This is a genomic window from Nocardiopsis lambiniae (assembly GCF_031845465.1).
GTDB classification, from domain to species: Bacteria; Actinomycetota; Actinomycetes; order Streptosporangiales; family Streptosporangiaceae; genus Nocardiopsis; species Nocardiopsis lambiniae.
Genome location: NZ_JAVREP010000020.1, coordinates 1 through 57,671, shown reverse-complemented (window position 1 = coordinate 57,671; position 57,671 = coordinate 1). Strand labels below are relative to the sequence as shown.

The following is a 57,671-nucleotide window of genomic DNA, read 5'->3' as shown; positions in this document are numbered from 1 at the left end:
CCGACGACGCGGCGGAGGGCACCACCCTGACCTTCTCCAACAGCTACACCGAGGACCACCCGCACACCCGCTGCGGGATCGACCTGGTCGCCGAGCGCGTGGCCGAGGCCGACGTCGACCTGACCGTCGACACCTTCCCCAACAGCCAGCTCGGCAACAACACCGAGACGTTCGCCTCGGTGATGTCCGGGGACATCGACATGGACGTGCAGGGATCGGCCGCGCTCGGCGCCGCCCACGGCCCCATCGGCGTCTTCGACGCCGCCTACGCCTTCGACGACGTCGACCACATGTTCTCCTTCTTCGACTCCCCGGCCGCCGACCCGATGAAGGAGGGCTTCACCGAGGTCACCGACGCCCACATCCTCGACGTCTGGTACTTCGGCGAGCGCCACTTCACCGCCAACGAGGCGATCCGCTCCCCCGAGGACCTGTCGGGGCTGCGGATGCGCTTCCCCGACTCGCCCATCTACCTCGCCAACGCCGAGGCCATGGGGGCCAGCGCCACCGCCGTCGCCTTCGAGGAGGTCTACATGGCCCTCCAGCAGGGCATCGTCGACGGCCAGGAGAACCCGATCGCCACCATCGCCGCCGACAACTTCGACGAGGTCCAGTCGCACATCAGCCTCTCCGGCCACCAGATCGGCTCGCAGATGATCGTGGTCTCCGGCGCCACCTGGGACGGCCTGAGCGAGGAACAGCAGGAGGCGCTCCAGGAGGCGGTGTCCTCGGTCCGCGCGGACAACCGCGCCTGCATCGAGGAGGCCGAGGCGGAGGTCCTGGCCGACTGGGAGGCCACCGGCGCCATCGAGGTCGTCGACGACGTCGACGTGGAGACCTTCCGCGAGCAGGTCCGGGAGTACTTCATGGAGAACCTGGAGGGCGAGGAGCTGGAGCTCTACCAGAGCTTCCAGGAAGCCCGCTGACGCGTAGACCGCACCATCGTCCGGGCGCGTCCCGCTCGCGCCCACTCACGGAATCGGAGTCCGTTCACATGCGGCGTTCCATCGCCACCGTCTGCCTCAGCGGCACCCTGGAGGAGAAGCTGAGGGCGGCGAGCCGGGTCGGCTTCGACGGGGTGGAGATCTTCGAGAACGATCTCATCGCCTCCCCGCTGCGCCCCCGGGAGATCCGGTCCCTGGCCGACGACCTCGGTCTGGACATCGATCTCTACCAGCCCTTCCGCGACTTCGAGGGGGTGGACGACGCCCGGCTGGCGGAGAACGTGCGCCGCGCCGAGGCCAAGTTCGCCCTCATGGTGGAGCTGGGCGTGGACACCGTCCTGGTCTGCTCCAACGCCACGGCCACGGCCATCGACGACGACGGCCGGGCCGCCGCCCAGTTGCGGCTGCTGGCCGAGACCGCCGAACCCTACGGGGTGCGGGTGGCCTACGAGGCGCTGGCCTGGGGGACGCACGTGTCCACCTACGGGCGGTCCTGGGACCTCGTCCGGCGGGCCGACCATCCCTCGCTCGGTCTGTGCCTGGACAGTTTCCACATCCTGTCGCGCGGGGACGATCCCTCGGGCATCCGCGACATCCCGGGGGACCGGCTCTTCTTCCTCCAGCTCGCCGACGCGCCCCGGATGAGCATGGACGTCCTCCAGTGGAGCCGGCACCACCGCTGTTTCCCCGGTCAGGGCGGGTTCGACCTGGTGGCGTTCACGGAACACGTGCTCGCCGCAGGGTACAGCGGTCCGCTGTCCCTGGAGGTCTTCAACGACGTCTTCCGGGCGGCCGACCCCGAGCGGACCGCCGCCGACGCGCTGCGTTCGCTCACCGTGCTGGAGGACTCCCTCGCCCGCCGGGGCGAGGGGGTCCCCGGCGGGCGTCCCGCCGTGACGCTCACCCGCCTGCCCGACCCGGTGCCGCCGCGCGGGTTCGGGTTCGTGGAGGTGGCCGCCACGCAGGAGACGGCGGGACGCGTCCGCTCCGTGCTCTCCGCGCTGGGGTTCGCGCACGTCCGGGACCACCGTTCCAAGCCCGTACAACTGTGGGAGCACGGGCGCGCCCGGATCCTGCTCAACGCGACCGACCCCCGCCTCGGACACACCTGGGACTCCGCCGCGGCCATCACCGCGCTGGGCGTGGACCTGGACGACCCCGAACAGGTCGGGAACCGGGCCGAACTGCTGTGCGCACCGGCGCTGACCCGACGGCGGGACCGGGCCGAGACCCCGCTGCGGGCCGTGGCCGCCCCGGACGGCACCGCCGTCTTCCTCTGCCCGGTCGGCGAGGGGGGCGAGGACCCGTGGCTGGCGGACTTCTCGGCGCCCGCCGTCGAGGACGTCCGTCCCGGCGGCGACACCCCCGTCACCGGCATCGACCACGTCGGGCTGCACCAGCCCTTCGACCACTTCGACGAGGCGTCGCTGTTCTACTCCGCCCTGTTGGGGTTGGCCGCCGGTGAGAGCACCGACCTGGCCTCCCCCGACGGGCTGGTGCGCAGCCGGGCGCTGTCCCTGCCCTCACCGGACGAGGGGCCGCGCATCGCCCTCAACGTCTCCGTCATCGGGGACGGCCCTCACCCCGACCCCGCCCGGGGCGTCCAGCACATCGCCCTGGCCTGCGACGACATCATCGCCGTGGCGGAGGCGGCGGTGGCGGCCGGGCTGCCCCTGATGCCCGTCCCGGACAACTACCACGACGACCTGGCGGCACGCACCGACCTGCCGCCGCACCGAAGAGAACAGATGAGACGGCTCGACATCCTCCACGACCACGATCCCGACGGCGGGGGCGGGTTCCTCCACTTCTTCACCCCCCTGCTCGACGGGCACCTCTTCTTCGAGGTGGTGCAGCGCGTCGACGGATACCAGGGGTACGGGGCCCGGAACACGCCGGTGCGCATGACCGTCCACCGGACGGGGCGGGCCGCGTGAGGGCGACGACGGAGACGGATCGTCAGGGGCGTTCCTTCCTGGTCGGGTTGATCGGTTCGGGCATCGGCCCCTCCCTCACCCCGCCGATGCACGAACGCGAGGCGGACCGGCTGGGACGACGGCTGGTGTACCGGACGATCGACATCGACGTGTGGGGGCTGCCCCCCGAGTCCGTGGGGGAACTCGTCCGGTCGGCGCCGCGGTACGGCTTCGACGGCCTCAACATCACCCACCCGTGCAAACAGGCCGTCCTGCCCCACCTGGACGGGCTCACCCCCGACGCGGCGGCGCTGGGGGCGGTCAACACGGTGGTCTTCGAGGGGGACTCGGCCATCGGTCACAACACCGACTGGTCGGGGTTCCTGGAGGCCTTCGAGATCGGCCTGCCCGACGCGGCCCGGGAGCGGGTGGTCCTGCTGGGGGCCGGCGGGGCGGGGGCCGCGGTGGCCCACGCCCTGCTCACCTCGGGCACCGGGGACCTGGTGATCGTGGATCCGGAGGTGGACCGGGCGGACGCCCTGGCGCGCGCCCTGATCGCGCGGTTCCCCGGGCGGTCCTGTCGTGCGGCCCCTCCCGGGGACGTGGCGGCGCACGTGTCCCCGGCCGACGGTCTGGTGAACGCGACCCCGATCGGCATGGCCCACCATCCGGGTCTGCCGTTGCCGGCCGCGTTGCTGCGACCTCCCCTGTGGGTGGCAGACATCGTCTACCGGCCCCTGCGCACGGCCCTGCTCGACGAGGCCGAACGGCGCGGTTGCGCCACCCTGTCCGGTGGCGGCATGGCCGTGTTCCAGGCGGTGCGGGCCTTCGAGCTGATCACCGGGCTCGCCCCGGACCGCGATCGGATGAGGGCCCACTTCGCCGACCTCGCCGCGAACTGACGGCCCCGGGACCCCTCAGCCAGCCGAGGGGTCCCGGCGGGTTCCAGCGGGGTCGAGGACGTCCACGAACCGCCTTCGCACGTCGTCCAGGTCGGACGACTCCACGAGGACGGTGAACGTGTTCTGCCGCTCCTCCGCCCGTTCCAGCAGGTAGCGGCCTTCGACCTCCCGGACCCGGTAGCGCTCCTCGGAGAACCCGAAGGTGACGCAGCGGCCGGACCCGAACCGCTGCGCGTCCAGGTGGCGTTCCCCGGCGAGCCGCAGGATCTCGGGGGTGACCAGGTCCAGGGCCGCGGCCTCCGCCAGGACGTCCAGCAGGGGTTCGCCGCGCTCGGCCCCGTAGGCCCGCGCGATCTCCTCGAACCCGGCCCCCGCCAGCCGCCGGACCCGCTCCTGCCCCGACGTCCCGCGCGCGAACCCGACCAGGGGCAGCCCTGGACGTCGCGGGGCGTCGCGGTCGCCGATCACCGACATGAGCACCCGGCAGGCGTCCTCCCACACCTCGGTGGTGTGGAGGGGCGCTCCGACGGTCGGCGGCAGGTTCGACCGCCGCCGCAGCACGTACCGGTCCCCGACCCGGCTCAGACGGTGGGACTCCGACCCCCGCGAGGCGACGAACGGGTTCCCGAACAGGGTCCGGGTCGGTGCCCCTCCGCAGGCCCGGATCCACCCGGCGACGGCCTCGGGGAGTTCGTCGAACGCGATGTCGCGCACGCCCTTCGGGGCATCGGGCCCGGACAGGATCTCCCAGAGGTGGGCGCACGCCTCCTCCTCGGTGCGGAACCCGGCGGGCTCGGGCCCCGTCGTGTCACGGGCGAAGCGGACGGGGCGGGTGAGGTCGCGGACCGTCACCACGTAGCGGTGTTCGCCGAGGTGGTAGAGGTTCCACGCGCCCCGGCAGTACCCGCCGCGCCTGGCGGACGGCCCGGTGGGGCGGAAGGGGTCGTGGCGGCCGTCGTAGGCGAGGTGGGCGTCGTGACCGGCTTCGCGCAGCCGGCGCTGGAGTTCGAGGAAGTCCACGAGGCCAGTGTCCCAGGGGGCGCGCCCGGGGGCGGGACCCGGTCAGCCGTGCCATTCGCAGAAGAGCACCGTGGCGTCGTCGTTGAGCCTGTCGTGGTGGTACCCCAGCACCGCGTGCATCAGGCGTCGCAGCGTCTCGGGGACCGGCATGTTGTCGACCTGGTGGCGGATGATGAAGTCCGCGAACCGATCGACGCCGAACTCGTGCCCCCGGGAGTCGCGGGCCTCGATGATGCCGTCGGTGTACAGCAGCACCCGGTCCCCCGGCTGGAGCGGTTCACAGCACACCGTCACCGGTAGGCCCAGGTCCATCCCCAGCGGGTGGGAGGGCTCGCACTCCAGTTCGCGGACCTGCCCGCCGCGGATGAGGATGGGCGGCAGGTGCCCGCAGTTGACCCAGTTCATCTCGCCGGTGACCAGGTTCAGCTCGGCCAGGATCGCGGTGGCGAAGCGGGTGCGGACGAACTCCTGGATCAGGGTGCCCTCCACCCCCTGGTGGATGTGGGAGAGCGGGGTGCCCTTGCGGCGTTCGTTGCGAAAGGCCCCCACCGCCAGGTTCGCGATGAGCCCGGCGGCGTTGTCGTGGCCCATGGCGTCGAAGATCGCCAGGTGGGCGGTGTCCCCGACGAGGGCGTAGTCGAAGGAGTCGCCGGCGTTGTCGTAGGCCGGTTCGGTGGCGGCGGAGATCGTCACCCGGGCGTCGGCGAAGGTGCCCGGGGGCATGAGCGTCCACTGCATCTCGGCCGACACCGACATGGATCTGGTGCGGATCAGCCGGGCGTAGGCGTCGCTGTTGGAGCGTTTGGCGATGACGAGGAGCCCGACCAGGGCGGCCAGGTCCCGCATGGCCGAGCGGTCGGGGTCGCCGGGGTAGCACACGTGCAGCACGCCCAGCCGTTCGGCGCCCTCCAGGATCGGCACCCAGTAGCGCCCCTCCTGCTCCTCCCGGACGGTCACGCCCGTGACGTAGGCCTGCCCGGCCGGGGAGCCGTCCACCGGCAGGTCCCGGCCGCCCCGGCGGGCGTCGTCGCCCTCACCGGTGACCTCGCGCAGGACCTGCTGTTGGTGGTCGGCGAGGTAGAAGCGGGCCTGGGAGAGGCCGGCGAAGTCGGCCTTCTTGGCCACCAGCGCCGGAAGCTCCTCGAAGGTGGCCAGGTGCCCGGCACGGACCAGGGAGACCATCAACTCGTTGGACGTGTGCTGTACGGGCATCGCGACACCCCGGGATCCGGTGCGGAGGCCGTCCGTCCCGAGAACGCCCGCCCGCAACGCCATGTCGGCCGAAAGGTACATCTTCGCACGCCGGAGCCGGTACGCACAGGATCCACCCGACCCGGGCCCTCGTGAGGCCGCGCCGGTCCGGCCCTTCCGCCCCGGCGCGCAGAGGCCGGGAGGACCGCGCCCCGGGCCCTGGGAACGGACCGATCCGCCGGCGCGCGGGGCCCGGGGTCAGGCGGTCGGAGCCGTGTCGTGGTGTCGGCCGATGGGCAGCATGAGCGGTTTGCCCGACACCGGGTCGGTGATGATCCGGCTGCGCAGCCCGAACACCGCCTCCACCGTCTCGGGTGTGAGCACCCGCGCGGGGTCCCCCTCCGCGTGCAGGCGTCCGTCCGCCAGGGCGATGAGGTGGTCGGCGTAGCGGGCCGCGAGGTTGAGGTCGTGCAGGACCATCACGATCGTCGTGCCGAGCGTCCGGTTGAGGTCGGTGAGCAGGTCCAGCACCTCCACCTGGTGGCTGACGTCCAGGAACGTCGTCGGCTCGTCGAGCAGCAGCAGGTCGGTGCGCTGGGCCAGCGCCATCGCGATCCACACCCGCTGACGCTGCCCGCCCGAGAGTTCGTCGACGGAGCGGTCGGCCAGCTCCAGCGTCCCCGTCGCCTCCAGCGCGGCGGCCACCGCCTCGTCGTCCTCCCGGCTCCACCGCGCGAACCTCCCCTGGTGGGGGTGGCGGCCACGGCCCACCAGGTCGCTCACGGCGATCCCCTCCGGGGCGATCGGGGACTGCGGCAGCAGGCCGAGCGTGCGGGCGACCTCCTTGGACGGCATCCGGTGGACCCGCTTCCCGTCCAGCAGCACGTGTCCGGCCCGGGGCGACAGCAGCCGCGCCATGGCGCGCAGCAGCGTCGACTTGCCGCAGGCGTTGGCCCCGACGATCGCGGTGATCCGCCCCGGCGGGACGGTCAGGTCCAGGGACTCGATGACGACACGGTCCTGGTAGCCGAGGGTGAGGCCCTCGACGAGGAGTGAGTGGGCCGTGGTCACAGGGAGCCTCCCGCGCGGTGGGTTCGGACGATCAGGTAGACGAGGTAGGGGGCGCCGAGCACCCCGGTGACGACCCCGACGGGGTAGCGGACGCCGAACAGGAACTGGCCGGCGAAGTCCGCCACCAGCACCAGCAGCGCCCCCACCAGCGCGGCGGGGACGAGCAGGGAGCCGCCCGGGCCCACCAGGCGCGCCGCGATCGGCCCGGACAGGAACGCCACGAACGCGATCGGGCCCGCGGCGGCGGTCGCGAACGCGATGAGTCCCACGGCGGTGACGATGAGGAGCAGTCGGGTGCGGTCCACCCGCACGCCGAGGGCCGAGGCGGTGTCGTCGCCCAGTCGGAGCGTTTCGAGGTCGCCGGCGCGGGACAGCAGCACCGGGGCGAGCACGGCCACCGCGATCACCACGGGGACGACCTCGTCCCAGGTGGTGCCGTTGAGGCTGCCGGTCAGCCAGCGCAGCGCCTCCTGGAGGTCCCATTCGGCGGCCCGGTCCAGGATGTGGGCGGTGACGCTTTCGAGCATGGCCGCGATGCCGATGCCGATGAGGACGAGCCGACCGCCCGACACCCCGTTCCGGTACGCCAGCAGGTACACGAGCACGGCCACGGCCAGGCCAACGACGATGGCGAAGACCGACACCCCGGCGCCTTCGAGGGAGAGCACCACGATCGCGAACGTGGCCGCGGCGCCCGCCCCCGCGCTGATACCGATGATGTCGGGGCTGGCCAGCGGGTTGCGGAGCATGGTCTGGAAGGTGACGCCGCCCAGGCCGAAGCACAGGCCCGCCACCACCGCCAGCGCCGCCCGGGGCAGCCGCAGCCGTCCGACGGTGAACGACGCCCCGGGCACGTCCTGGCCCAGGACGACCCGGACGACGTCGGCGGGCGGGTGGAAGGTCCGCCCGAACATCAGGGTCACGGCGAAGGCCGCGACGATCAGGACGCTCAGCACGACGACGACGGCGAACCGTCGTCGGCCCCGGCGCCGCCGCCCCCGGGAGACGGTGTCGACGGCCCCGGCGGCCGGAACGGCCGGTGGGACCCGCGTGGTCTTGGTGACGGAACCGCTCACAGTGCACGGACCTTGTGTCGGCGGACGATGAAGATGAAGAACGGGGCGCCGATGAGGGCGGTCACGATGCCGACGGCGACCTCCGAGGGGCGGGCCGCGATACGGCCGACCACGTCGGCGGCCGTCAGCAGGGCCGCGCCGCCCAGCGCCGAGAAGGGCAGCAGCAGGCGGTGGTCGGTGCCGATGAGCATCCGGAACAGGTGGGGGACCACGAGTCCGACGAACGCGATGGGGCCGGTGACGGCGGTGGTCGCCCCGCACAGCACGACGGCGCCCAGGGAGGCCCCGGCCCGGGCGGTGGCCACCCGGGTGCCCAGCCCGGCGGCGAGTTCGTCGCCCAGGGCGAGCAGGTCCAGTCCCCGGGCGGAGAGCAGGCACAGGAGGCCGCCGACGACCAGGAAGGGCAGGACGTGGGAGAGGGAGTCGAACGTCCCGCCGCCGACGCCGCCGATCTGCCAGGAGCGGGCCCCGTCGGCGATGTCGTTGCGCCCCAGGATCACGGCGCTGACGAACGAGGCCAGGGCGGCCGAGGTGGCCGCTCCGGCGAGCGCGAGTTTGAGGGGGGTGGCACCGCCCACGCCCAGGGAGCCGATGACGTACACCGACACGGCGGTGACACCGGCCCCGGCGATCGCGATCCAGATGAAGGAGGTGGGCGAGGCCAGTCCGAAGTAGGCGATCCCGGTGACGACGGCGAGGGAGGCGCCCATGTTGACGCCCAGGATGCCGGGGTCGGCCAGCGGGTTGCGGGTCACGCCCTGCATGACGGCGCCGGCCAGCCCCAGGGCCGCCCCGGCGAGCACGGCGAGCAGGGTGCGCGGGACGCGCTTGGCGACGGCGGCCCGGTCGAAGCCCTCGGTGTCGCCGCCCAATGCGGCGACGATGTCGGGCCAGGCGACGACGCGCGAGCCCACGGCGACCGAGGCGAGCATGAGGGCCAGGAGCACGAGCAGGAGGAGGAGCAGCCACAGGGCCTTGGCGCGCCTGGGGCGCCGCACGATGGCGACGCCCGAGGCGGTGGAGGTGTCGTGCACGGTCACTCGGCCTTGTCGGCGGCCTCGGCCAGGAGCGACAGGTAGTCGTCGAGGACCCACGGGATCGCCAGCGGGGTCGGGTTGGCGGCGGTGCCCAGCGGGTCGCTGCCGGGCAGGGCGACGATCGCGCCGTTCTCGACGGCGGGCATCTGGGACAGCAGCGGGTCGCCCTCCAGCGCCTCGACGAGTTCGTCGCCGCCGTAGGTGACGATGATGTCGACGTCGGAGAAGGCGTCGGCCTGTTCGGCGCTGTGGGTCAGGGAGAACGCGTCGGTCTCGGCGGAGGCGGCGGCGACGCTCTCGGGGGTGAGCAGGCCCAGGTCCTCGAAGAACAGGGCGCGGGTGTCGTGGGTGGTGTAGAAACTGACCTGGCTCAGGTCGGTGGTGTCGACGTGGGTCAGGAACATCACCGATCGGTCTTCGAGCGCGGGGTGCTCGGCGGCGGACGCGGCGATCTCCCGCTCCAGCTCGGTGATGAGCGCCTCGCCCTCCTCGGCCATGCCCATGGCCTGACTGTTGAGCGTGATCATGTCCTGCCAGGGGGTGCCCCAGGCGGTCTCGGGGTAGGCGACGACGGGGGCGATCTCGCCGAGGGTGTCGTAGTCCTCCTGCGTGAGCCCGGAGTAGGCGGCGAGGATGACGTCGGGGGCGGTGTCGGCGACGGCCTCGAAGTCGATGCCGTCGGTCTCGTCGAACAGCACGGGGGTCTCGGCGTCGAGCTCTTCGAGCCTCTCGGCGACCCAGGGCAGGAGGCCGTCGCCGTCGTCGCCGCCGAAGTTGGCGGCGGCCATGCCGACCGGCACGACCCCCAGGGCCAGCGGGACCTCGTGGTTGGCCCAGTTGACGGTGGCGACCCGCTCGGGCCGGGAGTCGATGACGGTGCTGCCCAGGGCGTGCTCGATGGTGACGGGGGTCCAGTCCCCGGAGCCCTCGCCCTCCTGCGCGGTGGGGGACGACGAGCAGGCGGCGAGCCCGACGGTGAGCAGCCCGGCCGCGGCGACGGCGACGGGCGTGGGAACGCGGGACATGGGGTCCTTCCGGTCAGGGGACTGCGGCGGCGGCGCTGGGAGCGTCGGGGCCGGACTCTCGCGTCGGCGGCGCGTGCCGAGGGAGCGCACGGGGCGCGACCACGAGAGATAAGGGTTGCCTAACCAAAGTTAGGGTGCATTCACCTGGCGCGCAATCGCGCAGATGTGACACCCTTTGTCGCGAAACGGACAGCGGATGTCCGGATCGCCGTCACCGCACGCGGAACCGACCCGGACTCGTCCCCGTGATCCGCCGGAAAGCCGTGCCGAACGCGCTCACCGAGTGATAACCGACACACGCGGCCACCTCTTCGATGTCCTCACCGTGCGCCAGCAGCGTGATCGCGTGCCGCACCCGCGCCGTGGCCACCCAGCGGCTGAACCCCAGACCGGTCTCGGCCCGGAACGCCCGCGTGACGGTGCGTCCGCTCACCCCCAACCGCGCCGCCCACGCCGCCAACGTCGTGGTGTCGGCCGGATCCTCCAGCACGGCCGACACGATGGGCGCCAGCAACGGCGACTCGGGGATCCGCAGCAGGATCTCGTTGCGGGCCGGCGCGATCAGGTCCAGGACCATGGCCTCCGTCCGGGCCCGCTCGTCCGCGCGGAGCTCCTCGCCGTCGAGCCTGCCCAGCAACAACCGCAGCAGCGGGGTGACCTCCACCGCGACCGGCCGGTCCGCGATCGAGGGCACCGCGTGCACCCCGAACTGTGCCGCCCGGTGCCAGGTCCCGGCGGGCGTCCACCCGCAGTGGCGCACCCCGGCGGGGATCCACAGACCCACCGTGGACGTGATGGTCCACACCCGCGGACCGATCGTCGCCGACGAGGCGCCGCGCTCGTTCCACAGCAGCTCGTGGGTGGGATGGGAGTGCTCCTCCCAGAAGGTGTCCCGGGCGATGACCTTCTCGGTCCCCCACACGACGAACGGCACGGCGATCTCACCGGCCTCGTAGGAGGGCAACCGGCGGTTGTCGAACACCCGGTCCCGGGCACCGGCAAGGACATCTCGTCTGACCACGTCGTTCAGGGTATGCGCCGTCCTTCCGACCCTCACCGGCCGGTGGTGCCGAAGAGCGCGGCGGGCCCCGGAGAGCGGGGAGGGGATCGGCTGCGGGGTGAGCGGTGGCGGGCCCCTCGGCCCCGACCGGGGGCAGGACCGGACCCGGCTCGTCCGCGACCCGGAGCACGACGGGCCCCCTGCGGTGGCCGGGGCCGAGGGCGGTCGGGCGCACGGCCTCCCCGGGGCCTCCTCCGAGCGCGAGGACTTCCGTTCCTCACCGCCGAAGGGATACACCTGTACGGGGCCGCCGCACGACGACGGGCCCGCACGCACTCGACGGAGGAGCCCCATGACGGCGTTCGACCTCACCGCGTTCCGCGCGCGATTCCCCTCCCTGGCCTCGGGGATCGCCCACTTCGACGGCCCCGGGGGCACCCAGACCCCCGCCCGGGTCGGGGAGGCGATCGCCCGGACCCTCACCGGCCCCCTCTCCATCCGGGGCGCGTCGGTGGCCTCGGAGGCCAACGCCGAGGCCGCCGTCGGGGCGTTCCGCCGGGCCTACGCCGACCTCCTGGGGTGCGCTCCCGAGGGGATCGTGTACGGACGCAGCGCCACCCAGCTCACCTACGACTTCTCCCGGCACCTGTCCCGGGGCTGGGGCCCCGGCGACGAGGTCGTCGTCACCCGCCTGGACCACGACTCCAACGTCCGCCCCTGGGTGCAGGCCGCCGAGCGCGCGGGCGCGACGGTGCGCTGGATCGACTTCGACCCGCTCACCGCCGAGCCCGACCTGTCCGACCTGGACGGCGTGGTCAACGGCCGGACCCGCCTGGTCGCGGTCGGGGCCGCCTCCAACCTGCTGGGCACCCGGTTCCCGGTGCGCGTCGTCGCCGACCGCGCCCACGCCGTGGGCGCCCTCGTGTACGTCGACGGGGTCCACCACGCCGCCCACGCGGTCGTGGACGTGCGTGAACTGGGCGCCGACTTCTACGTGTGCTCCCCCTACAAGTTCCTCGGCCCGCACTGCGCCGTCCTGGCCGCCGACCCCGCCCTGCTGGCGACCATCACCCCCGACAAGCTGGTCCCCTCCACCGACGCCGTCCCCGAACGGTTCGAGTACGGCACCCTGCCCTACGAGATCATGGCCGGCGCCACCGAGGCCCTGGACCTCACCGCCGAACTCGCCCCCGCCGGCGCCGACCGGCGCTCCCGTCTGGCCGCCGCCCGCACCCTGTTGGAGGAGCACGAGCAGGCGCTGCGCGGCAAGGTGGAGGCGGCGCTGGCCGAACTGGGGGACGACGTGGTCGCGCACTCACGGGCCGCCGAACGCACTCCCACGCTGTTCATGACCTTCCCCGGACGCCGCAGCGCCGACGTCTCACGATTCCTCGCCGAACGCGACGTCCTCGCACCGGCGGGGAGCTTCTACGCCCATGAGGCGTTCGCCCGCCTGGGCGTCGACGACACCGCCGGGCTGCGCGTGGGCATGGCGCCCTACACGAGCGAGGACGACGTCGACCGCCTGCTGACCGGCCTCACCGATGCCCTGCGCGCCTGAGGTCCCGTGCCGTGAAGGCCCTCCCGTGCCGCGGGGCCGGCGAGGACGCCCCCGGGGGGCGCGGGCTCGGTCCGGTGGGCGGTTCCGGGGCTCGGAAACGGCGTGAGAGACCGCCGCGGATGGCCTAGGATCCGGGCGTGCCGCACCGACCCGATTCCGAGCCCCGCCCGGCCCGTCGCGACCACCCGGTCGACGACGCGGCGCGCCTCCTGCGCGACCCCGGCTCCCGGTGGCGGGGCGTGCTCCGCCTCGCCGACGCGCTGGACTCGGGCGCCGATCCCGACGCGGTGTGGGCCGCCGCGGGCACGGCGCTGCCCGGCGACCTGGACGGCCCCGCCGAGGCGGTGCTGGCGCTGGCCCGCGTCCACGAACGGTGCGGGGCGCGGACCGACGGCCGTCCCTGGCCGGCCTGGCGCACCGCCGACCTGCCCGTGCCGGTTCAGGTAGCCTGGCTGCGCGCCGAACTGCACGCCGCACCGGCCGAAGCGCTGCGCCGCGAGCCGCCCGGCGAACTCCTCTACCAGGCCGCCCGGCAGACCGACACCGCCCGCACCCGCCTGCCGGAACCGCTGGTGGCCGCCCTCGCCGAGAGCGGCGACCCGGTACTGGCGGCCGAGGCGCTGCGCTGTGTCCGCGAAGGCCTGCGCACCGGACTCCTCGCGCCCGCCCCGGCCCGTCGCCACACCGTCCGATTGTTGCGCGCAGGAGCGCCGGGCGTGGTGGCCGACGCACTGCGCGAGCTCTGCGAGCCGTGGGCGATGCTGGAACCGCTGTCCGCCGGCCTGCTGACCGGCCTGCTCGCGGGCGGGCCCCACGGCCACGAGGTGGCCGCGGCGGCGCTCACCGCCGCGGCCCGCCACGGCCACGGCGACCTCGTGCGACGGGCTGTGACCGACCCCGACCTGCCGCCGGGCGCGCGCCGACGCGCCCTCGAACTCCTCGGCGACCTGGCCGAGCGCGACGACATCGCTCCCCTGGTGGACCTCGCGGCCACCGACCCGCCGCTGTGGGGCCGGGCCGCGCTGACCTGTCTGAGCGGGCTGCACCGGCGCGGGCACTTCCCGCCACCGGAGACCGCCCCGACCGTGGTCGCCCTGGCGCTGGCCGACCACTCGATCCCTCCCCGCGAGGCCGCCACGGTGCTCTACACGTGCCGGCGGCGGGCGTGGGGTCCACTGAACGAAGCCGCTCCGGACGACCCCTCCTGGCCGCGCCGCCTGGACCTCCTGCTCGCCCTCGCCGAGCAGGGCACGGCGGACCTGCCCGTCGGAGCGTTCGTCACCCGGCTGCTGCCATCGGCCGCGGCACCGGCGCCCTTCCTGAACGCCGTCCGCGCCCTGCGCCACCAGGACGCGGAGGAGGCGGTGCTCGCGCTCCTGCCGACCGCACCGGCGCCCGCCCTGCGCGCCCTGGAGACCATGGGCGGGGAACGGACGGCACGCGCCCTGGCCGAAGGGCTCGGCCTCGCCGATGAACGCGACGGCGAGGGGAGCCTCCCGCGGGATCCGGCCGCCGGAGACGCCGGCACAGCCGCGCGGGCCGAAACCGGTGCCGACGGCGGGGCGGGCGAGGATGAGAACTCGGCGCCAGGCCCCGCCGACCCGCCCGCGGAGACCGGTATCGCGGTCCCGCTGCGTCCGGTGCGGCATGAGGCGCTCACCCTGCTCTGGCGGCTGACCGACACCCCGGAGCGGCGCCGGACCCTCCTCTCCCGGCTCGATCCGCACGACCTCCCCTCCGGTGTGATGGCCGATCTCGGCGCGCCGGACCCGGCGGAACTGGCCGTGCTGGCCGCCCGCCTCGATCCCGACGATCCCGTGGGCTCGCTGCACACGGTGGCCGCGCACGGCGACGCGACCCCTCACGCCGTGCTGTCCGACCTCCTGCTGCGGGTGGTCGGCGACGTCGCGGCGGCCCGCGAACCCGACGCGGGCCCCTGGCCGCTCGGCGAGGGCGGCTCCCCCGAGGAACCCAACGTGCCCCAGAAGGTCGTCGACGCGCTGAGCGACCTGGGGCGCCGGCTCCACGCGCGGGGCCGTATCCGCCCGGTCAGCCTGCTGGACGCCGCCGACGGCCGGGCCGCCGGTCGAGCGTTCACCGCAAGCCTCGCGTTGGACCTGGTGGAGCGCCCCGACCTGACCGACAACGAACTCGTCGTACTGCTCGAACTCCTGACGCGCGTGCCCTTCCCGGGAACCCGTCCACGAGTGCACCGGCTGCTGCGCCACCGGGACCCGCACGTGCGCAAGCACGCGATCGCCCTGGTGGCCGGGCGGCCCACGGACGAAGAGGACGACGCGAGCGACGTGGGCGACGGGGCGCGTGCTCTGTCCGCCTCGCTCGTCGCGTTGACCTCGGCCCCCGATATCCAGACCGTCCGACAGGCCGTCAGCGCCCTGGGCCGCGCACGGGCGCGCTGGGCGAGCGGAGCGATCGCCGCCTGTCTGGACCACGCGAACATGAACATCCGCAAGACCGCCGCCCGGGCCCTGGTCGAGGCGGGCACCCCCTCCGCCGTTCCAGCGCTGCTGCGCCACCTGGGGCGCTCCGACAACCCGGGGCTGCGCGCGGAGCTCCTGCGCGCCCTGGGCGCGGTCCTCGGCGAGACCCGGACCGCGACGGTGCTCGCGGCGGCCGAGGGCTGCGCCAAGCAGGCCCGCCGCCGGCTGCTGCGGAGCCTCGACGGCCTCCTGCCGCTGCACACGTGCGCGGCGCTGGCCGACCAGGGGTCGCCGACGGCCCGGGATCTGCTCGTCCTGGTCGACGCGGGCGACGTCCGCCTGGCCGACGGCGTACCCGAGGACCTGGCCGCCGCGATGTCCGCGCACGAGGTCACCTCTGCCGCGGGCGCGACGTCGGGTCAGGGTCACGCGAACGCGGCGGCGGACGCCGACGTCGAAGCCCTGCTGCAACGGGGGTGGGACGCGAAGGTCGCACTGCGGCTGGCGGCCCGGCCGGAACCGCCCGACCCCGAACGGCTTCGGCGCCTGCGTCCCCGCCTCGCGGAGTTCCTGCGGCTCGCGGAGTCCGGGCCGACCGCGCGCGTGCTTCGACTCGCGCTGTCGGCGTGCCCCGCGCCTCGATCCGAGGGAGAACGGCGCCTCCTGGCACGGCACGCCCCCACACTGGTGGACGGCCTCGCCGATCTGGCGGCGGCGTCCGGTGGCTCCCACAGGGTGTCGACCGAGATACCGTCCGGCCCCGGAGAACCCGGCGCGGTCCTGGTCGATGAGCTGGTGGACGGCCTGGTCCGGGCTCTGGAGGAGGCGGCACCGATGCTGGCCGCGGACGAGGCCTTCGCGGTGGTGGAGCGGCTGCGCGCCCTGCCCCTGGGCGCCGTCGACGGCCGCCGAGCGCTCCGGTCCCTGCGCGTACTGGGCGCGGTGCCGATACGGTCCGATCTGGACCGGGCGCTGGCCGCGGCCCGGTCGGGACCCGATCCCTGGGCGGCCGAGACGGCCGTTCTGCGCGAGGCGTTCGGGATCGGCACGGAGGAGGGGCGCTCCGACGCCCTCCCCCCGCACGAGGCGCACGCGCCCGGCGCCGACGACTGGTACCACGCTCTACGGGCGGCGGTGCGCTCGGCCACGGATCTGGCGGACCTGCGCGGCACGGACCTGGCCGCCATGGCCGACACGGACGTGCGGACGGAAACGACCGACGAGCCGGACACGACCGGAAGAACCGGCGCGACCCAGCGATCGAACACGACCCACGGTCCGGGTACGACCACGGAGGCCGGGGCGACCGGTGGGATCGGTACGCGGCGGCGCCTGGCCGCCCTGGTCGAGGTGTACGCGACCGCCGAACCACAGGCGCGCCCCTTGCTCGTGGACTGGATGTGCGCCCTTCAGCCGCTCGGCGCCCCGCCCTGGACCATCGGAGAGGACGACCGAGCGCTCCCGGCGCCGCGCCCACGCGCCGTACGCGACGACGACCTCGACCAGCCGCTTTCCCTCGCCCTGCGGGAACGGCTGCTGGCCCTGCTCCGGGATCCGGGGCACCAGCGCCACGACGGGGCCGCCCTCAGGCTCGCGAAGTGGCCGGATCCGCGGGTACGCCGGGAGGTTCTCGACGCCTACCTGCGCGGACACGTCATGCTCTCGTTCGGCTTCGACTTGCGCGACACCCTCACCGATGCCCTGGCCACGGCCGACCCCCGGGTCTGGCGCGCGAAGGAGATACGAGCCGAACGCCTCCTCCACGTGGCGGCGTACCTGACCCAGGAAGCCCTCCTGCCCCTCGTGCCCCTGCTGTTGGAGTGGTGGGAAGACGGCTCCGCCGCCCTGCGCCCGGACGTGGTGAACCTCCTGCACCGCGTCCCCGCCGATGTCCTCGCCGGCCACCTGCGCGAGCGCGTCGAGTCCGGTGGCCACGGATGGCTCGATCTGCTCAGGGGCCGACCGCTCCTGCGCACGGCCTGGCTCACCCGAACCGTCGACCGGCTGCGTGCCCAGGGCCGTACCGACCTCGCCGACGATCTCGTACTCGTCGACGGCCCGGTCTGCCCGCCCGGAACCGCCGCGCGCCGCGCCGACGCCGTCCTGCGCACCCTGCGCGAGCGCCGTCCGCCCAGGGCCCGGCCGGAGCCGCCGGGGAGCCCCCGGGCGGACCTCCTCCGCCTCGCCGGGACCAGCGACCCCGAGATGGCGCGCCGAGCCCTGCGTGCCCTGGTCGAGGACCATCGCGGTCCCGGCCCGGACACCGATCCCGTGCTGGTCGACCTGCTCACCGATCTCATGGAGCGGTCGCGCCCCAAGGTCCGCCTGTACGCCTACCGGGCCGCCCGGGAGCTCCTGGACCGCGACACCCACCTGCGCCTGACCGTGCTCCTGCTCGACGACCCGCGGCCGGACGTGGTGCGCATGGCCGCGCGGACCCTGTGCCACGCCCGTTGGGAGGCCGCGATCCCCGAGGTGGTCGGCCTGCTCACCCACGCACACGCCGTGGTCCGGTCCACCGCCGCGCAGGGGCTCACCGACCTGGGTGCGGCCGCCGTCCCCGCGCTCAGGTACGCCGCCGACCACGCTCGACCCGACCGGCGCGGCACCTACGCCGAGGTCCTGGCCCGGATCGAGGCCGATCACGACTGATCCACTCCGCGGAGTCCAGAGCGCCGACCCCTCGGCCCCGTGGGCGAGGAGCGCGTGGTTCGACAGGTCCGCATCGGCGTAGGCCCCGCCCTGGCCGGAGAGGACACGAGGGTAGGCACCTCGTCCAGGAGTCCGGGAATCCGGGAGGACCCGGGTCGGTGGAGCAGGGTGTCGCAGACTCGGCCGCCCCATCCCTGGCCCGCACCGTCCGGGGTACGGATGACGCAGGCCGGATCCTCACTCGGGCCCGCGCACCCGCCGCCTTCGGCCAGGCACCCGCGCCGCGCCGGGGTGCTCCGCCTCGATCGACGTTCCGAGGCTTTCCCGGGAAGGGCGTGCCACCGAAACCCGGGAGGCGGCGTTCGCGGCCCGGTTACAGGCGTGCAGGGTCGCCTGAAGCGTCTGCGCCTGCTCAGGCGAAGGCAACAGCTTCACCCGCACGACCACCTTCATAATCGAACACGTTAACGAACACGGGCGCCAATGGTGGGCCGAACCGGAAAACCTGCCAGAGGAATCCCCGGAGCACTGACCCATTCCGCGAGCGGAGCGATTCCTCCCGGGCGTGAACGCCCGGGCCTCCTCGGCGAACAACGGTGAAGGTGGTCATCGTCTTCCTCCTGGGCACCACCCGCCTCTCGGATGGCCTGTCGCCAGCTCACACCTTCCCCCAGGGACAAGGTCAATCCCAGCACCGAGGGGGTCCGGCCGGGCCGGACCCCCTCGTGCCGTGACAGCTCTAGGTGTATCGAAAGTGCTGGCAGGAACCGTTTCATCGGCGTCAGGTGTCAATCGGCGCGGTGTACCCCGGCTCCGTGGCAGTCGGCAGTCACCCACCTGCGGAAAGGCGGTTTTCCAGTGCCCGAGGCAGCGGGTAGGCGCGCTCTGCGGGGAACAGCCGCTGGGCTTTTGCGGCATGCCCGGTCTGTGTCAGGGAAGCAGCCTTGCGGACCTGCGGGGTGAGGTCGGTGAGACTCACAATCCAGTCGTCGGTGAACGTGCGAATCAGATGGCGGCCAATGCCGACCTGGATGCTGTAGTGGTTAAGCGCCGCCCCGCGCGGCGAGCGCTCCGGGTCCCACTGGACATGGACGGCCGCCTCGGCGACGGCCGCCGGGTCCGCGGTCGTGAGCACGGCCTGGGACAGAGCCTCCTCCCAGCCCTCCCGCGTTATTCGCACCGCGAGAACGCGCTCTTGACCGGTTTTGCGGGCCCAGTTGCTGCGGTGCATCAGCCACATGAACGACGGCTTGATCCACGTCATCCTGTGGAATGAGAACGGCGCAACGAAGCGGCCCGCCCGCAGTGCCGCGTCGGCGATGGCAGGCGTGTACGCCTGGTAGACCACGATCGTGCGAGCGTCGTAGTCGGCACGAATCTGATATTGGGGTGCCATGCGCCGTACCCTGCCATCCGTCCCATGAGCCTCGCGAACCGTTTTCTCGCACTTGCCGCGCAGCCGGTTGCGAAAGTGCTGGTCACAGCCACTCGTTGATGGCCGCAACGAGGACAGTCGCTTCGTAGCGGACGGCGAGTTTCTCGTAGCGGGTGGCCACCGCGCGGTGCCTCTTGAGGCGGTTGATCCCGCACTCCACCGCGTGGCGCTCGCGATAATCGGTCTTGTCGAACTTCGGCGGACGGCCGCCGTGGGAGCCAAGTTTCTTGCGGTTGCGGACATGGTCAGCCTTGTCGGGGATGGTGCAACGGATACCACGACGCCGCAGATGGGCACGGTTCTTGTGGGAGGCGTACGCCTCGTCGGCCCGCACCCGGTCCGGTCGGGTGCGGGGCCTGCCGGGCCCCAGCCGATGCACCCGGATCTTCTTCAGTACGGGCTCGAACTGAGGAGAGTCCCCGCGCTGGCCGGCCGTGATCACGATGGACATGGGCTTCTGACCCTGCTCAACGGCGAGGTGCAACTTGGTGGTCAGGCCGCCGCGCGAGCGTCCGAGCCCATGGTCCTCGGGCTCGGACGTGAGGCCGCCGGGCGGTTCCTTCTGAAGATCCCCCTTCTCCTTGCTCCGGCGGCGTGCCGGTGGGCCCGGCAGACGGTGGAGTCGACGTTGATCTCCCAGGTGATCAGCTGCTTCGCGTCGGCCTGGGCCTGCAGTTCAGCGAAGATCCGTTGCCAGGCGCCGTTCCGCTGCCAACACCGGAACAAGTCGTACACCCGACACCACGGGCCATACCGCTCCGGCACATCCCGCCACGGCGTCCCGGTTCGGGTCCGCCACCGTATGCCGTCGATCAACTGCCGCCGGGTCCACACCGGCGGGCGCCCCGGCTTCTTGCCCGCTGGCAACAGCGACTCCAGGCGAGCCCACTGCGCATCCGTCAGATCACCACATGCCACAAAGCGAGTTCATCTCACCTCAAGATCCACTTTCGATACACGCCCTAGTGGCCGCGGGCGATCCATTCCTGGAGGTGGGGAGCCTCGTCGCCGATGGTGGTGGACGGGCCGTGGCCGGTGTGCACGGCCGTGCCGGGCGGCAGGCCGAGCAGCCGGTCCCGGATGGAACCGATGATGGTCGGGAAATCGGAGAAGGATCGTCCGGTGGCCCCGGGCCCGCCCTGGAACAGGGTGTCGCCGGAGAACACCGCGGCCAGGTCGGGCGCGTACAGGCAGACCGCGCCGGGACTGTGCCCCGGCGTGTGCAGCACCGTCAGCTCCGTGCCGGCCACCGCCAGCCGTTGTCCGTCACGGAGTTCCCCGTCCGGTCGGGTGTCGGGGTGCCGCGCCCGCCACAGCATCAGGTCGTCGGCGTGCAGGAGGACCGGCGCCCCGGCCCGGGCGGCCAGGTCGGGAGCCGCGTCGATGTGGTCGTCGTGGCCGTGGGTGGACACGATCGCCGACACCCGCCGACCGTTCACCGCGGCCAGGATCGCGTCGGCGTCGTGCGCCGCGTCGATGACGATCACCTCGGCGTCGTCCCCGACGATCCAGACGTTGTTGTCGACCTCCCAGCTCCCGCCGTCCAGGGTGAACAGGCCCGAGGTGACCACGTGGTCGATGCGCGCCCCGCTCACAGGACCACCACCGAGCGCAGCACGTCGCCGTCGCGCATGGTGGCGAAGGCATCCTCCACCCCGTCGAGCGGGATGGTCTCGGAGACGAACGCCCCCAGGTTCAGACGTCCCTGGAGGTACAGGTCGATGAGCATCGGGAAGTCCCGCGAGGGCAGGCAGTCGCCGTACCAGGAGGACTTCAGCGAGCCCCCGCGCCCGAACACGTCCGCGAGCGGCAGTGAGAGGCGCGCGTCGGGGGCCGGCACGCCGACCAGGACCACGGTCCCGGCCAGGTCCCGGGCCTGGAACGCCTGCTCGTAGGTGGCGGGGGTGCCCACGGCGTCGATGACCACGTCGGCCCCGTGTCCGCCGGTGAGGTCGCGCACGGCGGCCACCGGGTCGGTGGTCGCGGCGTTGACGGTGTGCGTCGCGCCCAGTTCCCGGGCCTTGGCGAGCTTGCGCTCGTCGAGGTCGACGGCGACGATCGTGGTGGCCCCGGCCGTCCTCGACCCGAGCACGGCGGCGCTCCCCACACCCCCGCAGCCGATCACGGCGACCGAGTCGCCCCGGCCCACGCCCCCGGTGTTGACGGCGGCGCCCAGTCCGGCCATCACACCGCAGCCGAGGAGTCCGGCGACCTCGGGTTCGGCGGCGGGGTCGACCCTGGTGCACTGTCCGGCGGCGACGAGGGTCTTGTCGGCGAAGGCGCCGATCCCCAGGGCCGGGGAGAGTTCGGTGCCGTCCTCCAGGGTCATGCGCTGTGTCGCGTTGTGGGTGTCGAAGCAGTACCAGGGGCGTCCGCGCAGGCAGGCCCGGCAGCGGCCGCACACGGCACGCCAGTTGAGGACGACGAAGTCGCCCGGTCCCACCTCGGTCACCCCGGGGCCGACCGACTCCACGATCCCGGCGGCCTCGTGGCCGAGCAGGTAGGGGAACTCGTCGCCGATCCCGCCCTGGCGGTAGTGCAGGTCGGTGTGGCACACACCGCAGGCCTGCACCTTCACCACGGCCTCTCCGGGGCCGGGGTCGGGGATGACGATGGTCTCGACGGAGACCGGTGCCCCCTCGGCTCGGGCGATGACGCCGCGTACGTGCTGCATCGTTGTCCTTCCTGTGGCGTTCACGGCCCGCGGGGCGGGCCCGGACGGCGGTCGTTCAGACGGTGCGGACGCGCACCGGCATCGAGGACCAGGCACGCAGGGTGTTGTCGAGGTGGCGGACGGGCGTGTCCGCGAGTTCGATGTGCTCGACGCGCTCGGCCTGGGCGGTGAGCAGCGACTCGGCCTCCAACCGGGCGACGTGTTGGCCCACGCACTGATGCAGCCCCATGCCGAACCCTACGTGGGCGGAGGGGTCGCGTGTGAGATCGAAGGAGTCGGGGTCGGTCCAGTGTCGCGGGTCGCGGTTGGCGGCGCCCGGGAACATACGGTGGAGGGCATCGGCTCGGTGTCCTACACGGTCGTCCCCGGAACCCGGCCGGTCCCCCTCCCCCGAGGCCGCCGTCGGCCCCGCGACCGTCCGTGAACGGCCCGGCCCAGGAGACCCGACCCCGGGGCGGGGTCTCCTGGGCGGCCCGTCCGACGGGGCCGTCGTGGCGACCGGTGCCGCGCACGGTCGGGGGCGGGCTACGCCGGGCGTTCCGGGTCGTCGGCCGGTGTCGGGTGCACGGTGCCGTGCGGGTGCTCGGCGGGGGCGTACACCGAGTACAGCTTCAGGGGGACATCGCCCGCGTTGACGATGTTGTGCCAGGTCCCGGCGGGAACGAGAACGGCGGAACCGTCCCCCGCCTCGTACACGAGGTCCACCTCGTCCCGGGAGGGCCCCATCTCCACCCGGGCCTCACCCGCCTCGACGCGCAGGAACTGGTCGCGGTCCCGGTGCACCTCCAGCCCCACGTCCCCGCCGGGTTCGATGGACATGACGGTGACCTGGAGGTTCCTCCCCGTCCACACGGCGGTGCGGAAGTTCCCGTTCCGCTCGGTCATGTCCTCGATGTCGAGGACGCACGGTTCCGGGCCCCGATCTTCCATGGCCGCCCCTCCCTCACTCGTCCGCACCCGGGAAGCCGCGGGGTGCGATGGCGCCGGCCGGAGGTCGCGTCCCCGGGCGACGGGTGGCTTCGAGGGATCGCCGACGGCTCCGCATTACCTTTCCTTGCCTTCCCGCCGTGTTCTCACACCGCGTCGGCCGGGGAGATGCGCACCGTTGCCACCCGACTCGCCTCGGTGACGCCCCTCCCGCTCCGACACGCCTTGGGGGGAAGGGAACCCCCTCGGAGAGGGGCCGCCGCCGTGCCACGGCCCCACCCGACCGGAACCCCTCCCTCGCCGGGGAGGGTGGGATCAGAGGACGGCGTCGAGCTGGGGGCCGACCAGGCGGCGGTAGGCGGGGCAGTCCCGGAGCAGGTCGGCGTGGGTGCCGTCGCCGACCGGACGCCCCTCGTCGAGGACGATGATCCGCTCTGCGTGCAGCAGGGTGGAGAGCCGGTGCGCGATGGTGATCGTGGTCCTGTCCCGCCGGGTGCCGGTGAGGGCGTCCTGCACGTCGTGCTCACCGACAGCGTCGAGCTGGCTGACCGCCTCGTCCAGGATCAGCACCTGCGCCGGGTTCAGCAGCGTCCGGGCCAGGGCCAGGCGCTGGCGCTCCCCGCCGGACAGGGAACGCCCGTTGTCGGCGAGCACCGTGTCCAGACCCTCCGGGAGGCGTCGGACGACGGCGTCGGCGTGCGCGACCCGCAGCACCCGCCACAGGTCGGCGTCGGTGAGGGGCTCGTCGGTGGCCAGCATCAGGTTGTCGCGCACCGTCTCCTGGAACAGGGAGACGTCCTGGGGCAGCAGCGAGACCACGCGCGGCAGCGCGGATCTCGTGTACTCCCGCAGCGGGCCACCGCTCACGGTGACGTCTCCGCGCCCGGGGTCCACGCACCGGGCCAGCAACTGGGCGAAGGTGGACTTGCCCGATCCCGACCGGCCGGCGATCGCGACGTGCTCCCCGGGACGGATCCGCACGGTGAGGTCGCGGACCGCCGGACGGGTGGACGCCTCGGGGTCGACCTCGCTCCACGCGAACGCGATCCCGCGGGCGTGCGCGGCGCCGTCGCCCTCCGGCGGGGCGGACCGTTCCCCGTGCGCGGCGATCGGCGGCTCGGCCGCCAGCAACGTCTCGATGCGCGCCGCGGCCTCCCCGGTGGTGCCGTAGTGGCGGGTCATCGCCGCCCACTGGAGGATCGGCGTGGTCGCCATGGTCGCCAGCACGATCGCGAACGGAACGGCTTCGGGGGCGAGCGTTCCCCGGTCCAGCTGCCAGCCGGCCACGGCCGCGGTGACGATCGCGGCGGCGAGGGAGACGACGCCGAGCACGGCGGTCTCCGCGCCGGCCCGGCGGGCGTTGCGGAACTGGGCGGTGAGGAGCCGGTCGTCAAGGGTCGCCAGGCGTTCGGCACGACGCCGCACCAGCCCGTAGCCGACGATCTCGCGGACGGCGCCCGCGTTCTCCGCGACCTCCCCGCCCAGGTCCGCCAGGGCGGAGCGGACGCGCTCGCCCTGGGGTAGCGCCCAACGCCGGGCGAACAGGGTGATCGCGACGGAGGCGGCGAGCACCGGGGCCGTGAGCAGGGCGGCGGGCGGGCTCACGATGGCCAGCCCGGCCCACAGGACGGGGGTGGCCAGCCACGCGCTGACCGTGTAGAGGGAGGAGTGCGCGTAGAAGATCTCCAACGCCTCGGCGTCGGACAACCCCGAGGTGAGCAGGTCTCCGGAGCGGCGGCGGGACAGCCCTGCGGGGGCGAGCCGGGCGAGCGCGTCGTACACCCACAGGCGCACCCGGGCCAGCACCCGGAAGCTGAGGTCGTGGGAGAGCCAGCTCTCCAGCCACGACGTGACCGACCTCGCGACGACGGCGACCAGGGTGAACAGCGCCGGCGCCGCCAGTTCGGCCACCCCGCCGCCGGTGAACACCGTGACGACGGCCCACACGCCGCCCAGGGCCGCAGCCGCCTGTGCCAGGAGCGCCAGGGAGTTGCAGGCGACGCCGAGCACGAGCACGCCCCGCCATCCCCTGATGGCCGCCCACATGCCCGGCAGCGTGGCCAGTCCCGCCTCGGGCGGGCCGCTCACGGCCGTTCCGTTCGCCGTGGTCATCGTGTTCCCCTTCTCCCGGTTCCCCGGCTCGGTGATCAACGTGTGTCTCCGATGCCCACGCGCTGTGCGGCGACGAGCTGCGCCCAGCGTCCGCCGGCCGCGGCGAGCCCGGCGGGCGGGCCGAACTCCGCGACGCGTCCGTGCTCCAAGACCAGGACCAGGTCGGCGTGCGCGACGGTGGAGAGCCGGTGCGCGATGACGACCATGGTGCGCGTGCCGCGTTCGGCGCGCAGGACCTCGGTGATGAGCGCCTCGTTCTCGGCGTCCAGGGCGCTGGTGGCCTCGTCCAGGAGCAGCAGGCGCGCGTCGGCGGCCAGGGCTCGGGCCAGGGCGACGCGCTGGCGCTGCCCGCCCGAGAGCAGACGTCCGCCCTCGCCCACCGGGGAGTCGAGCCCGGCGTCCAGGTGCGCGGCCACGTCGTCCACCCGGGCCCGCGCGATCGCGGAGGCGACCCGCTCCCGCCGGGGTCCGGTGCCGCCCTCCCCCTCCGGGCCGGCGGCGAACGCGATGTTCTCCCGGATCGTTCCGGACAGCAGGACCACGTCCTGGGCGACCCGGGCCGTGCGGCGGCGCAGGCCGGTCAGGGGCAGGTCGGTGAGGTCGCGGTCATCGAACAGGATGCGCCCGGAGTCGGGGTCCATGTCCCGCAGGAGCAGTCGGCCCAGGGTGGTCTTGCCGGCGCCGGAGGCGCCGACGACCGCGAGCGTCGCCCCGGCCGGGACGGTGAAGGAGACGTCGCGCAGCGCGGGCTCGGCGGCCCCGGGGAAGGTGAGATCCACGTGTTCGAAGGTCACGGCGGGCGCGGTGTCCGGCACCCCCTCCGGGGCCTCGGGGCCCCGGTCCCGGACCGGGGGCGGGGTGTCCAGCAGCCGGGTGATCGCGCCGATGGCGGCGATGCCGTAGAAGCCCTCGTGCCAGTAGCCGCTCAGCTCCTGCTGGGGGCGGAAGCACTCGGCGGACAGGAACAGGACCAGCAGCACGGACTCCAGGGGCAGGGTGCCGCGGGCGGCCTCGAAGGCGGCGGTGAGCGTCGCGCCGGCGGTTCCCACGGCCATCGCGGCCGACATCACCGCCGACACCCCCAGTGAGGCGCGCATGTTGGCCGTGGTCGCCTCCCGCAGCTCCTCGGCGGAGGCGGCCAGGTGGGCGCGGCGCCGGTCCTGGGCGCCCAGGGCCACCAGGGTCGGCAGTCCCCGGACGGTGTCGCCGATCCGGTCGGCGAACGCCTCGTAGCGGTCCCAGTGGTCCCGGGCCCGGTCGCGCAGGACCAGGCGCCACAGGCGCTGGGCGAAGGGCACCAGGAGCACGCACACGAGCACGAGGACCGCGACGGTCGGCGCGACCAGGGTCAGGACGACCAGCAGACCGGCCGGCACGATCCACGACACCAGCAGTTGGGGGAGGTAGAACCCGATGTAGCCCTGGAGGTGCTCCACCCCGTCCACGGCGGTCGACTGCACCCCGCCGCGCCCGCCCGACCAGGTGTGGCCGGGGCCGAGTTCGTAGATCCTGCCCATCACCCGGGCCCGGACCGCCCGTTTGACCCGGGCGGCGGTGCTCATCGCCAGCTGGTCGCGCAGCCACAGGCACAGGCCCCGGCCCACGGCGCAGGCGGTGGTGGCGGCCAGCGCCGCCGCCACGGCGGACGCTCCCCCCTCCTCCCAGCGCAGCAGCGCTCCGGTCACGTCGGCCAGGCCGAAGGCGACGCCGATGGAGAAGGCGGCCGCGGCCACGGCGGACAGGGTGGTCGCGGCGACCCTGCCGCGCACGGGGAGCAGGAAGGGCCGGATCCCGCTGTTCAGGTACATGGTGCGCCTCTCATGCTCGGCGGGGTCGGGGCGGCTCGTGGGCCGGACGGAACGGGGGTGCGCGGCGCCGGAGCCCGCGGGCCCGGGTGGAGGCCGGTCGGCTCCCGCCCGGGCCCGCGGTGCGCGTCGAAACCCCTCAGAACCGGTCGGGGCCGGTCAGAACAGCTCGGGGTGCAGTTCCGCGGCGATCCGCTCGACGGCGTCGATGTTGCCGAGGGTCCCGGGGAACAGGTCCGAGTTGGGGATCGCGACCAGACGGTCCTCCGCGACGGCCGCCACGTCGGGGAAGGTCTCGGCCAGGTGCGCGCGGGTGGCGGCCTCGTGGTCGTCGTCGTTGACGGCGAACACGATGACGTCGGGGTCGCGCGAGGTGACCTCCTCCGGCGTGATGACGGCGGCGAAGAAGTCGGCGAACGCGGGTTCGTCGCGGTCGAAGACGTTGGCGCCGCCGGCGCGGTCGATGATGTCGTACTCCACACCGCCGCCGATCGCCGAGACGGTCGTGCCCTCGACGTAGAGCTGGGCGACGCTCGGCCGTTCGGCGCCCCCGATCGTGTCGGTGACCGCCTTCAGGCGTTCACGCCCCTGGTCGGCGAGTTCCTCGGCGGGCTCGGGGACGGAGAAGATCAGACCGAGGTTCTCGATGTCGGTGAACAGGTCGTCGACCGTGCCGACGGCCCGCCGGTCGAAGCAGCCGCCGGTGGCGGTGTAGGCGTTCGCGCCGGCCTCGGAGAGCTGCTCGATGCTCGCGAAGCCCTGTTCGGCGGTGAACTCGTACCCGGTGGGCGAGTAAACGAAGTCGGGGGCGACGTTCAGCAGGTCCTCGCGGGTGGGCGGGGTGTCCTCGCTGAGCACGGGCACGTCGGCGATCAGCGCGGTGACGTCGTCGTCGAGCTCGTAGTGGGCGACCTGGGCCTGGCCGACGAGTCGGTCGGCCAGTCCCAGTTCGACGAGGAGTTCGGTCTGGGAGGGGCTGAGGCCGACGACGCTCGTCGGAGCGGCCTCGAACGTCAGGTCCGTCCCGCAGTTCTCGACGGTGAGGGGGTAGCCCTCGGCGGTCTCCGCCTCCGGGGACGCCTCGGGGGCCACCGAGGTTCCGCAGGCGCTCAGCATGAGGGCGGCGACGCCGGTGAGGGCGAACGCGGTGAGGGATCGACCGCCTCGGGTCGCGGACGGGTGGTTCATCGTGTGCCTTCCATGAGGGTGCGGGGGGCGGGATCGGTGGCGGCGGGACGGGCCACACCGTGCAGGAGCAGGTGCGGGCGGTCCCGGCCCTGGACGATGTCGGCGTCGACGCGGAAACGGTCGCGCAGGACGTCCACGGTGAGGACCTCTGCGGGGGCGCCGGTCCGCTCCAGTCGGCCGTCGACGAGCAGCGCGACCCGGTCGCAGTGGGCCAGCGCGAGGTCGAGGTCGTGCAGGGCGATCAGGGTGGTCAGGCCGAGTTCGCCGATGAGGTCCATGAGTTCGAGCCGGTGGGCGATGTCCAGGTGGTTGGTGGGTTCGTCCAGCACGAGCACCCGGGCCCGCTGGGTGATGGCCCGGGCCAGCAGGACCCGCCGGCGCTCTCCGCCGGACAGTTCCGCGACCTGGCGCCGGGAGAGGTCGAGCACGCCCACCCGGTCCATCGCGTCCCGGGCGATGCGCAGGTCCTCGGCGGTGTCGGGCGAGAATCCGCGGTGGTGCGGGGTCCGGCCCAGCAGGACGGAGTCCAGGGCGGTGATCCCGAAGTCCTCGTGGGAGTCCTGGGCGACCACGGCGACGCGGCGGGCGACCTCGCGCGGTCGCAGAGCGCGTACGTCGTCGCCGTCGAGCAGGACCCGGCCGGCGATGGGGGGCAGCGCCCGGTGCACGGTGCGCAGCAGCGTCGACTTGCCGCTGCCGTTGGTGCCCAGGACCCCCAGGACCGATCCGGAGGGCACCTCGACGGAGACCTCGTGCACGATCGTCCGGCCCCCGCGCGCGACGGAGACCCCCTCCAGCGCGACCCTCATCGGTCCATCCCCACGGTCGAGGCGCGGTCGCGGCGCAGGAGCCACAGGAAGAAGGGGGCGCCGATCACGGCGGTGAGGATGCCGATGGGGATCTCCACGGGGGCGGCGACGGTGCGGGCCATCAGGTCGGCGGCCGTCAGGAAGACGGCTCCGCCGAGCACGCTCACCGGGAGCATGATCCGGTGGTCGGTGCCCACCAGGATGCGGGCGATGTGCGGGATGATCAGGCCGACGAAGCCGATGCTGCCGCTCACCGAGACGACGGCGCCCACCAGCAGGGCGGAGACCAGCAGCAGGACGGTGCGCAGCCGGTCCACGGAGACGCCCAGGGAGGCGGCGGCCTCGTCGCCGACGAGCAGGGCGTTGATCCCGCGGACGTTCGCGCCGACGACGACCAGCGCGACCAGCAGCGCCAGGGCCGGCGCGAGCAGGGAGTCCATGGTCGCGGCCGACACCGAGCCGAGCAGGAAGAACATGACGCTGAAGACGTTCTGCGCCTCGGTGGTCAGGGTGAGGTAGCTGGTGATCGCGCTGAAGAGGGCGCCCAGGGCCACCCCGGCGAGGATGAGTCGCTGCGGGGCGATCCGGCCGTTCCTGCGGGCGAGGAGGTAGACGGCGGCGGTGGCCGTCGCGGCCCCGGCGAAGGCGGCCGTGGACAGCGACAGGCCGCCCACCGCCCCGCCGACGACGACGAGGACCGCGCCGACGCCCGCACCGGAGGAGACGCCGAGGACGTACGGCTCGGCCAACGGGTTGTGCACGACGGCCTGCATGAGCGCGCCGGCCAGGGCCAGCGAGGCGCCGGCCAAGGCGGCGAGCAGGGCTCTGGGGAGCCGGAAGCCCCACACCGCCTGGTCCTGGAGCACGGTGTAGGTCCCGTCGCTCATCCAGGGCATGCCGGGGACGAGGTGTCCCAGGAGGAGCCTGGCGGCGTCCATCGGGCTCAGGTCGACCGCTCCGGTGGCGGTCGAGGCGAGGACGACGGCCACGAGTGCGAGCGCCAGGGCGAGGACGGCGAAGGCGGCGGTGAACCCTCGCCGGTCCCGGTCCGCTCGCCGCCGGGAGGCCAGGGCGGGAGCCGAGGGCCCGGCGCGTCGCGGGCTGCGCGTGCTCATGGTCGGTGGGGGTTCCTCTCTTCGGGGATCCGCGGGGCGGGGGCGGGGAGACAGCACGGGGCCACCCCGGCCGGTGGGGGCACCACCCCTGGGGGGATAATGAAAACGGTTTTCGTTGCACGAGTATAGACCGACGCGAACCCGCACGAACCGCGAGCCCGACCGTGCACACTCCGTCGCGTTGCGCGTACAATCTAGAAACGATTATCGTTTTCACTCTTGGTAGAACATGAGAGGGGGACCCATGCGTGTGACCCTGGTCGTGGGCATGCACCGGTCGGCCCGTCGGCACACGGTCGACGCCCTGCTGGCCGAATCCGACGGTTCCGTGGTCGTGCACCACGACATGTCCGAGATCGGAGAGGGAACGGTCCGCCGCCTCACCCGTGACGGCACCGGTGCCGTCGACGAACACGAGGGCGACCTCGTCCACGCGTGCGCCTCCTGCACGGTGCGCGAGGACCTGATCCCGTTCCTCCTGCGCACCGCCGGTGAGGGGGCCCACGACCTGTGCGTGGTCGAGGCCTGGGACGGTGTCGAGCCGCGGCTGATCGCCGAGAGCATCGCGGACGAGGAGGCCCTGCACCTGACCGCGGTCATCGCGGCGGTCAGGTCCGAGGACCTCCTCGACGACCTGTACTGCCACGACCTCCTGGAGGACCGCGGCCTGGACATCGCCCAGGACGACGAACGCTCGGTGACCGAGGTGCTCTCCCGCCAGGTCGAGTACGCCTCGGCGATCACCGTGCACGGCGCGGACGCGGAGCACGGCACGGACGGGATCCGGGCCCTGCTGGAACAGCTCAACCCCGCCGCCGCGGTCATCGGGGCCGGGTCGGTCCTGGCCGGGTTCACCCGCGGGACCTTCGACACGGAGGCCGCCCACGCCCGGTCCAACCCGGCCTGGGCCTGGTACGGAGACCGTGCGGACGGCCGGGTGCGAACCGTCACCTGGACCAGGACCCGGCCCCTGCACCCCGAGAGGTTCGCGGAGGCGCTGGAGGGCGTCGTCTCCCTCGGATCGCGCGGCCGGGGCAGGTTCTGGTTGGCCGGCCGTCCCGACGACCTCCTCGTCTGGGAGTCCTACGGGGACCTGCTGATGGTGGAGCACGGAGGCCCCTGGCTGGCCGCCCTCCCCGAGGCGGCCCTCGAACTCGTCCCGGAGGCGCGGCGCGTCCGCGCCCGTCTGGACTGGAACCCGGAGATCGGCGACCGCCGCCAGCACCTCGCCTTCACCGGCGTCGACATGGAGGTCGACGAACTGATCGGCCTGCTGGACTCCTGTCTGGTGACCGACGAGGAATCCGGCCAGGAGTTCCTGACCGACCCCTTCGCAGAATTCTCAGAAAGGTGACCATGCCCGCCAACGAACGCCGATCCGCCGCCAAGCGCAAACCGGCCCGTAAGTTCGCCAACCCGCTCGGCGAGATGGACTACATCGACTACAAGGACATCGCCCTGCTGCGCAAGTTCATCTCCGAGAAGGGGAAGATCCGCAGCCGCCGGGTGACCCGCGTCACCGCCCGTCAGCAGCGCCTGATCGCCTCGGCGATCAAGAACGCCCGCGAGATGGCCCTGCTCCCCTACCCCTCCAACACCCCGTCCGCCCGGGTCTGAGGGACCCACCGAATCCACGAGAGAGAGGAACCACCGTGTCACGCGTCTGCCAGGTGACGGGGAAGGCACCCGCCTTCGGAAACGCCATCTCCCACTCCCACCGGCGCACCAAGCGCAGGTTCGACCCCAACATCCAGAGCAAGCGGTACTGGCTGCCCAGCGAGCAGCGGTTCGTCAAGCTCAAGGTGAGCACCAAGGGGATGAAGGTCATCGACGCGCGGGGGATCGAGCGCGTGGTCGCCGACATCCGCGCCCGCGGGGAGAAGGTCTGACATGGCGAAGAAGAGCAAGATCGCCCGCAACGAGCAGCGCAAGGCCGTGGTCGCCCACTACGCCGAGCGCCGGGCCGAGCTGAAGCGCCTCATCAAGAGCCCGCACACCGACGAGGAGGCGCGCACCGCGGCCGTGGCCGAACTGCGCCGCCAGCCCCGCGACGCCAGTGCCACCCGCGTGCGCAACCGGGACTCCGTCGACGGACGCCCCCGCGGGCACCTGCGCAAGTTCGGGCTCTCCCGCATCCGCTTCCGCGAGATGGCCCACCGCGGGGAACTCCCGGGCATCACCAAGTCCAGCTGGTGACGGGGGCGGGGACGGAGCGGGTGTTCCGTCCCCGCGACACCCGTCGACCGGACGGCCCCGTCACGTTCCCGAGGGGACGTGACGGGGCCGTCCGTCCGGTCGGGCGCCGTCGGTCAGGCGCACCCCGGTCAGGAACCGGAGGAGTGCTCGTCCCAGTGGTCCTCGTGCTCGCGGTGCAGGTGCCCGTCGTGCACGTAGTCCACGTGGTCCTCGTGCGGCACCGCCACGTGCCCGCAACCCTCACCGTGACGGTGGTCGTGCCCCTCGTGGACGGTGTGCTCCTCCCCTGCGGCGCACTCGTCCCAGTGGTCCTCGTGTCCGTGGTGCAGGTGCCCGTCGTGCACGTAGTCCACGTGCCCCTGGTGGGGCACCGCCACGTGCCCGCAGGTGGCCCCGTGCCGATGCGCGTGATCCTCGTGCACGAGATGTGCCGTCGTCATCTCTCCCCCTGAAGACGATCCCTCGATCCCGGCCCCGTCATCGCGAAGGGCACGGATCGCGTACCCTCCCAGTCGACCAGAGATCGTCTCCGGAGGGAACCTCCCGGCGGTGGGTCAGCGAATCCTTGACCCGCGCGCGTCACGTTCTCGCACGTCACGCTCTCGGCCCCCACCGACCACCCGCCCTCCGTGTGAGGGCCTCGCAACGACGCCGTACCCGAGAAGGGGGCCGCCCCTCCCCCGCGTCGTGGGAGGAGGGACGGCCCCCACCGTGTCCCGGCGGCCGGAGGGGACCCACCTCAGCGGGCACCGGAGACGGCCGGGGCGGGGAGCAGCGTCCGACGCTCGGGGTCCACCGTCAGGACCCGGTCCGCCCGGGCGGCGACCGCCCGGTCGTGGGTCACCAGCAGCACCGCCAGCCCCCGTTCGGCCCGCAGCGCGTCCAACAGGTCCAGGACGGTACGGGCGCTGCGGGCGTCCAGGGCCGAGGTCACCTCGTCGGCGAGCAGCACGTCCGGATCGGCGGCCAGTGCCCGGGCGATCGCCACCCGCTGGCGCTGCCCGCCCGACAACCCGCCGGGCGGACGGTCGATGACGTCGGCGGGCAGGCCGACCTCCGCGATCAGGGCGACGGCCCGGTCGCGGGCCTCCTCCCTCGACGCCCCCGACAGGAGACGGGCGGGGCGGGCCAGCACCGCGCCCACCCGATGGGAGGGATGGAGGGCGCCCATCGGGTCCTGGCCCACGAACTGCACGGCGCGCAGCAGGTCCCGGCCGCGGTCCGCGACCGCGGCCGGTGCCTCCGCGCCCGCCACCGTCACGGTCCCCGCGCGGGGCGGGTGCAGGCCCGCGACGGCGCGCAGCAGCGTGGACTTCCCACTGCCCGAGGGCCCCACCACGGCGACGAACTCTCCGGGGGAGACCGCGAGGTCGACCCCTCCGAGGAGCGCCGGACCACCACCGGGGGCGTCGACGGCCAGCGAGCGCAACTCCAGCACCGCCGCGCCCTCCCCGCCCGGAGCCGCGTCCGCCGGGAGCGGGGGGCCCGGGGGGACCTCACCGAACACGACCACCGTGTCGGCCACCCGCTCGGCGAACGCCCGGTCGTGGGTGATCACGATCGTGGCCCGACCCGCCGCTCCCCTGCGGTCGGCGAGGACCTCGATCACCCTCTCCAGGGTCGCCGGGTCGAGCCCGCTGGTGGGCTCGTCCAGGACCAGGAGCGCCGGGTCACCGACGATCGCCCGGGCCAGGGCCACCCGCTGGGCCTGCCCTCCGGAGAGCTCGTGCGGGCGCCGGTGGGCCACCTCGGCCGCGTCCAGTCCCAGACGGCCCAGGATCCGGTGGGCGGCCTCCACGCGCCGCCGTCGCGGCCCCCCGGGCAGGCCCTCCAGCACCAGCCCTCTCACGGTGCGCAACGGGTGCAGGTCCGAGGCGGGATCCTGGCCGAGCAGACCGGCGCACTCACGCCGCCAGCGGCGCGCGGCCCGGCCCGGCGGCACGAGGGAGCCCTCCCACCGCACCCGGCCACCGACCCGGCGCAGACCGGGAGGCAGCGCGTCGAGCGCGCCCAGGACCGCGCTGGTCTTCCCACCGCCCGAGGCGCCCATGACCGCCACCACGCCCCCCGCGGGCGCGTCCAGGTCGACCGGGCCCACGATCGTCCGGCCGGACCGGTCCACGACGTGCAGCCCTGTGACCTCATAGCCCGACATGGACGTTCCTCCTTCTCCACCGGGGGGCGACGGGATACCGGTCGGCGGCGAGCTGGACCGAGAGCGCCAGCAGCACCGTGGTCAGGCCGAGCGCCGCGGCCGGGGCGACCACGGACCAGGGGTTCATCGCGACGCCGACCATGTTCTCGCGCAGCATCAGGGCCCAGTCCGGCTCGGGCGGGGAGGGCCCGAACCCGAGCACGTTGAGGGCAGAGGCGATCTGGAGCGCCACCACCAGGCGCAGCCCCAGGTCCGCCGTGACGACCCCCCTCATCGCGGGCAGGACCTCGCGGACCAGGACGGCCGCGCCGCTCTCGCCCCGGCAGCGGGCGGCCTCCACGTACCCGGCTCCGCTGATCGAGCGGACCGCGTCGCGCACCACCCGCAGGGTGAGCGGCGCCCCTCCGCACACCGTGGCCACCACGACGGCCGTGTGCCCGGGCAGGGCGACGGCCACGACGAGCGCCAGGAGGAGGGAGGGGACGGCCAGGAGGAGATCGGTGAGCGCGGTCGCCGCCCGGTCGAGCGCTCCGCCCGCCCAGCCGGCGGCCAGGCCTGCGGCCACGCCGACGAAGGAGGCGGTCAGGGCCGCGAGGACGGACACGGAGATCAGTCCGGCGCCCCCGGCCAGCACCCGGGACCAGACGTCACGGCCCAGCGCGTCGGTCCCCAGCGGGTGTTCGGGGCCGGCGCCCCGCCAGGGTGCGCCCAGGGGCGCGGTCGGGTCGTGGGGGGCGACCCATCCGCCCAGGGCCGCCGTGGCCAGGACCACGGCGAGGAGGACGAACATGAGGATCCGGCTCACCACGTCCGCCTCCGGGGGTCGGTGCCGCCCGCCACCGCGTCGGCGAGCGCCAGACCCGCCAGGACCACGGCCGCCGCGAGCAGTGCGACCGTCTGGACCACGGGGACGTCGCGCGAGGCGATGGAGGAGACCAGCAGGGAGCCCAGGCCCGGGTACCCGAAGAGGGTCTCGACGACCGTGGCGGCGGCGATGAGACCGCCGGCCGCCACCGCCAGCACCCGGGCGAAGGGGGCCATCAGGAAGGGCAGCACGTCCACCGCGGCGACCGCCCACGGCGGGCGGCCCCGACGGCGCGCGTCCGCCACGTGGGGGCGGCCCACGACGTCGGCGACGGCCCCCGCGAGCAGCCCGCCGCCGAACAGCGCGGTGGGCAGGGCCATGGACAGCACCGGCAGGACCAGCAGTTCGGGACTCTGGACCGGCGGTCGCCCCGGCGGCAGCAGGGACACCGCCGGCACCCACCCCAGGGCCCCGGACAGCAGGGCGGCCAGGCCGGCGGCGACCACCACCGTCGGCACGGCCGCTCCGCCGGTGAGGAGCGCGGTCGGTACCGCGCGTCCGCGCCGGGCCGACCCCGCCCACCCGCCGAGGAGGAGCATGGCGGGCGCGGCCAGGAGCAGCGAGCCCCCGACGAGCGTGGCGGTGGCGGGCAGTCGCTGCGCCACCGCGTCCGCGACCGGGCGGCCGTTGACCAGGGACGTCCCCGGGTCGCCGCCCAGCAGTCCGCCGACCCAGGACAGGTAGAGCCGCCACGGCTCGGCGTCCTGTCCCAGTTCCTCGCGCAGGGCCCGGATCTGTTCCTCGGTGGCCCCCGGGGAGGCCCGCAACTCGGCGGCGTCCCCGGGGAGCAGGGAGGTGGCCGCGAAGACGACCACCGACACCGCGCCCAGGAGCAGGACCCCCCGGGCCAGGGCCCACAGCGGCGCGCGGAGCGGGGGGACCCCGCTCCGGCGCCGGAGGGCGGCGCCCGGGGGCGCCGCCTGAGGGGGCCGCATCAGCCGGCCACCTCGACCTGCTCGATCTGCAAGCGGTGGAACCCGGGTCCGGTGGGCAGACCGGTGACCCCGGCGGCGGTCAGGTCGATACCGTCACCGATGCCCCAGACCACGTAGCCGCCGTCGTCGGCGATGCGCTGCTGGAGGTCGCCGAGGACGGCGTGCCGTTCCGCCTCGTCGGCGGTGGCCAGGGCCGTGTCGAAGTCGGCGTCCCACTCCTCGTCGGACCAGCCGGTCTCGTTGATCGGGCCGTCGGTGACCAGCGCCATCCGGGAGAAGTCCACGAACCCGCTGCCGCCCAGGCTGTTGAGGTAGAACGACTCGACGTTCCAGACCTCGGTCCAGTAGGTGTCGGGCGGCCCGACCTCGACCTGTACCTCGATGCCCGCCTCGGCGAGCTGTTCGGAGACCAGGACGGCGGCCTCCTCCATGCCGGGGTAGGAGTTGGTGGCGTGCAGGGTGAGGGAGACGCCGTCCTCGTGTCCGGCCTCCTCCAGGAGTTCACGGGCCCGGTCGAGGTCGCGGTTGACCGGGTCGGCCTCCGGGGCGAAGGGCTCCGAGGGGCTGACGATGTCCGCTCCCGGCTTTCCATAGCCGAGGAACACGGTCTCCACCAACGCCTCGCGGTCCAGGGCGAGCTTGACCGCCTCGCGCACCTCGGGGTCGTCGAAGGGGGCGACCGTCAGGTCCATCACCAGCGGGTGGTTGACGCCGCCGGGCCGGGTGACGACCTCCACCGCGTCGTCCTCGTCGTACTGTCGTGCGGTGGCGGGCGCGACGCTCCCGGCCACGTCCGCCTGCCCCGAGGCGACCGCGGAGGCGCGTGCGGACGGATCGGGCATGGCGGTGATCTCCAGCCGCTCCACGCCGGTTCCGGGCCCCCACCACTCCTCGTTGCGGGTCAGGGTGGCGGTGGTGTCGTCGGCGCCCTCCAGGACGAAGGGGCCGGAGCCGACGACCGGTTCGACGATGTCGTCGCCGCCCTCGGGGACGACGAAGGTGAGGGAGGACAGGGCGACGCCGACCTCGGCGTAGGGCCGCCGGGTCACCAGTTCGAGTTCGTGTTCGCCCGAGGCCTCGGAGGACTCCAGGTCGAACACGGACAGGCGGCCGTTGTTCTCGGCGCCCTTGCCCTGGATGCGCCGCAGGGAGAACAGGACGTCGTCGGCGGTGACGGGTTCGCCGTCGGAGAAGACGGCGTCCTCGCGCAGCGACACGTGCCAGTGGGTGAGGTCCTCGCCCTCGGACTCCCAGGACTCGGCGAGCCTGGGCTGCGCGACGCCGTTCTCGTCGAGGACGGTGAGGACGTCGTAGAGCATGGCGAAGCGCAGGTAGTCCGACTCGTTGCCGACCCGCCCGTGCGGATCGTTCGTGGTGGCCGCGGGCGCGCCGACCGCCGCGTAGCGCAGGGTCGACGTCCGCTCGGAGTCGCCGGGTCCGTCCCCGTCCGCGGCGCAGCCGGAGGCCGCCAGGACCATCACGGACAGGCCCGTGAAGAGGGCTCGTCGTCTCATCGGTGGATTCTCGTTTCTGTTCGGGGCCGTGACCGTCACGGCCCAGGGGGGATGCGGTTCTCCCGGCCGTCGGGGCGGGAGAGGACTCGAACGCCGATCGCGCCCGAGGGGCACAGGTCGACGGCTTCCAGGGCGCGCGCCGAGGAGGCGGGCGGTATCTCGGTGGCGAGCGGGACCACCAGGCCGTCGTCGTCCTGGTCGAAGAGTTCGGGGGCGGCGCGCACGCACTGGCCCGCGCCGGCGCACACGTCGGTGTCGGCGTGGAGCACGAGCCCGCCGCCCTCGGGGTCGGTGGTCACCACGACACGGGCACCTCCTCCAGGCCGAAGATCGCCGAGGAGGAGCGCAGCGGCAGGTCGCCGACCGGCACCGCGGGCCGCAGGGTCGGGACCTTCTCGAACAGGACCCGCAGGGCGACCTCGATCTCCAGGCGGCCCAGGTTCTGGCCGACGCACTGGTGGACCCCGTAGCCGAAGGCGACGTGGTTGCGCTGCGACCGCGCGATGTCGAGGCGGCCGGGTTCGGGGAACGCCTCCGGGTCGTGGTTGGCCGCCGCCAGCAGGGCGATGTACCCGTCCCCGGCGGGGATCGTCGCGCCCTCCAGCGGGATGTCCTCGGTGGCGACCCGCAGGGTGATGACATCGGCGACCGACAGGTGCCGCAGCAGCTCGTCGACCGCTCCCGGCCACAGCGAGGGGTCCTCGCGCAGCAGGTCCAGCTGGTCGGGGTTGTCCAGCAGGTCCAGCGCGGCCAGGGGGATCATGTTGCGCGAGGTCTCGTGCCCGGCGTTGAGGGTGATGCCGATCTGGGACAGCAGCGAGTGCCGGGTGATCTCCCCCCGCTCCAGCGGGCCGTTGACCAGTCGGCTGATCAGGTCGTCCCCGGGGCTCTGCGCCTTCTCGTCGATGAGCCGGTCGATGAGCCCGAACAGGTCGGCCAGCGCCGCGCCCACCTCCTCGGCCGTGCTCGTGCGGGCTCCGGAGACGGAGGTGATGCGGCGGAAGAACTCCAGGTCCTCCATCGGAACGCCGAGCAGGCGGCAGATGACGGTGGTGGAGACCCGGTTGGCGTAGTCGCCGACGAGGTCGGCCGGCATCGGCCGGGAGAGCAGGTACTCCACCTGTTCTCGGCAGATCTCCTCGATGGCGGTCCGCATCTCCCGGACCCGCTTGACCGTGAACTCGCCGACGAGCATGCGCCGCACCCGGGTGTGGTCGGGCGGGTCCATGCGGATGAACGGGCGCAGCTCCGCCGCGACCGCCTGCTCACCGTCGCCCAGGGCCGGGAAGGCGGGGTGGCGGGCGTCGGAGCTGGAGGCCGGGTGGGACAGCGCGGCGCGCACGTCCTTGAACCCGGTGACGAGCCAGGCCTCCTTGCCGCCGGGAACGGCGACCTTGGTCGGGGTGCCCCGCTCGCGCATCGGCGCGTAGGCGTCGGGCGGGGAGAAGGGGCAGGAACGGGCGATCGGGAACTCGACGGGGTCGGCGGACGCCCCCGTGTCGGGGGCCTCGGGAGTGGACGGGGTCATGCGCGCGGTCCTCCTGGTGTGGGGCGGGGATGGTGGCGGGGGGTCAGGGACGGACGGGGTCGGCGGTCAGCCGCCACCCCAGCGCCCGTTCCCGGGCCCGGACGTAGGCCGCGTGGCGGCCGTTCGCGGCGAGGAGTTCGGCGGGGGCGCCCTGCTCGGCGACACGGCCGCCGTCGAGGAAGACGATCCGGTCGGCGGCGGCCACGGTGGCGGGCCTGTGGGCGATGACCAGCACGGTCCGCTCCCGGGCCAGGTCGACCGCGGTCTCGGTGAGCAGCGCCTCGTTCTCGGCGTCCAACGCGGCGGACGCCTCGTCCAGGACGACGATCGGCGCGTCCTTGAGCAGGGCCCGGGCGATCGACACCCGCTGCCGCTGGCCGCCGGACAGGGAGGTACCGCCCTCTCCCACCCGGGTGTCCCACCCGTCGGGGAGTTCGGCGATCACCCGGTCCAGACCCGAGCGGGCGGCGACCCGGTCCAGGTCCTCCGTGGTGGCCTCGGGGGCGGCGATGCGGAGGTTGTCGGCGATGGTGGCGTCGAACAGGTACACGTCCTGGAAGACGATGGCCACGTGCCGGGACAGCTCCTCTCCACCGATCTCGCGGACGTCGACACCGCCGATCCGCACCGCTCCCCCGTCCACGTCGTGGAAACGGGCCAGCAGGCGCGACACGGTGGTCTTGCCCGCCCCGGAGGGGCCGACCAGCGCCGTCAAGGTGCCCGGCTCGGCCCGGAAGGAGACCCCGTCCAGGACCGGGTCCGCGTCCGGGGCGTAGGAGAAGCGGACGTCGTCGAACTCCACCGAGGCGTCCCGGGGCGGAACGGGGTCGGTCGGCTCGGGCAGGACCGGCGCGTCCAGGACGGCGTTGATCCGGCCCAGGCCGTTGACGGCCATGCGCAGGGCCGCCCCGCTCTCGGCCGCCCCGGACAGGGGGTGGACGAACCTGACGACCAGGACGAGCAGGGCCACGGCCGTCGCCCCGTCCAGGGTGCCGCCCACCGCGAGGTAGAGCGCGCAGACCAGGATCAGGGTGAGCGCCAGGCGGACCGTGAAGGAGTAGGCGACCAGGGCCGGGATCGCCTTCCAGAGCATCGACCGGACCGCGCCGTGTTCGGCGACCAGTGACCGGTCCAGGCCCGTGCGTCCGCTCTCCGCCCGCCCGAAGGCGCGGAGCACCGACTGGGAGCGGGCGTACTCCAGCACCCGGTCGGCGGCCTGGTCGGCCACCGCGTCGCGGGCGGCGTCGCCGCGCGCCACGGCCTCGTTGGACAGGGTGAACACCATCCACAGGACGACCAGGCAGGCCGCGCAGGCCAGCGCGATCCGCCAGTCGAAGAGGAACAGGGCCGCCACCGCCACCACGGGGGTGAGGACGGCGTCCGCCAGCGGCGGGTAGGTGTGCACGGGCAGGCCGGTGGTCCGGGAGACGCCGTCGGTGACGATCCGGTTGAGCTCACCGAGCCGGGCCCCGGTGAACCAGCCCAGGGGCAGGCGCACGACGTGGTCGCCGATCCGGTGGTGCAGGGCGCGCGAGACGGAGCCGCCGACCCGGAAGTTGAGGTGGAGGCTCGCCGACCGCAGCACCGCGTACAGGACGGTGGCGGCGACCAGGGCCAGGACCCAGGGGCGGGCCGTCTCCGGTTCGGGTCCCAGGAACCTCGACAGGACCGGGACCAGCAGGGCGAACAGCACCCCCTGGAACGCGGAGACGAACGAGGTGAGCGCCAGGCTCATCGTCATCGGGCGGGCGTAGCGGGGCCCCATGGCCCTGAGGAGTTCGCGGATCATTCCTCTTCCCCCTGTCCGGCGCGGTGGTCGCGGCGGGCCCGCCACAGGTCCGCGTAGCGTCCTCGCGAGGCGAGGAGTTCCTCGTGGGTGCCCGACTCCACGACACGGCCGTCCTCCATGACGGCGATGCGGTCGGCACCGGTGACGGTGGCGAGCCGGTGGGCGATGACCAGCACGGTGCGCCCCCGGGCGAGTTCGCTGAGCGCGTCCTGGATGTCGGCCTCGGCGACCGGGTCCACCGAGGCGGTGGCCTCGTCCAGGATCAGCACGGGCGGGTCGGCGAGGATCGCCCGGGCGATGGACAGGCGCTGGGCCTCACCGCCCGAGAGGTCGACCTCCTCCCCCACGACCGTGTCGTAGCCGCGCGGCAGCCGGGTGATCCGCTCGTGGATGCGGGCCGCGCCGGCGGCGGCCTCGATGTCCGCGCGGGTCGCGTCGGGCCGCCCGAGCGCGATGTTGTCGGCCACCGACTCGCGCAGCAGGCGCACGTCCTGGAAGACGAAGCCGACGGTGCGGTACAGCGCCTCGGTCGACAGCTCCCGCAGGTCGACCCCGCCGATGGAGACCGACCCCGCGGTGGGGTCGTGGAAGCGGGCGGGCAGGGTGGCCAGGGTGGTCTTGCCGGCCCCGGAGGGACCGACGAGCGCCGTGACCGTCCCCGGTTCCAGGACCAGGTCGACGCCGCGCAGTACCTCCTCCGCCTCTCCGTCGCCGTCGGCGGGGTAGGCGAAGCGCACCCCGTCGAAGACGACGCGGGCGTCGTCGGGCCGCCCTCGGGAGCCCTCCGGCAGCCGGGGGACGGACAGCAGTGCGGCGACCCGTCCGGCCGCGGCCCCCGCCCCCTGGATCTGCTGGACCCGGGAGCCGATGACGTTCATGGGCGCGCACAGTGCCGGGGCGATCAGGGCGAAGGCCACCACGGAGACCGGGTCGGTCCAGCCGGCCGCCGCGAAGGCGACACCGGTGACGACCACCCCCACGGTCACCATCGGCGCCGACAGCAGCAGGAACGAGGCGACCGTCACCGGGGTGGTGGCCCGGGACCAGGAGGAGAAGAAGTCGGAGTAGGCGTCGGCCGCGTCCAGGAAGCGCCGGTGCGTCCTGCGGTGGCCGCCGAAGTGCTTGACCACCTGGATGCCGTCGACGAACTCCACGGCGGAGGCGTTGATGTCGTTCATCGCGCGCGAGGCCTCGGCCATCTTGGCCATCCCCCCGGCCATGGCCCGGGCGAACAGCACGATCCCGGCCGCGACCAGGGCCACCGCCACCAGGGCGAGCCGCCAGTCCACGATCGCCAGGTAGACGAGGGCGACCACCGGGACGCTCACCACCGCGGCCAGGTCGGGCAGGGTGTGCGCGATCAGGGAGTGCACCTCGGCGATGTCGTCGTGCAGGGCCTTCTTGACCCGGCCCGACCCCTTGCCGGAGAACCAGCCCAGGGGGACCCGGGACAGGTGCGCGGCCAGCGATCGGCGGATCGAGAGCTGCATGTCGTTGTCGGCCAGGTGCCCGATCAGGGTCGAGGCGGCGCCGGCCGCCAGGGCCGCGACGGCGCCGGTCAGGGCGAGGCCGACCAGGACCCACAGGCGTCCGGGGTCGACCGGGCCGGGGCCCAGGAGCACGCCGGCGATCTCGACGACACAGATGAGCGGGCCGAGGCCGAGCGCGCCGGCCGCCCCCTGCAGGACGGCGGCGACGACGATCCGGCCCCTGACGGGCTCCAGGAGCACCGACAGCGGTGAGGGCGCGCGCTCCCGCGGGGCGGTGTCCGCGTCCCGGGGCCGCTCGGTGGCGACCGTGGTCGGCTCCGTCACTTGACCAGCACCCCGATCTCCGGTGTGGCCTCGCGTCCGGCCTGGACGAGGCGTTTGACGGTCAGTCCGGACTCCTCGGCGAGGCGGTCGACGCCGAAGGTCTCCCAGTCGTACTCGTCGGTGACGGTGCGGACCCGCTCCCCGTCGCGCAGGACCCGCCACTCGGTACGCCAGCGCATGACGCCCTCTCCGGCGGGCTCGCCGGAGATCCACCACTCGTAGACCTGCTCGCCCACGCGCTCACGGCACATGCGCACGAACGGGATGGAGCGCGGGGTCTCCACCCCCATCAGCTCCACCACGATGGGGCCGCCCGGGGGCAGCCGGTCGGCGAGGCGTCTCCACAGGGCGACCCGCTCGGACCGGGGGATGTGGCCCGCCACACCGAAGATCACCACCGCCGACAGCGAGTCGGGCAGGGGCAGCTCCTGGGCCGGTTCGGGGAGGACGGTGACGCGTTCGCGCAGGGCGGGGTCGGAGAAGACCCGGCTGGTGAGGACGGCGCGCATCACCGGCGAGGGCTCGGCCGACAGGATCCGCGCCGACGGCAGGATCTCGGCGATGGTCGAGGTCACCAGTCCCGTTCCCGCCCCGATGTCCAGGACGGGACCGTGCGCGGTGTCCAGGCCGGTCAGCGCGGCGCGCAGGGCCGGGGCGCTGGAGACCAGGTGACGATGGCCGACGAGGTCGAAGAACTCGGCGGCCGGGGAGTAGTAGTCGATGGCCGACATGGTGTGCTCCAAGGTCCGTGAGGAGGGTCAGGGCGTGCTGGGCCACGGTGAGGAGGCCGCGAGCAACGCCGGGTCCAGGCGGCGCAGGAGCGCGGCGATGACGTCCTCCCTGCGGGGCGCCAGGTAGAAGTGGTCCCCCGGGAACACCTGGACGTCGACGCGGCCGGTCGTGGTCTCCGCCCACTTCCGGGCGTTGTCCGCGTCGACCTCGGGGTCGGTGTCCCCGAGGAAGACGCTCACCGGGCAGTCCAGCGGCGGCCCCGGGAAGGGGCGGTAGCGCTCGATGAGCCGGTAGTCGTTGCGGACCAGCTCCAGGACGGCCTCCCGCAGGCCCGGGTCGGCCAGTACCTCCTCCTCGGTGCCGCCCAACCGGAGCAGCTCGGAGACGATCGCGTCGTCGTCGGCCAGGTGGACCCGACCGGGAGGGGCGTCGGCCGGGGCCCTGCGCCCCGAGGCGAAGAGGCGTTCGGGCCCGGGGGCGCCGCCGTCCCGCAGGGCCCTGCCCAGCTCGTAGGCGACCGCCGAGCCCATGCTGTGCCCGAACAGGGCGTAGGGGCGGTCCAGCCACGGCGCGAGTTCGCCGGCCAGCCGGGACACGACCTCGCCCATGTCGTCCACCAGGGGCTCGCCGAAGCGGTCCTCACGGCCGGGGTACTGGACGCAGAGCAGCTCCACCCCGGCGGGCAGCAGGGACGCCCATGACCGGAAGGCGCCCGCGCCTCCCCCCGCGTGGGGCAGGCAGACCAGGCGCGCACCCGCTCCGGGCCGGGTGCGGTAGCGGCGCAGCCAGGGGCTGAGCACGGTGTCCTTCATGACTTTCCCGTCGTCTCGTGGAGATCGGCGATCCCCCAGGGGTCGGGCCGTTCGGGTCGGATGATCTCGGGCCGGCCGAGCCGGCCGGTGACGTCGTGCCACAGGCGGCACACGGACAGGTCGAACTGGCCGCGCGGCAGCGGGTCGGTGCCCGCGCGCACGTCGGCGGCGAAGTCGCGCAGCGCCCGGGCCAGGGCCTCGGGCCACACGCGGGCGAAGATCTCCCGGTGGGAGGGCGGCAGGGTGCCCTCCAGCACGGTGGTGGCCGGTTCGTCGAGGTGGTCGGTCCCCGGGCCGGTCGACCGCAGTCGGCCGTGGGCGTCCCTGGGGGCGTACAGCCGGGGATGCCACAGGACCGGGCCGTGGGTGTCGGCCAGCGCCAGCACGCCCCCCTCCCCCGCCAGGGACAACCGGTGCCACAGCAGGGCGTGGTTGTCACCGTCGGAGGGGTCCAGCTGGTTCTGCACCCGCAGGGTCACCGGCACCCCGGCCACCGTGGCCTGGAGGACCCGGTAGGGCTGGGCCGTCGCGGCCAGGTGCGCCACCTCGGCGTCCCCCGGCAGCGGTTCGGTGAGCGCCCACGGGCGCACCCCTCCCAGTGCCCTGCCCAGCACGTCGAGCAGCGGGTACAGCACCTGCACGGCCGAGGTCGCGTCGACGGCCAGCACCCTGCCCCTGCGCCGCACCTCCCGGGCCGTGTCCAGGAAACGCCGCACCGGTTCGACGTGCCGGTAGAAGGGGTTGAGGTGGTAGACCGTCCCCGACGCGCGCGCCGCCCGCAGCAGGCCCGCCAGTTCGTCGTGGTGGACGGGGTGCTCCTGGAGGACGTGGACGCCCCGGGCGAGCAGGTCCCGGGCGATCTCCGCGCCGGGTCCACCCGAGACGGCCGAGCCCACGACCACGCAGGCCGCGTCCACGTCCTCGGGCAGCTCCGCGACGGAGGTGTACAGGGGCAGCCCGTGCCGTCGCGCGTGCTCGCGGGAGAACTCCCCGCCCCGGGCCAGGACGCCGACCGGCTCGAAGTCCTCGGGCAGCAGTTCCAGGGCCCGCGTGTAGAAGCGGCCGAACCCGGTCCCGCAGACGATGGTGCGCAGCGGACGCCCGTTCACAGGACCCCCTCCTCGACACCCGGGGCGCCGTGGCCGGCGGTGTCCCGGTACTCCCGCAGGGAGCCGGTCCCCGGGTGGGCGAACAGCTCCGCCACGGCCCGTTCGGGGTCCAGGACGTCGGCCGCGTGGTGCACGCCCGCGGGCACCCGGTCGGCGGCCACCTCCAGGGCCGTCCAGGCGCCCACGTGCCCGGTGGTGCGGTAACCGTCGGAGGTGCGCAGCACGAGGGTGCGCTCCCCTCCCCGGCCGTCGACGAGGTCCATGACGAGGAGGTAGTGGGGGTCCCGTCCGGCGAGGTCGAGGTCGGCCGCCCGACGCAGTGCCGCGACCGCGCCGGGCAGGTCGGCCACGGGGCGGCCGGCCATCGAGGACAGCAGCGCCCGCGACCGCTCGCCGAGGTGGACGTTGTACCACTCCAGCTCGGTCAGACCCAGGTCGGCGGCGAGCCGGTGGGCCTCCCCGGTCAGGAAGGGCTGGACGAACCCGGGGGCGGAGAAGTGCGGCACCTGCACGGCGTCGGCGACGCGCAGGGCCCGCGGCGCCAACCGCCCCCGGTGCCAGGCGGCGAGCGGGGTGCCGAACACGGCCGTCTCGTCGGCCGCGCCGGGCAGGGACAGCAGCAGGTCGCCCGCCGCCGCCTCGGTGCACCGTTCCAGCCCGCCGGCGTGGGCGCGCAGCCGGGTCAGGCCGTCCCTCGCCGCCACCGTGCGGGGCAGCAGCGCCGACAGTCCGGGCAGCAGCCCGGCCGACACCACCGCCACTCGGCCCTCCAGCGCGGGGGTGCCGGTCAGCGCGGCGCGCACCGGCTCGTCGCCGGTGACGTCCACGTAGTCGGCGCCGGCGGCCAAGGCGGCCACGGCGACCCGGTCCACCAGGGCGTAGGAGGGGCCCGCGCAGTTGAGCACCACGTCGCAGCCCGCGCAGAAGGCGGCCAGCGAGTCGGGGGAGCCGGCGTCGACGACCCGCGCCCGCGCCCCCAGCTCCTTCGCCAGGGCCGTGAGCGGGCCGGGGCGGCGCCCGCCCAGTCGCAGGCGGACGCGGCCCAAGGAGTGCAGGAACCGGGTGGCGGGGGCGCCGACCGCGCCCGAGGCCCCCACCACCCCGATCAGGGGGAGATCCCCGGTCACCGGATCACGTCCCCACCGGTGATCTCGTCCAGGTGCTTGAGGAGACCGGGCGCGTAGGGCACCGAGAGCATGCTGAAGTGGTCGCCCGGAACGTCCACGATCCTCAGGTCTCCCAGGACGAGCCGCTCCCAGTAGGAGGTGACGCTCTCCTTGTTCCCGGGGAAGGGGTAGGCGCCGCCGTGCCGCAGGAACGTGATGTCACCCGCGTAGGGCTCGGGCTCGTAGCGGGAGATGGAGAACACGCTCTGGCGGAAGATGCGGAACATCTCGTCCAGGGCCTCGGGCTCGTAGGTGCCCGCCGAGGGCGGTACGGCCGCGCACATGCGCGCCACACGGGCCTCGCGCGGTACCTCCGCCAGGGCCCGGAAGCAGGCCGCCACATCGGCGTACTCCCCTTCCAGGCGGCCGATCGCCCCGTCCGGCAGCAGGCCGGGGGTGGCGTCCAGGAGGAGGTCGGAGGCGGCCGACACCCGGTTCTCGTCGGCGGGGAAGCCGACCGAGACCGGGTCGATGCCCATCATGACGGCGAAGGCGTACTCCGAGATCAGCTCGTCGTCCAGCCGGAAGGGCGGACGGTGCGTGCTGATGGCGGTGAGGGAGGCGACCTCGGCGCCCGCCTCGGTGAGGCTGCGGGCGACCTCGGTGGCGATGAGTCCGCCCAGGCAGTAGCCCACGACGTGGAAGCGGTCGCCGCCGCGGTCCAGCAGCGCGGTGGCGTAGTCGGCGGCCCAGCGCTTGATGACCGTGGCCGGGTCGGCCTCCAGGAAGGCCGCCACGTCGGGCAGCTCAAGGCCCACGAGGGTGCCCCGTCCCGCCGAGCGCCGCCGGATCTCGGTGATGAGCGCGCGGTAGGGGATGAGCGTGCCGGTACCGGCGTGCACGAGGGCGGTGACCGTCCCCGCGCCGGGGCCGTTGAGCGGCACGTACGGGTCCTTGACCCCGTCCCGTGCGGCTCCCACCTGGCCGGACAGGTCGCGCAGGTAGGAGGCGAGTCCGGCGATGGTCGGCGTGCGCAGCATGTGGCGGAGCACGACCTCCCACTCGATGTCGTCCCCGGTTCCGGGCAGGACCTCGCCGAGCCGGCCCACCATGCGGGCGACCAGGAGGGAGTCGCCGCCCATGTCGAAGAAGTCGTCGTCGCGTCCGACCCGGGCGCGCTCCAGGAGTTCGGCCCACAGGTCGGCCAGGGCGCGTTCCAGGTCGTCGGCGGGTGCGGCGGACAGGGACTCGACGGCGGGCGCGTCCTCCTCGCCGGGCAGGTCGCGGGCCAGGGCGGCGCGGTCGACCTTGCCGTTGCCGGTCAGCGGCAGCGCGTCCAGGATCCGCCACTGGGCGGGGACCATGTACTCCGGAAGGCGGGCCGCGGTGTGCCGGATCAGCTCCTCGGCGCCGACCGGGACCCGGTCCGTCTTCAGCCGGGTCAGGTACAGGGTCTGACCGGTCCGGGACAGCGGGTCGTCGGCCTCGGGCAGGACCAGCGCCGGCACGGCCCCCGCCCTGGCCAGGGCGGCGTCCCACTGTTCGCGGGTGAGGAAGGTCTGGTCGGCCTCGGTCCGGTCGTCGCGGTGGCCGCCGTCGAGGCCCTCCATGAACTCCATGGAGACCAGCAGTGCGGGGTCGTGCTCGATGGTGGTCTCGATGAAGAGCAGGTGGCCGCCGGGGACGAGCAGTTCCCTGAGGCGGGCCAGGGCCGCGTCGACGTCGATGGCGTTGTGCAGGACGTTCGCGGCGACGATGACGTCGAAGGAGTTGGGGGCCTGCCCCTGGTCACGGGGGTCCCGGTCCAGGTCGTAGAGGCCGAAGGACACCCAGGGGAAGTCGGCGAACCTCTCCCGGGCCTCGGTGAGGAAGAACGGCGACAGGTCGGTGAACCGGTAGTCGACACGGTGACCGGCCAGGGCGTGGACGGCGGCCTCGGTGGTGCCGCCCACCCCCGCGCCGATCTCCAGGACCCGCAGGGGCTCGCCCCCGCCGCGCCGACGGGCGATCTCGGCCAGGGAGGCCGCCGCGGAGGCGTTGAGGTGGCGGATGGCGAGGTTGTCGCGGTAGGCGGCCCCCGCGGTGTCCAGCGCCGCCCCGGGGAAGAGGAGGGAGCGCACGTCGAGGTCGCCGCGCAGGAGTTCGGGCAGCCGCTCGGCGCAGGTGCGCATGTAGTCCAGGACCTCGGTGCCGTAGTCGACCCGGGCCTCCAGTCCGGCCAGTTCGTCCCAGGCCCTGCGGTATCCGTCCGGGGTGACCTCGGTGAGGCCGTGCAGCGTCTCCCCGTCCCGGGCGAGCCGGCCCGCGTCCGTCAGCGCCGTGATCCAGCGGCGGACGAGCCGGTGGTGGCGCCGGTCCGCGGCCAGGGCCGCGATGACCTCGGCCTCGGTGTGGGAGGCGCCCCGGAACAGTCCCGCCCCGGTCAGGGTGAGGGTGATGGCGTCCAGCGCGGTGGAGCGCATCGACCGCAGGAAGGCGTCCAGGTCGTCGCGGTCCAGACCGGCCACGGCCTCGTCCACGGCGGTGCGGGCCGCGTCCGTGACCGGCTCCTCCACGGTGGCGTGGCGGCCGAGCCGGTGGACGGCCGTCTCCACGAACCCGACCAGGCGGCGGTCCTGTCGACCGCCCGGCGCCAGGATCGCGGCGGCGGCCACGGCCGGGTGCGCCAGGACGGCGGCCTCGATCTCGGCCGGTTCGACCCGGTGCCCGCGGATCTTGACCTGGTCGTCCTCACGGCCGAGGAACTCGATGTCGCCGCCGGGCCGGTAGCGCCCCAGGTCGCCGGTGCGGTAGAGCCGCTCCCCGGTGCCGGGCCGGGTGACGAAGCGTTCCGCGGTGCGGGCCTCGTCGCCCAGGTAGCCGCTCGCCACGCCCGCGCCGCCGATGTACAGCTCTCCGGCGACCCAGTCGGGCCGGTCGCGCATCCCCCCGTCGAGCACGTGGAAGGTCTGGTTGGTGAGGGGGCGGCCGTAGGGGATGCTCGGCCAGGTGGGGTCGACCTCGTCGATGCGGTGGTGGATGGACCAGATCGAGCCCTCGGTGGCACCGCCGAAGCCGTACAGCGCCAGGGTCGGCGTGTGGGCGCGCACCCGCTCGGGCAGGGTCAGCGGGATCCAGTCCCCCGACAGCAGGGCCACCCGCAGCGTCGAGGGGGCCATCCCGGGGGCGGTGGCCAGGTAGTCGGCGAGCATGCCCATCTGGGCGGGCACGGAGTTCCAGAGGGTGACCCCGTGCTCGTGGATCAGCTCGGCCCAGTGGGAGGGGTCGCCCCGGCGCGCGGCGTCGGGGAGCACCAGCGCGCCGCCCCGGCCCAGGGGTCCGAACAGGTCGTAGACGGACAGGTCGAACCCGAGGGCCGCCAGGCCCAGGATCCGGTCCGCCTCGCCCACCGAGAAGCGCAGGTCGACGTCGTCGATGGTGTTGAGGGCGGCACGGTGGGTGATGACCACGCCCTTGGGCGTCCCGGTGGAACCGGAGGTGTAGATGACGTAGGCGGGGTCGTCCGGGGAGACGGGCCGCGGGGGGAGGTCCGCGGGGACCGTGCCCGCGGGCGCGGTGTCCACCTCGATGACGGCGGTGTCCTCGTCCCAGTCGCCGATCTCGGCGAGCCAGGACTGGGTGAGCACGTGCCGCACACCGGCGTCGCCCAGGATGGAGCGGCGGCGGGCGGCCGGCTGGGTGGTGTCCACCGGAACGTAGACCGCGCCGACCAGCAGGGCGGCGTGGGCGGCGACCACCTGCTCGACGCCCTTGTCCATGACGATGGCCACGTGGTCGCCCGGGACGGCCCCGGCCGCGCGCAGCCGGTCGGCGACCCCGGTGACACGGCCCCACAGCTCCCCGCGGGTGAGCGCGCCGTCCCCGGTGAGGACGGCCGGCGCGGCCGGGGACTCCAGTGCCCGGGCGAGGGCGTTCTCGTGGAGCAGGGCGTCGGGCAGCGGGCCCTCCGTGGAGTTGACCCGGGCGCGCACGAAGAGCTGCTCGGCGGGGAGCGGGACCGGGTCCGCCGCGTCCCAGGCGGCGTCGGAGGCCGCCAGGCGGCGCAGCAGGTCGTGGTAGGCCCGGAAGGCGTCGGCGGCGACCCCCTCGGGCAGGACGCCTTCGCGCACGTCCCAGCGCAGGGCCGGGGCGTCGCCGTTGAGGGAGACCTGGCAGTCCACCCACACCTGGGGGGTCTGGGAGAGCCCGTGGACCTCGCGCGCGACCCAGGCCTCGGGGGAGGGGGCGTCGTCCGCGCCCAACGCGCCGGTGAAGACCACGGGCATCAGCACCGCCGTCTCGTCACGGCGCCGGGACAGCTCGGCCAGCACCTCGTTGCCCGAGTACAGGCAGTGGTCCATGTCCTCGATGAGGCGGGCCTGACGGGTGGCGGCGCGCTCGGCGAAGGTGGTCCCGTCGTCGGCGTGCACCGCCAGCAGGGTCAGCGCGGTGAAGTCACCGACGACCCCGCCCACCTCAGGGTGGAGCGGCAGGCGCTGGGACACCGGGAGGTTGAGGGTGAAGTCGGGCCGGCGCGACCACAGGGCGATCACCTCGGCGTAGGCGGCCAGGGCGACGGTGGAGGGGGTCAGACCCCGTGCCGCCGCGCGATCGCACAGCGCCGTCCACTCCGCGGCGTCCAGGCCGGCGGACAGGCGGGTGAAGCGCGCCGAGGCGTCGGCGGCGTGTTCGGCCAGGGGGAGTTCGGGGGCCGGGGGCAGTTCGTCGAGGCGCTCCGTCCAGTAGGCGCGGTCCCGGTGCCGGCGGGAGCCGTCCCGCAGCGCCCGGTGCGCCAGCACGTAGTCGCGGAAGGTCACCTCCAGGGCGGGGAGCACGTGGTCGGGGTCCTCGTACAGGTGACGCAGCTCCTCCAGGAGCAGGCGCACGCTCGTGTAGTCGGCGACGAGCAGGTCGACGGACAGGTGCAGGACCGCCAGGTCCGCCCCGCGGGTGAGGTGCAGGCGCACCAGCGGCCAGGCGGAGGGGTCGGGCACCAGGTCGCGCAGCCGCTCCCGGGCCCGCTCGGCGTGCGGTCGGGGGTCGGCGTCCCCCACCTCGGTGACGGTCAGGGACTCCCCCGGCGCCTTGGGCAGGACCACCTGGTGCCCCTCGGGGGAGACCACGGCGCGCAGCATGTCGTGCCGGTCCACCAGGGCGTTCCACGCGGTGCGCAGCCGGGCGGGGTCGAGGTCGTCGAACTCCATCTCGGCGTAGGCGTGGCAGGCCACCCCGCCGTGGTCGTAGGCCGAGCCCCGGCCGACCAGGTAGGCGCCCTGGACGTCGGTCAGGGGGAAGGGCTCGTGGCGGGCGGCCGGGTCGGGGACGAGGGCCGGGGCGTCGGACTCCCGCTCCAGCAGGGCCAGGACCCGGTCCCGGTGATCGCGCAGTGTCGCGCGCTGGGCGTCGGTGAGGGTGCCGGAGGGGGCGCGGAAGTGGATGCGCCCGTCCTCGGCCCACAGGTGCACACCGTCGGCTCTGAGCGCGTCGAGCAGGGAGGTCAGGTCGTCGGGGGTGGCCGGGGTGGACTGCACGATGGTTCTCCTCGCGGGGTCCGTGGTGGTGGCGGACCGGTCGGGGTACGGGAAGGGGGGTGGCGGGGCGGGGTTCAGATGACGCCGGTGCGCACGTCCCGGGGTGTGGCGGCGCGGACCTGGTCGGCGAGCGCGGCGAGGGTGGGCACGGCGAGGAACGCCCGGGTGGACACCCCCTCGCCCACCTCCCGGCGCAGGGCGGTGATCATGCGGATGGCCAGGAGGCTGCTGCCGCCCAGGGCGAAGAAGTTGGCCTCGCGGTCGGTCACCGGCGCTTCGAGCACCCGCTCCCAGATCCGGGCGACGCGCTCCTCCACCTCGTCGGCGAGGGGTGTGCCCCCGGTGCCGGCCCTCGCGCGGGCCAGCGCCTCCAGCGCGGCCGTGTCGACCTTGCCGTTGGAGGTCAGCGGGACGGCCTCCATCAGGTGGAGGGATCCGGGCACCGCGTGGGCGGGAACCCGTCGGACGAGGTGCGCGGTGAGGTCGTCGAGGGAGGGTGTGCGGCCCTCGACGACCACGAAGGCGGTCAGCCTCCGGGAGATCCGCTCCCCCACCGCCACCACCGCCGCCCGGCGCACGGCCGGGTGGTCTTCGAGCGCGGCCTCGACCTCGCCGAGTTCGAGCCGGTGTCCGCCGACCTTGACCTGCCGGTCGGTGCGGCCGAGGAACTCCAGCAGGCCCTCGGGGCGGTACCGTCCCAGGTCACCGGTGCGGTACCACCTGCGGCCGTCGACGGTGACGAACCTGGCCGCGGTGCGCTCGGGGTCGCCCCGGTACCCGCGGGCCACTCCGGCACCGCCGATCCACAGCTCGCCCGGCACCCAGTCGGGACAGTCCCGGCCGTGGGGGTCCACGACCCGGTACCGCTGATTGCGCAGCGGGGTGCCGTAGGGCACCGAGGGCCATCCCCGGGGCGCGTGTCCCCCGTCGAAGGCGTTGGACCAGATGGACGCCTCCGTGGCGCCGCCCAGGGCGACCAGGTGGGTGCGTCCGCCGGTGACGGCGCGCAGCCGCTCGGACAGGTCGGTGCCCACCCAGTCACCGGAGACCAGGGCCAGGCGCAGGGAGCGCGGCGGTTCGGCGCCCTCGGCCTCCGCCTCGGCCAGCAGCATGTCCAGCAGCGCGGGCACGGTGTTCCACACCGTCACCCGGTGCTCCACGCACAGCTCCAACCACCGTCGGGCGTCCCGTCGCTCCTCCTCCTGGGGGACCACGAGGGCCCCGCCCACGCGGAGCAGGCCGAAGACGTCGTGGACCGACAGGTCGAAGTCGAGGGCGGACAGGGCCAGGACGCGGTCACGGGGACCGATCCGGTAGCGGTCGTCGATGTCGACGACGGTGTTCAGGGCCGCGCCGTGGGAGATCTCCACGCCCTTGGGCTCTCCGGTGGACCCGGAGGTGAACACCACGTACGCGGTCCGTTCCGGGGCGACCGGCACGGGGGCGGCCAAGGGGTCCGATCCGAGGAGTTCGGCCACCTCCAGGGATCGGGGGGCGGCCTCGTCCCGGCCGATCGTGACGACGGTGCCCGCGGCCTCGTGGATGCGCGCGCGCCGCAGGACCGGCTGCCCCGTGCCGATGGGCACGTAGGCGGCGCCCGCCGCCAGGATCCCCAGGACGGCGCAGATCTGGTCGGCGCCCTTGGGCAGGTGGACGCCGACGGTGTCGCCGGGCCCCACCCCGTGTCCGACCAGTCCGCCGGCGATCCTCAGGGCCCGTTCGACGAGTCCGCCGTGGGTGAGCACGCCCTCGGAGGTGATGAGCGCGGGCGTGTCGGCCCGCCCCGGGGCGCCGGCGAAGACGGCGTCGTGCAGCGTTCCCGAGGGCCGGGGGGCGTCGGTGTCGTTCATGGACGCGCGGACCCGGGACTGTTCCCGGGGCAGCGGGTCGGCCACCAGCCCGGCCCATCCCCGGACCCCTTCGCGGGCCAGACCGCGCAACAGGTCCAGGTAGGCGCCGAACATGACGTCCAGGACGCCGGGGCGGAAGAGTTCCTCGACCGCGTCCCAGTACACGTCCAGCCCGCCCTCGCGTTCGAGGACCTGGTTGTCCAGGTGGACCTGGGGCGACTGGGACAGTCCCCAGACGCGCGCGGGGAACTCCGGGGACAGGTCCAGGGACACCCCGTCGCCCACGCCGAGGGAGCCGGTGAAGACCACCGGGACACCGGCCTGGGCCGTGCCGTCGCGTCGGGTCAGTTCGCGCAGGACCCGTTCGGCGGAGATCTCGCGGTGATCGAGGTCGTCGCCCAGTCGGCGCTGGAGGGCGCGGGCGGCCTCCAGCGGGTCCTGTCCCGGTGCGCGCTCGTAGGAGGTCAGGGACAGGGACGTGAAGTCGCCCAGGACCCGGTCGATGTGCGGGTGCGCATCGTGGCGGTTGAACAGGGTGAGGGTGAGACTGAGGCGGGTCTGTCCGCTCCAGGCGCCGAGCACCTCCCCGTAGCAGGCCAGGAGCAGGGTCGAGGGGGTGATCCCCGCGGACCGGGCCAGGCCGGTCAGGGCCGTCCACTCATCGGGGGTGAGGTGGTCGGCGCGTCGGGTGAAGCGCGGCGCGCGGACCTCGGTCGGGTCCAGCGCCAGCGGTAGGGCGGGGGCGGGCGGGAGGTCGCGCACGCGGTCCCGCCAGTACTCCAGGGCCCTTCCCTCCCGTTCCGGGTCGTCCCGCACCTGGGTGAGGTAGTCCCGGAAGGTCACCTCCACCGGCGGCAGCGGGGCGTCCGGCTCGCGGTACAGCAGGTCGAGCTCGGTGTAGAAGGTCATGATGCTGAGCGCGTCCAGCACCAGGTAGTCCAGGCCCACGCCCAGGCGGACGCGCGCGACGCCCTCCTCGGTGTAGCGGACGGCCCGGATGTCGAACAGCGGCCAGCGGGTGGGGTCGAGCACCCGGTGGGACAGGGAGGCGCGCAGCGCGTCGAGCGCCGGCCGGGGGTCGTCGTGGTCGGCGTCGACGACGGGAACGCGGATCTCGGGGACCTCGGGCAGGACACGCTGGTCACCGTTGTCGTCGAAGACCGCGCGGAGCATGTCGTGCCGGACCACGAGCCGGTTCAGCGCCCGTTCCAGCCGCCCCAGGTCCACGTCGGAGCCGTCGAACTCGGTGTAGTGGTAGGTGCCCACCCCGCCCAGGGTGAACTCGGGGTCGCGACCGGTGAGGTAGGCGCGTTGGACGCCGGTCGGGGGGAAGGGCTCGTACCGGGTGGCGGGGTCGTGGTCGATGACGTGCCCGGCGACGCCGTGCCCCCTCTCGGGCAGGGCGGCGGCGAAGTCGGCGAGGACGGGGGCGACGAACAGGTCGGCGACGCCCACCCGGGCGTAGCCGCGGGCGCGCAGTGCGGCCACCAGGCGGGTGGCCAGCAGGGAGTCCCCGCCCAGGGCGAAGAAGGAGGACGTGCGGCCGATGTCCGTTGTCCCCAGCAGCTCCGACCAGATCCGCGCCACCTCGTGCTCGCGTTCGCCCCGGAGCGGGACGTCCTCGGCGGAGGACCCGGCGGCGTGCCCGGCCAGCAGGGTGGCGAGGGTCCGGCGGTCGGGTTTGCCGTTGGGGGTGAGCGGGATCTCGGGCAGCACCGCCACGGTCGTGGGGACCATGTTCTCGGGCAGCAGTGCGCGCAGGTGCGCGGCGAGCGACTCGGGGAGTCCGTCGGCGGGGGCGCCGGGAGCGGGGACGACGGCGGCGGCCAGGAGGGGGGCCGGGTCGGCCAGGGCCAGGGCCACGGCCGACGCGACGCCGGGGTGCGCGGTCAGGGCGGCCTCGACCTCGCCGGTCTCGATCCGCACCCCGTTGACCTTGACCTGGTGGTCGAGGCGTCCGAGGAACTCCAGGGAACCGTCGGGCAGGTGGCGGGCACCGTCCCCGGTCCGGTACCAGCGCCGGCCGTCGACGTGCACGAACCGGTCGGCGGTGGTGGCGGGGGCGCCCCGGTAGCCCAGGGCCAGACCCGCACCGCCCACCCACAGTTCGCCGGGGACCAGGTCGGGGCGGTCCCGCCCCTGGGGGTCCACGACCCGGCACCGCACGCCGGGCAGGGGCCGGCCCCACGGGACGTGGTTCCAGGAGGGGTCGACCTCGTCCACCTCCAGCAGGGTGGAGTGGATGGCGGCCTCGGTCATCCCGCCCAGGGCGAGGAGACGACACGCGGGGGCGAAGGCCCGCAGCCGCGCGGGCAGGTCGACGCCCACCCGGTCACCGCCGAGCAGGACCGCCCGCAACGGTGGGGCGGACGCCAGGCCCGACTCGACGGCGGTCAGGAGCATGTCGAGCAGGGTGGGCACGCAGTTGAGGACGGTGACCCCCGACCGGGCGGCCGTCTCGACCCACCGTTCGGCGTCCCTGCGCACGTCGGAGCCCACCAGGACGGCGGCCCCGCCGACGGAGAGGGGTGCGAAGAGGTCGAAGACCGACATGTCGAAGTCGGTCTCGGCGAGGGCCAGGGTGCGGTCCTCGGGGCCGGTGCCCAGCACGGTGTTGAGCACGTCGATGGTGTGGGCGGCGGCCCGGTGGGGGACCTCCACCCCCTTGGGGGTGCCGGTCGACCCGGAGGTGAACAGCACGTGGGCGACCACGTCCGGGGACACCTCGACGGGGTCGACCGCGGTCCCCGCCAGGGCCTGGGCCGGGGTCAGCGCGGGCACGGCCGACTCGGCCAGGACGGCGGGGTCGTCCGACAGCAGCAGCGCGGGGGCGCCCCGGTCCAGGATCGTGCGCCGCCGGGCGGGGGGCTGGTGGCGGCCGACGGGCAGGTGGGTGCACCCCGCGGCCAGGACGCCGAGCAGGGCGGCGACCTGGTCGACGCCCCGGGGCAGGTGCAGGGCGACGGTCCCCCCGTCGGGGAGGGTGTCGGCGATCGCTCCGGCGACGCGCCGGGCGCGGTCGGCGAGGTCGCCGTAGGTCACGGCCGCCCCGTCCGGTCCGACGAGGGCGACGGCACCGGGCGTGGAACGGGCGTGGTCGAAGAAGTGCCCGTGGAGGGTGCGGGGGGCGGGGAGGGGCAGGTCCGCGGCCGTCCGGTCACGGGTGCCGTCGACCGCCGCGGGGATCCGGGGGCGGAAGGGGCGGCTCCAGGCCTCGGCGTCGTCGATGAGGGTGTCGATGAGGTCCCGGTAGGCGGCGAAGGCGGCCTCGGCGGTACCCGGGGCGAAGGCGTGCGCGCGCAGGTCCCAATTGAGCAGCAGGCCGCCGTCGAGTTCGGTGACCTGGGCGTCCAGCAGCACCTGGGGGCCCTGGGAGATGATCCAGGAGGGCGCGCCGAAAGCGCGCTGGACGGTGTCGCCGAAGAGCGGGCCCAGGCCGATGGCGCTGGTGTAGACGACGGGCGCGGGCGTCATCGCGCCCCCGTCGAGTCGGGCCAGGTCGCGCAGGACCTCCACACCGCCGTAGGCGCCGTGGTCGACGGCGGCGTGCAGGTCCCCCTGGAGGGCGCGGGCCCGGTCGGTGAAGGACGTCACGGTGCCGGTGTCGACGGCGAGCAGCACCGAGCCGCTGAAGTCCCCGATCACCCGGTCGACGTGGGGGTGCAGGGGCGCACGGTCGAAGAGGGGCAGGTTGAGGGTGAAGGAGGGGGTGGCGCTCCAGGCGCCGAGCACCTCCGCGAACGCGGTGGCCAGCGCCGAGGCCGGGGTCACCCCGGCGGCCCGCGCGCGGTCGGCCAGTGAGCGGGAGCGTTCGGGGGTCAGTCGGTGGTGCAGTCGGGTGGACCGGGCCAGGGG

The 57,671-nt window shown here is 74.1% G+C and carries 43 protein-coding genes (1 of these 43 running past the window's edge); 9 read left to right on the top strand and 34 right to left on the bottom strand.

Going from position 1 to position 57,671, the window contains the following annotated elements:
* The 3 genes from RM479_RS22695 to RM479_RS22685 all read left to right on the top strand — a co-directional run.
* On the top strand, positions 1–926 hold the 3' portion of the coding sequence (locus RM479_RS22695; RefSeq protein ID WP_311513779.1) for a DctP family TRAP transporter solute-binding subunit. It extends 79 nt beyond the left edge of the window; only the last 926 of its 1,005 coding nucleotides appear in the window; its start codon lies off the left edge, out of view; the stop codon is at positions 924–926.
* 68 nt (positions 927–994) lie between these two features.
* A complete protein-coding gene (locus tag RM479_RS22690) occupies positions 995–2,881 on the top strand; it encodes a sugar phosphate isomerase/epimerase and 4-hydroxyphenylpyruvate domain-containing protein (protein ID WP_311513778.1) in 1,887 nt (628 codons plus the stop codon).
* Positions 2,878–3,762 carry a shikimate dehydrogenase gene (locus tag RM479_RS22685; protein ID WP_311513777.1) on the top strand — a complete coding sequence of 295 codons (885 nt, stop codon included), beginning with the start codon at positions 2,878–2,880 and terminating at the stop codon, positions 3,760–3,762. The genes RM479_RS22690 and RM479_RS22685 overlap by 4 nt, the downstream gene beginning before the upstream one ends.
* A 15-nt stretch (positions 3,763–3,777) precedes the next feature.
* Here the strand turns inward: RM479_RS22685 and RM479_RS22680 are convergent, their stop codons facing one another.
* The 7 genes from RM479_RS22680 to RM479_RS22650 form a co-directional block, all read right to left on the bottom strand.
* Positions 3,778–4,782: a hypothetical protein gene (locus tag RM479_RS22680; protein WP_311513776.1), complete on the bottom strand. Its 1,005-nt coding sequence runs from the start codon at positions 4,780–4,782 to the stop codon at positions 3,778–3,780.
* Positions 4,783–4,824: 42 nt separating this feature from the next.
* Positions 4,825–5,994, bottom strand: coding sequence for a PP2C family protein-serine/threonine phosphatase (locus tag RM479_RS22675; RefSeq protein WP_311513775.1), 1,170 nt, complete (start codon positions 5,992–5,994; stop codon positions 4,825–4,827).
* Between the two features lie 237 nt (positions 5,995–6,231).
* Positions 6,232–7,044 (bottom strand): ABC transporter ATP-binding protein, encoded by an 813-nt coding sequence (locus RM479_RS22670; RefSeq protein WP_311513774.1) that lies wholly within the window; start codon positions 7,042–7,044, stop codon positions 6,232–6,234.
* Positions 7,041–8,120 carry a FecCD family ABC transporter permease gene (locus RM479_RS22665; RefSeq protein ID WP_311513773.1) on the bottom strand — a complete coding sequence of 360 codons (1,080 nt, stop codon included), beginning with the start codon at positions 8,118–8,120 and terminating at the stop codon, positions 7,041–7,043. Before RM479_RS22665 ends, RM479_RS22670 begins: the two co-directional genes overlap by 4 nt.
* Complete coding sequence (locus RM479_RS22660) at positions 8,117–9,160, bottom strand: FecCD family ABC transporter permease (RefSeq protein WP_311513772.1); 1,044 nt, start codon at positions 9,158–9,160, stop codon at positions 8,117–8,119. Before RM479_RS22660 ends, RM479_RS22665 begins: the two co-directional genes overlap by 4 nt.
* A complete protein-coding gene (locus RM479_RS22655) occupies positions 9,157–10,182 on the bottom strand; it encodes an iron-siderophore ABC transporter substrate-binding protein (protein ID WP_311513771.1) in 1,026 nt (341 codons plus the stop codon). Before RM479_RS22655 ends, RM479_RS22660 begins: the two co-directional genes overlap by 4 nt.
* A gap of 211 nt (positions 10,183–10,393) precedes the next feature.
* Positions 10,394–11,203: a helix-turn-helix domain-containing protein gene (locus RM479_RS22650; RefSeq protein WP_311513770.1), complete on the bottom strand. Its 810-nt coding sequence runs from the start codon at positions 11,201–11,203 to the stop codon at positions 10,394–10,396.
* A 331-nt stretch (positions 11,204–11,534) separates the two neighbouring features.
* Here RM479_RS22650 and RM479_RS22645 point away from each other — a divergent pair, with 331 nt between their 5' ends.
* Together RM479_RS22645 and RM479_RS22640 are read left to right on the top strand one after the other, a co-directional pair.
* Entirely contained in the window at positions 11,535–12,743 is a 1,209-nt protein-coding gene (locus RM479_RS22645) for a cysteine desulfurase-like protein (protein ID WP_311513769.1), read from the top strand.
* A gap of 137 nt (positions 12,744–12,880) precedes the next feature.
* Complete coding sequence (locus RM479_RS22640; protein WP_311513768.1) at positions 12,881–17,836, top strand: HEAT repeat domain-containing protein; 4,956 nt, start codon at positions 12,881–12,883, stop codon at positions 17,834–17,836.
* A 237-nt stretch (positions 17,837–18,073) separates the two neighbouring features.
* Here the strand turns inward: RM479_RS22640 and RM479_RS22635 are convergent, their stop codons facing one another.
* The 12 genes from RM479_RS22635 to RM479_RS22580 all read right to left on the bottom strand — a co-directional run bounded on the left by RM479_RS22635 (position 18,074) and on the right by RM479_RS22580 (position 29,901).
* A complete protein-coding gene (locus RM479_RS22635) occupies positions 18,074–18,289 on the bottom strand; it encodes a hypothetical protein (RefSeq protein WP_311513767.1) in 216 nt (71 codons plus the stop codon).
* Positions 18,290–18,665: 376 nt separating this feature from the next.
* Entirely contained in the window at positions 18,666–19,232 is a 567-nt protein-coding gene (locus tag RM479_RS22630; RefSeq protein WP_311513766.1) for a DUF4291 domain-containing protein, read from the bottom strand.
* A gap of 82 nt (positions 19,233–19,314) precedes the next feature.
* Positions 19,315–20,189, bottom strand: a protein-coding gene (locus tag RM479_RS22625) for an IS5 family transposase (RefSeq protein WP_397222905.1) whose coding sequence is annotated in 2 segments (ribosomal slippage) — positions 19,315–19,797 and positions 19,800–20,189 — 873 coding nt in all. Because the reading frame shifts where the segments join, the coding sequence is not laid out codon by codon here.
* Positions 20,190–20,233: 44 nt separating this feature from the next.
* Positions 20,234–20,866, bottom strand: coding sequence for an MBL fold metallo-hydrolase (locus RM479_RS22620; RefSeq protein WP_311513765.1), 633 nt, complete (start codon positions 20,864–20,866; stop codon positions 20,234–20,236).
* Positions 20,863–21,945 carry an S-(hydroxymethyl)mycothiol dehydrogenase gene (locus RM479_RS22615; protein ID WP_311513764.1) on the bottom strand — a complete coding sequence of 361 codons (1,083 nt, stop codon included), beginning with the start codon at positions 21,943–21,945 and terminating at the stop codon, positions 20,863–20,865. The genes RM479_RS22620 and RM479_RS22615 overlap by 4 nt, the downstream gene beginning before the upstream one ends.
* Before the next feature lie 55 nt (positions 21,946–22,000).
* Positions 22,001–22,270: a cytochrome P450 gene (locus RM479_RS22610; protein ID WP_311513763.1), complete on the bottom strand. Its 270-nt coding sequence runs from the start codon at positions 22,268–22,270 to the stop codon at positions 22,001–22,003.
* Between the two features lie 200 nt (positions 22,271–22,470).
* Positions 22,471–22,875, bottom strand: a complete 405-nt coding sequence (locus RM479_RS22605) for a cupin domain-containing protein (protein ID WP_311513762.1) — start codon at positions 22,873–22,875, stop codon at positions 22,471–22,473.
* Between the two features lie 312 nt (positions 22,876–23,187).
* On the bottom strand, positions 23,188–24,984 hold the full coding sequence (locus RM479_RS22600; RefSeq protein WP_311513761.1) for an ABC transporter ATP-binding protein: 1,797 nt from the start codon (positions 24,982–24,984) through the stop codon (positions 23,188–23,190).
* 35 nt (positions 24,985–25,019) lie between these two features.
* Positions 25,020–26,792 (bottom strand): ABC transporter ATP-binding protein/permease, encoded by a 1,773-nt coding sequence (locus RM479_RS22595; RefSeq protein WP_311513760.1) that lies wholly within the window; start codon positions 26,790–26,792, stop codon positions 25,020–25,022.
* Between the two features lie 156 nt (positions 26,793–26,948).
* Complete coding sequence (locus RM479_RS22590; protein ID WP_311513759.1) at positions 26,949–27,977, bottom strand: ABC transporter substrate-binding protein; 1,029 nt, start codon at positions 27,975–27,977, stop codon at positions 26,949–26,951.
* Positions 27,974–28,786, bottom strand: coding sequence for an ABC transporter ATP-binding protein (locus RM479_RS22585; RefSeq protein WP_311513758.1), 813 nt, complete (start codon positions 28,784–28,786; stop codon positions 27,974–27,976). The genes RM479_RS22590 and RM479_RS22585 overlap by 4 nt, the downstream gene beginning before the upstream one ends.
* Entirely contained in the window at positions 28,783–29,901 is a 1,119-nt protein-coding gene (locus tag RM479_RS22580) for a FecCD family ABC transporter permease (RefSeq protein WP_311513757.1), read from the bottom strand. Before RM479_RS22580 ends, RM479_RS22585 begins: the two co-directional genes overlap by 4 nt.
* 244 nt (positions 29,902–30,145) lie before the next feature.
* On the opposite strand from RM479_RS22580, the gene RM479_RS22575 reads away from it, so the two are divergent.
* Genes RM479_RS22575 through rpsN form a run of 4 tightly spaced genes read left to right on the top strand, consistent with a single transcriptional unit; the run spans position 30,146 to position 32,097 of the window.
* Positions 30,146–31,255, top strand: a complete 1,110-nt coding sequence (locus RM479_RS22575; RefSeq protein WP_311513756.1) for a CobW family GTP-binding protein — start codon at positions 30,146–30,148, stop codon at positions 31,253–31,255.
* Positions 31,256–31,257: 2 nt separating this feature from the next.
* Positions 31,258–31,518: a 30S ribosomal protein S18 gene (rpsR, locus tag RM479_RS22570; RefSeq protein WP_274810570.1), complete on the top strand. Its 261-nt coding sequence runs from the start codon at positions 31,258–31,260 to the stop codon at positions 31,516–31,518.
* Between the two features lie 35 nt (positions 31,519–31,553).
* Entirely contained in the window at positions 31,554–31,790 is a 237-nt protein-coding gene (gene rpmB, locus RM479_RS22565) for a 50S ribosomal protein L28 (protein WP_274810571.1), read from the top strand.
* Between the two features lies 1 nt (position 31,791).
* Positions 31,792–32,097 (top strand): 30S ribosomal protein S14, encoded by a 306-nt coding sequence (rpsN, locus tag RM479_RS22560; protein WP_274810572.1) that lies wholly within the window; start codon positions 31,792–31,794, stop codon positions 32,095–32,097.
* Between the two features lie 128 nt (positions 32,098–32,225).
* On the opposite strand, the gene RM479_RS22555 is transcribed toward rpsN, so the two are convergent.
* The 15 genes from RM479_RS22555 to RM479_RS22485 all read right to left on the bottom strand — a co-directional run.
* Positions 32,226–32,537 (bottom strand): threonine dehydratase, encoded by a 312-nt coding sequence (locus RM479_RS22555; protein ID WP_311513755.1) that lies wholly within the window; start codon positions 32,535–32,537, stop codon positions 32,226–32,228.
* A 299-nt stretch (positions 32,538–32,836) separates the two neighbouring features.
* Positions 32,837–34,252, bottom strand: a complete 1,416-nt coding sequence (locus tag RM479_RS22550) for an ABC transporter ATP-binding protein (RefSeq protein WP_311513754.1) — start codon at positions 34,250–34,252, stop codon at positions 32,837–32,839.
* Entirely contained in the window at positions 34,239–35,057 is an 819-nt protein-coding gene (locus RM479_RS22545) for an ABC transporter permease (RefSeq protein WP_311513753.1), read from the bottom strand. Before RM479_RS22545 ends, RM479_RS22550 begins: the two co-directional genes overlap by 14 nt.
* A complete protein-coding gene (locus RM479_RS22540) occupies positions 35,054–36,052 on the bottom strand; it encodes an ABC transporter permease (RefSeq protein ID WP_311513752.1) in 999 nt (332 codons plus the stop codon). The genes RM479_RS22545 and RM479_RS22540 overlap by 4 nt, the downstream gene beginning before the upstream one ends.
* On the bottom strand, positions 36,052–37,566 hold the full coding sequence (locus RM479_RS22535) for an ABC transporter substrate-binding protein (RefSeq protein ID WP_311513751.1): 1,515 nt from the start codon (positions 37,564–37,566) through the stop codon (positions 36,052–36,054). The genes RM479_RS22540 and RM479_RS22535 overlap by 1 nt, the downstream gene beginning before the upstream one ends.
* Before the next feature lie 35 nt (positions 37,567–37,601).
* Positions 37,602–37,868 carry a ferredoxin gene (locus RM479_RS22530; protein WP_311513750.1) on the bottom strand — a complete coding sequence of 89 codons (267 nt, stop codon included), beginning with the start codon at positions 37,866–37,868 and terminating at the stop codon, positions 37,602–37,604.
* Positions 37,862–39,094: a cytochrome P450 gene (locus RM479_RS22525; RefSeq protein ID WP_311513749.1), complete on the bottom strand. Its 1,233-nt coding sequence runs from the start codon at positions 39,092–39,094 to the stop codon at positions 37,862–37,864. The genes RM479_RS22530 and RM479_RS22525 overlap by 7 nt, the downstream gene beginning before the upstream one ends.
* A gap of 43 nt (positions 39,095–39,137) precedes the next feature.
* On the bottom strand, positions 39,138–40,883 hold the full coding sequence (locus tag RM479_RS22520) for an ABC transporter ATP-binding protein (RefSeq protein WP_311513748.1): 1,746 nt from the start codon (positions 40,881–40,883) through the stop codon (positions 39,138–39,140).
* Positions 40,880–42,697, bottom strand: a complete 1,818-nt coding sequence (locus tag RM479_RS22515; RefSeq protein WP_397222894.1) for an ABC transporter ATP-binding protein — start codon at positions 42,695–42,697, stop codon at positions 40,880–40,882. The genes RM479_RS22520 and RM479_RS22515 overlap by 4 nt, the downstream gene beginning before the upstream one ends.
* On the bottom strand, positions 42,694–43,428 hold the full coding sequence (locus RM479_RS22510) for a class I SAM-dependent methyltransferase (RefSeq protein WP_274810581.1): 735 nt from the start codon (positions 43,426–43,428) through the stop codon (positions 42,694–42,696). The genes RM479_RS22515 and RM479_RS22510 overlap by 4 nt, the downstream gene beginning before the upstream one ends.
* 27 nt (positions 43,429–43,455) lie before the next feature.
* Complete coding sequence (locus RM479_RS22505) at positions 43,456–44,241, bottom strand: thioesterase II family protein (protein WP_311513747.1); 786 nt, start codon at positions 44,239–44,241, stop codon at positions 43,456–43,458.
* The gene (locus RM479_RS22500) at positions 44,238–45,350 is read right to left on the bottom strand and encodes a Gfo/Idh/MocA family oxidoreductase (protein ID WP_311513746.1); all 1,113 of its coding nucleotides are present in this window, start codon (positions 45,348–45,350) and stop codon (positions 44,238–44,240) included. The genes RM479_RS22505 and RM479_RS22500 overlap by 4 nt, the downstream gene beginning before the upstream one ends.
* On the bottom strand, positions 45,347–46,477 hold the full coding sequence (locus RM479_RS22495; protein ID WP_311513745.1) for a saccharopine dehydrogenase NADP-binding domain-containing protein: 1,131 nt from the start codon (positions 46,475–46,477) through the stop codon (positions 45,347–45,349). Before RM479_RS22495 ends, RM479_RS22500 begins: the two co-directional genes overlap by 4 nt.
* On the bottom strand, positions 46,474–51,966 hold the full coding sequence (locus tag RM479_RS22490) for a non-ribosomal peptide synthetase (protein ID WP_311513744.1): 5,493 nt from the start codon (positions 51,964–51,966) through the stop codon (positions 46,474–46,476). The genes RM479_RS22495 and RM479_RS22490 overlap by 4 nt, the downstream gene beginning before the upstream one ends.
* A gap of 74 nt (positions 51,967–52,040) precedes the next feature.
* Positions 52,041–57,671: non-ribosomal peptide synthetase (locus RM479_RS22485; RefSeq protein WP_311513743.1), on the bottom strand; the 5,631-nt coding region annotated here is incomplete at its 5' end.

Excerpts from the sequence above, each read along its gene's own strand:
- RM479_RS22520 (WP_311513748.1), bottom strand. The coding sequence starts at position 40,883 with ATGATCCGCGAACTCCTCAGGGCCATGGGGCCCCGCTACGCCCGCCCG.
- RM479_RS22580 (WP_311513757.1), bottom strand. The coding sequence starts at position 29,901 with ATGAGCACGCGCAGCCCGCGACGCGCCGGGCCCTCGGCTCCCGCCCTG.
- RM479_RS22645 (WP_311513769.1), top strand. The coding sequence starts at position 11,535 with ATGACGGCGTTCGACCTCACCGCGTTCCGCGCGCGATTCCCCTCCCTG.
- RM479_RS22585 (WP_311513758.1), bottom strand. The coding sequence starts at position 28,786 with ATGAGGGTCGCGCTGGAGGGGGTCTCCGTCGCGCGCGGGGGCCGGACG.
- rpsN (WP_274810572.1), top strand. The coding sequence starts at position 31,792 with ATGGCGAAGAAGAGCAAGATCGCCCGCAACGAGCAGCGCAAGGCCGTG.
- RM479_RS22510 (WP_274810581.1), bottom strand. The coding sequence starts at position 43,428 with ATGTCGGCCATCGACTACTACTCCCCGGCCGCCGAGTTCTTCGACCTC.
- RM479_RS22595 (WP_311513760.1), bottom strand. The coding sequence starts at position 26,792 with ATGTACCTGAACAGCGGGATCCGGCCCTTCCTGCTCCCCGTGCGCGGC.
- RM479_RS22550 (WP_311513754.1), bottom strand. The coding sequence starts at position 34,252 with ATGTCGGGCTATGAGGTCACAGGGCTGCACGTCGTGGACCGGTCCGGC.
- RM479_RS22600 (WP_311513761.1), bottom strand. The coding sequence starts at position 24,984 with ATGACCACGGCGAACGGAACGGCCGTGAGCGGCCCGCCCGAGGCGGGA.
- RM479_RS22575 (WP_311513756.1), top strand. The coding sequence starts at position 30,146 with ATGCGTGTGACCCTGGTCGTGGGCATGCACCGGTCGGCCCGTCGGCAC.
- RM479_RS22525 (WP_311513749.1), bottom strand. The coding sequence starts at position 39,094 with ATGACCCCGTCCACTCCCGAGGCCCCCGACACGGGGGCGTCCGCCGAC.
- RM479_RS22540 (WP_311513752.1), bottom strand. The coding sequence starts at position 36,052 with ATGCGGCCCCCTCAGGCGGCGCCCCCGGGCGCCGCCCTCCGGCGCCGG.
- RM479_RS22555 (WP_311513755.1), bottom strand. The coding sequence starts at position 32,537 with ATGACGACGGCACATCTCGTGCACGAGGATCACGCGCATCGGCACGGG.
- RM479_RS22505 (WP_311513747.1), bottom strand. The coding sequence starts at position 44,241 with ATGAAGGACACCGTGCTCAGCCCCTGGCTGCGCCGCTACCGCACCCGG.
- RM479_RS22635 (WP_311513767.1), bottom strand. The coding sequence starts at position 18,289 with ATGAAGGTGGTCGTGCGGGTGAAGCTGTTGCCTTCGCCTGAGCAGGCG.
- RM479_RS22615 (WP_311513764.1), bottom strand. The coding sequence starts at position 21,945 with ATGCAGCACGTACGCGGCGTCATCGCCCGAGCCGAGGGGGCACCGGTC.
- RM479_RS22590 (WP_311513759.1), bottom strand. The coding sequence starts at position 27,977 with ATGAACCACCCGTCCGCGACCCGAGGCGGTCGATCCCTCACCGCGTTC.
- RM479_RS22630 (WP_311513766.1), bottom strand. The coding sequence starts at position 19,232 with ATGGCACCCCAATATCAGATTCGTGCCGACTACGACGCTCGCACGATC.
- RM479_RS22690 (WP_311513778.1), top strand. The coding sequence starts at position 995 with ATGCGGCGTTCCATCGCCACCGTCTGCCTCAGCGGCACCCTGGAGGAG.
- RM479_RS22610 (WP_311513763.1), bottom strand. The coding sequence starts at position 22,270 with ATGTTCCCGGGCGCCGCCAACCGCGACCCGCGACACTGGACCGACCCC.
- RM479_RS22535 (WP_311513751.1), bottom strand. The coding sequence starts at position 37,566 with ATGAGACGACGAGCCCTCTTCACGGGCCTGTCCGTGATGGTCCTGGCG.
- RM479_RS22675 (WP_311513775.1), bottom strand. The coding sequence starts at position 5,994 with ATGCCCGTACAGCACACGTCCAACGAGTTGATGGTCTCCCTGGTCCGT.
- RM479_RS22655 (WP_311513771.1), bottom strand. The coding sequence starts at position 10,182 with ATGTCCCGCGTTCCCACGCCCGTCGCCGTCGCCGCGGCCGGGCTGCTC.
- rpsR (WP_274810570.1), top strand. The coding sequence starts at position 31,258 with ATGCCCGCCAACGAACGCCGATCCGCCGCCAAGCGCAAACCGGCCCGT.
- RM479_RS22605 (WP_311513762.1), bottom strand. The coding sequence starts at position 22,875 with ATGGAAGATCGGGGCCCGGAACCGTGCGTCCTCGACATCGAGGACATG.